The 56,571-nt window shown below is 71.4% G+C and carries 46 protein-coding genes and 3 pseudogenes (1 of these 49 only partly in view); 25 read left to right on the top strand and 24 right to left on the bottom strand.

All coding sequences use genetic code 11. The features are described from left to right. The 4 genes from ABT147_RS20625 to ABT147_RS20640 form a co-directional block, all read right to left on the bottom strand. Positions 1–1,152, bottom strand: the 5' portion of a protein-coding gene (locus ABT147_RS20625) for a DEAD/DEAH box helicase (protein WP_351408097.1). 339 nt of this gene lie to the left of the window's left edge; only the first 1,152 of its 1,491 coding nucleotides appear in the window; it begins with the start codon at positions 1,150–1,152; the stop codon falls past the left edge of the window. A gap of 183 nt (positions 1,153–1,335) precedes the next feature. Then, on the bottom strand, positions 1,336–1,539 hold the full coding sequence (locus tag ABT147_RS20630; protein WP_030600152.1) for a cold-shock protein: 204 nt from the start codon (positions 1,537–1,539) through the stop codon (positions 1,336–1,338). 440 nt (positions 1,540–1,979) lie between these two features. Further along, positions 1,980–2,447 carry a DUF5990 family protein gene (locus ABT147_RS20635; protein WP_351408099.1) on the bottom strand — a complete coding sequence of 156 codons (468 nt, stop codon included), beginning with the start codon at positions 2,445–2,447 and terminating at the stop codon, positions 1,980–1,982. A 31-nt stretch (positions 2,448–2,478) separates the two neighbouring features. After that, a complete protein-coding gene (locus ABT147_RS20640; RefSeq protein ID WP_351408101.1) occupies positions 2,479–3,294 on the bottom strand; it encodes a hypothetical protein in 816 nt (271 codons plus the stop codon). A gap of 517 nt (positions 3,295–3,811) precedes the next feature. Here ABT147_RS20640 and chvE point away from each other — a divergent pair. Beyond that, positions 3,812–4,891 (top strand): multiple monosaccharide ABC transporter substrate-binding protein, encoded by a 1,080-nt coding sequence (chvE, locus tag ABT147_RS20645; protein ID WP_351408103.1) that lies wholly within the window; start codon positions 3,812–3,814, stop codon positions 4,889–4,891. A 5-nt stretch (positions 4,892–4,896) separates the two neighbouring features. Here the strand turns inward: chvE and ABT147_RS20650 are convergent, their stop codons facing one another. Together ABT147_RS20650 and ABT147_RS20655 are read right to left on the bottom strand one after the other, a co-directional pair. Continuing rightward, positions 4,897–5,541 (bottom strand): response regulator, encoded by a 645-nt coding sequence (locus tag ABT147_RS20650; protein ID WP_351408105.1) that lies wholly within the window; start codon positions 5,539–5,541, stop codon positions 4,897–4,899. A gap of 101 nt (positions 5,542–5,642) precedes the next feature. After that, a complete protein-coding gene (locus ABT147_RS20655; RefSeq protein WP_351408108.1) occupies positions 5,643–7,688 on the bottom strand; it encodes an ATP-binding protein in 2,046 nt (681 codons plus the stop codon). A 130-nt stretch (positions 7,689–7,818) separates the two neighbouring features. Between ABT147_RS20655 and ABT147_RS20660 the strand changes: the two genes are divergently transcribed. Beyond that, the gene (locus ABT147_RS20660; RefSeq protein WP_351408111.1) at positions 7,819–8,925 is read left to right on the top strand and encodes a CPBP family glutamic-type intramembrane protease; all 1,107 of its coding nucleotides are present in this window, start codon (positions 7,819–7,821) and stop codon (positions 8,923–8,925) included. Between the two features lie 32 nt (positions 8,926–8,957). Here ABT147_RS20660 and ABT147_RS20665 read toward each other — a convergent pair whose 3' ends face one another. The 4 genes and pseudogenes from ABT147_RS20665 to ABT147_RS47345 form a co-directional block, all read right to left on the bottom strand. After that, complete coding sequence (locus tag ABT147_RS20665; RefSeq protein ID WP_351408198.1) at positions 8,958–14,156, bottom strand: hypothetical protein; 5,199 nt, start codon at positions 14,154–14,156, stop codon at positions 8,958–8,960. A gap of 171 nt (positions 14,157–14,327) precedes the next feature. Further along, complete coding sequence (locus tag ABT147_RS20670) at positions 14,328–14,987, bottom strand: response regulator transcription factor (RefSeq protein WP_351408199.1); 660 nt, start codon at positions 14,985–14,987, stop codon at positions 14,328–14,330. Between the two features lie 22 nt (positions 14,988–15,009). After that, positions 15,010–15,705, bottom strand: a complete 696-nt coding sequence (locus tag ABT147_RS47340) for a sensor histidine kinase (protein WP_502983124.1) — start codon at positions 15,703–15,705, stop codon at positions 15,010–15,012. Beyond that, positions 15,679–16,209 (bottom strand): annotated as a pseudogene (locus tag ABT147_RS47345) (sensor domain-containing protein); the annotation flags it as partial. The gene ABT147_RS47340 and the pseudogene ABT147_RS47345, both read right to left, overlap by 27 nt. Before the next feature lie 332 nt (positions 16,210–16,541). Between ABT147_RS47345 and ABT147_RS20680 the strand changes: the two are divergent. The 3 genes from ABT147_RS20680 (at position 16,542) to ABT147_RS47350 (ending at position 17,998) form a co-directional block, all read left to right on the top strand. Continuing rightward, positions 16,542–16,796: a hypothetical protein gene (locus ABT147_RS20680; protein WP_351408114.1), complete on the top strand. Its 255-nt coding sequence runs from the start codon at positions 16,542–16,544 to the stop codon at positions 16,794–16,796. A 124-nt stretch (positions 16,797–16,920) separates the two neighbouring features. Next, the gene (locus ABT147_RS20685; protein WP_351408116.1) at positions 16,921–17,868 is read left to right on the top strand and encodes a CPBP family intramembrane glutamic endopeptidase; all 948 of its coding nucleotides are present in this window, start codon (positions 16,921–16,923) and stop codon (positions 17,866–17,868) included. 16 nt (positions 17,869–17,884) lie between these two features. Further along, a complete protein-coding gene (locus tag ABT147_RS47350; protein WP_502983125.1) occupies positions 17,885–17,998 on the top strand; it encodes a DUF7144 family membrane protein in 114 nt (37 codons plus the stop codon). A 35-nt stretch (positions 17,999–18,033) separates the two neighbouring features. Here the strand turns inward: ABT147_RS47350 and ABT147_RS20690 are convergent, their stop codons facing one another. The 4 genes from ABT147_RS20690 to ABT147_RS20705 all read right to left on the bottom strand — a co-directional run bounded on the left by ABT147_RS20690 (position 18,034) and on the right by ABT147_RS20705 (position 22,428). Further along, a complete protein-coding gene (locus tag ABT147_RS20690) occupies positions 18,034–18,429 on the bottom strand; it encodes a hypothetical protein (protein WP_351408118.1) in 396 nt (131 codons plus the stop codon). A gap of 36 nt (positions 18,430–18,465) precedes the next feature. Next, positions 18,466–20,163 (bottom strand): methyltransferase, encoded by a 1,698-nt coding sequence (locus tag ABT147_RS20695; protein ID WP_351408120.1) that lies wholly within the window; start codon positions 20,161–20,163, stop codon positions 18,466–18,468. Between the two features lie 120 nt (positions 20,164–20,283). Further along, positions 20,284–21,483, bottom strand: a complete 1,200-nt coding sequence (locus ABT147_RS20700; protein WP_351408123.1) for a 4-hydroxybenzoate 3-monooxygenase — start codon at positions 21,481–21,483, stop codon at positions 20,284–20,286. 159 nt (positions 21,484–21,642) lie between these two features. Next, positions 21,643–22,428 carry a sulfite exporter TauE/SafE family protein gene (locus ABT147_RS20705; RefSeq protein WP_351408125.1) on the bottom strand — a complete coding sequence of 262 codons (786 nt, stop codon included), beginning with the start codon at positions 22,426–22,428 and terminating at the stop codon, positions 21,643–21,645. A 211-nt stretch (positions 22,429–22,639) separates the two neighbouring features. Between ABT147_RS20705 and ABT147_RS20710 the strand changes: the two genes are divergently transcribed. Together ABT147_RS20710 and ABT147_RS20715 are read left to right on the top strand one after the other, a co-directional pair. After that, positions 22,640–23,098, top strand: a complete 459-nt coding sequence (locus tag ABT147_RS20710; RefSeq protein ID WP_351408127.1) for a DUF6153 family protein — start codon at positions 22,640–22,642, stop codon at positions 23,096–23,098. A gap of 119 nt (positions 23,099–23,217) precedes the next feature. Then, positions 23,218–23,865, top strand: coding sequence for a DUF305 domain-containing protein (locus tag ABT147_RS20715; protein ID WP_351408129.1), 648 nt, complete (start codon positions 23,218–23,220; stop codon positions 23,863–23,865). Positions 23,866–24,009: 144 nt separating this feature from the next. Here ABT147_RS20715 and ABT147_RS20720 read toward each other — a convergent pair whose 3' ends face one another. After that, on the bottom strand, positions 24,010–25,545 hold the full coding sequence (locus ABT147_RS20720) for a fused MFS/spermidine synthase (protein ID WP_351408131.1): 1,536 nt from the start codon (positions 25,543–25,545) through the stop codon (positions 24,010–24,012). A gap of 358 nt (positions 25,546–25,903) precedes the next feature. On the opposite strand from ABT147_RS20720, the gene ABT147_RS20725 reads away from it, so the two are divergent. Then, the gene (locus tag ABT147_RS20725) at positions 25,904–27,670 is read left to right on the top strand and encodes an eCIS core domain-containing protein (protein ID WP_351408133.1); all 1,767 of its coding nucleotides are present in this window, start codon (positions 25,904–25,906) and stop codon (positions 27,668–27,670) included. A gap of 37 nt (positions 27,671–27,707) precedes the next feature. On the opposite strand, the gene ABT147_RS20730 is transcribed toward ABT147_RS20725, so the two are convergent. From ABT147_RS20730 to ABT147_RS20740, 3 genes are all read right to left on the bottom strand, one after another. Then, positions 27,708–28,001, bottom strand: a complete 294-nt coding sequence (locus ABT147_RS20730; RefSeq protein ID WP_351408134.1) for a putative quinol monooxygenase — start codon at positions 27,999–28,001, stop codon at positions 27,708–27,710. Positions 28,002–28,055: 54 nt separating this feature from the next. Beyond that, positions 28,056–30,632, bottom strand: coding sequence for a GH32 C-terminal domain-containing protein (locus tag ABT147_RS20735; RefSeq protein ID WP_351408137.1), 2,577 nt, complete (start codon positions 30,630–30,632; stop codon positions 28,056–28,058). Between the two features lie 225 nt (positions 30,633–30,857). Beyond that, on the bottom strand, positions 30,858–31,820 hold the full coding sequence (locus ABT147_RS20740; RefSeq protein ID WP_351408139.1) for a carbohydrate kinase family protein: 963 nt from the start codon (positions 31,818–31,820) through the stop codon (positions 30,858–30,860). Between the two features lie 254 nt (positions 31,821–32,074). Between ABT147_RS20740 and ABT147_RS20745 the strand changes: the two genes are divergently transcribed. The 4 genes from ABT147_RS20745 to ABT147_RS20760 all read left to right on the top strand — a co-directional run bounded on the left by ABT147_RS20745 (position 32,075) and on the right by ABT147_RS20760 (position 36,388). After that, on the top strand, positions 32,075–33,097 hold the full coding sequence (locus ABT147_RS20745) for a sugar ABC transporter substrate-binding protein (protein ID WP_351408141.1): 1,023 nt from the start codon (positions 32,075–32,077) through the stop codon (positions 33,095–33,097). A gap of 322 nt (positions 33,098–33,419) precedes the next feature. Then, a complete protein-coding gene (locus tag ABT147_RS20750) occupies positions 33,420–34,433 on the top strand; it encodes an ABC transporter permease (RefSeq protein ID WP_351408143.1) in 1,014 nt (337 codons plus the stop codon). Next, on the top strand, positions 34,430–35,266 hold the full coding sequence (locus ABT147_RS20755; protein WP_351408145.1) for an ATP-binding cassette domain-containing protein: 837 nt from the start codon (positions 34,430–34,432) through the stop codon (positions 35,264–35,266). The genes ABT147_RS20750 and ABT147_RS20755 overlap by 4 nt, the downstream gene beginning before the upstream one ends. A gap of 81 nt (positions 35,267–35,347) precedes the next feature. Next, positions 35,348–36,388 carry a LacI family DNA-binding transcriptional regulator gene (locus ABT147_RS20760; RefSeq protein ID WP_351408147.1) on the top strand — a complete coding sequence of 347 codons (1,041 nt, stop codon included), beginning with the start codon at positions 35,348–35,350 and terminating at the stop codon, positions 36,386–36,388. On the opposite strand, the gene ABT147_RS20765 is transcribed toward ABT147_RS20760, so the two are convergent. Beyond that, entirely contained in the window at positions 36,377–37,477 is a 1,101-nt protein-coding gene (locus ABT147_RS20765; protein WP_351408200.1) for a hypothetical protein, read from the bottom strand. The genes ABT147_RS20760 and ABT147_RS20765 overlap by 12 nt on opposite strands. A gap of 151 nt (positions 37,478–37,628) precedes the next feature. Here ABT147_RS20765 and ABT147_RS20770 point away from each other — a divergent pair, with 151 nt between their 5' ends. The 4 genes from ABT147_RS20770 (at position 37,629) to ABT147_RS20785 (ending at position 42,416) form a co-directional block, all read left to right on the top strand. Beyond that, a complete protein-coding gene (locus ABT147_RS20770) occupies positions 37,629–38,087 on the top strand; it encodes a hypothetical protein (protein ID WP_351408149.1) in 459 nt (152 codons plus the stop codon). Positions 38,088–38,294: 207 nt separating this feature from the next. Then, a complete protein-coding gene (locus ABT147_RS20775) occupies positions 38,295–41,093 on the top strand; it encodes an alpha/beta hydrolase (RefSeq protein ID WP_351408151.1) in 2,799 nt (932 codons plus the stop codon). A gap of 133 nt (positions 41,094–41,226) precedes the next feature. Further along, a complete protein-coding gene (locus ABT147_RS20780; RefSeq protein ID WP_351408153.1) occupies positions 41,227–41,493 on the top strand; it encodes a hypothetical protein in 267 nt (88 codons plus the stop codon). A gap of 179 nt (positions 41,494–41,672) precedes the next feature. Then, positions 41,673–42,416 (top strand): aggregation-promoting factor C-terminal-like domain-containing protein, encoded by a 744-nt coding sequence (locus ABT147_RS20785; RefSeq protein WP_351408155.1) that lies wholly within the window; start codon positions 41,673–41,675, stop codon positions 42,414–42,416. A gap of 91 nt (positions 42,417–42,507) precedes the next feature. Here the strand turns inward: ABT147_RS20785 and ABT147_RS20790 are convergent, their stop codons facing one another. Beyond that, complete coding sequence (locus ABT147_RS20790; protein ID WP_351408157.1) at positions 42,508–43,077, bottom strand: DUF4232 domain-containing protein; 570 nt, start codon at positions 43,075–43,077, stop codon at positions 42,508–42,510. A gap of 423 nt (positions 43,078–43,500) precedes the next feature. Between ABT147_RS20790 and ABT147_RS20795 the strand changes: the two genes are divergently transcribed. The 3 genes from ABT147_RS20795 to ABT147_RS20805 all read left to right on the top strand — a co-directional run bounded on the left by ABT147_RS20795 (position 43,501) and on the right by ABT147_RS20805 (position 45,742). Beyond that, positions 43,501–44,979 (top strand): helix-turn-helix domain-containing protein, encoded by a 1,479-nt coding sequence (locus ABT147_RS20795; protein ID WP_351408159.1) that lies wholly within the window; start codon positions 43,501–43,503, stop codon positions 44,977–44,979. Between the two features lie 146 nt (positions 44,980–45,125). Then, positions 45,126–45,605 carry an AfsR/SARP family transcriptional regulator gene (locus ABT147_RS20800; protein ID WP_351408202.1) on the top strand — a complete coding sequence of 160 codons (480 nt, stop codon included), beginning with the start codon at positions 45,126–45,128 and terminating at the stop codon, positions 45,603–45,605. Then, positions 45,602–45,742: a hypothetical protein gene (locus tag ABT147_RS20805; RefSeq protein WP_351408161.1), complete on the top strand. Its 141-nt coding sequence runs from the start codon at positions 45,602–45,604 to the stop codon at positions 45,740–45,742. Before ABT147_RS20800 ends, ABT147_RS20805 begins: the two co-directional genes overlap by 4 nt. Before the next feature lie 11 nt (positions 45,743–45,753). Here ABT147_RS20805 and ABT147_RS20810 read toward each other — a convergent pair whose 3' ends face one another. Then, positions 45,754–46,602 (bottom strand): RNA polymerase sigma factor SigF, encoded by an 849-nt coding sequence (locus tag ABT147_RS20810; RefSeq protein ID WP_351408163.1) that lies wholly within the window; start codon positions 46,600–46,602, stop codon positions 45,754–45,756. Between the two features lie 149 nt (positions 46,603–46,751). Here ABT147_RS20810 and ABT147_RS20815 point away from each other — a divergent pair. Then, a pseudogene (locus tag ABT147_RS20815) lies at positions 46,752–46,905 on the top strand (hemerythrin domain-containing protein); the annotation flags it as partial. Between the two features lie 185 nt (positions 46,906–47,090). On the opposite strand, the pseudogene ABT147_RS20820 reads toward ABT147_RS20815, so the two are convergent. Both ABT147_RS20820 and ABT147_RS20825 read right to left on the bottom strand, forming a co-directional pair. Next, positions 47,091–47,299 (bottom strand): annotated as a pseudogene (locus ABT147_RS20820) (ABC transporter permease subunit); the annotation flags it as partial. 112 nt (positions 47,300–47,411) lie between these two features. Further along, positions 47,412–48,614, bottom strand: a complete 1,203-nt coding sequence (locus tag ABT147_RS20825) for a PP2C family protein-serine/threonine phosphatase (RefSeq protein ID WP_351408165.1) — start codon at positions 48,612–48,614, stop codon at positions 47,412–47,414. Positions 48,615–48,821: 207 nt separating this feature from the next. On the opposite strand from ABT147_RS20825, the gene ABT147_RS20830 reads away from it, so the two are divergent. The 5 genes from ABT147_RS20830 (at position 48,822) to ABT147_RS20850 (ending at position 54,876) form a co-directional block, all read left to right on the top strand. After that, positions 48,822–49,283, top strand: coding sequence for an ATP-binding protein (locus ABT147_RS20830; protein ID WP_351408167.1), 462 nt, complete (start codon positions 48,822–48,824; stop codon positions 49,281–49,283). Between the two features lie 1,078 nt (positions 49,284–50,361). Further along, positions 50,362–50,694, top strand: coding sequence for a MerR family transcriptional regulator (locus ABT147_RS20835; RefSeq protein ID WP_351408169.1), 333 nt, complete (start codon positions 50,362–50,364; stop codon positions 50,692–50,694). Positions 50,695–50,754: 60 nt separating this feature from the next. After that, the gene (gene trhA, locus ABT147_RS20840) at positions 50,755–51,546 is read left to right on the top strand and encodes a PAQR family membrane homeostasis protein TrhA (protein WP_351408171.1); all 792 of its coding nucleotides are present in this window, start codon (positions 50,755–50,757) and stop codon (positions 51,544–51,546) included. Positions 51,547–51,629: 83 nt separating this feature from the next. After that, entirely contained in the window at positions 51,630–51,833 is a 204-nt protein-coding gene (locus ABT147_RS20845; protein ID WP_351408173.1) for a hypothetical protein, read from the top strand. A 1,000-nt stretch (positions 51,834–52,833) separates the two neighbouring features. Continuing rightward, entirely contained in the window at positions 52,834–54,876 is a 2,043-nt protein-coding gene (locus ABT147_RS20850) for a PA14 domain-containing protein (RefSeq protein WP_351408175.1), read from the top strand. An 87-nt stretch (positions 54,877–54,963) separates the two neighbouring features. Here the strand turns inward: ABT147_RS20850 and ABT147_RS20855 are convergent, their stop codons facing one another. After that, entirely contained in the window at positions 54,964–56,328 is a 1,365-nt protein-coding gene (locus ABT147_RS20855) for an ISNCY family transposase (RefSeq protein ID WP_351408177.1), read from the bottom strand. Positions 56,329–56,571 lie beyond the last annotated feature (243 nt).

Below are 56,571 nucleotides of genomic sequence, written 5' to 3' on the forward strand. Positions count from 1 at the left end.
ATAGTCCTTGTGGTCGCTCGGCGGATCCACGTTGACGACCAGGTCGAGGTTGTCGACGTGGATGCCGCGGGCCGCCACGTTCGTCGCCACCAGGACCGTCACATGGCCGGTCTTGAACTGGGCGAGGGTCCGGGTGCGCTGCGGCTGGGACTTGCCGCCGTGCAGCGCCGCCGCGCGGACACCGTTCTTCAGCAGATGGTCGGTCAGCCGGTCCACCGCGTGCTTGGTGTCCAGGAACATGATCACCCGGCCGTCGCGCGCCGCGATCTCGGTGGTCGTGCGGTGCTTGTCCGCTTCCGGCACATGGAGCACGTGGTGCTCCATCGTGGTGACCGTGGCCGACGACGGGTCGACGGAGTGGACCACCGGGTCCGACAGATAGCGGCGGACGAGCAGGTCGACGTTGCGGTCCAGGGTGGCCGAGAACAGCATCCGCTGTCCGCCGGGACGCACCTGGTCGAGCAGGGCGGTGACCTGCGGCATGAAGCCCATGTCGGCCATCTGGTCGGCCTCGTCGAGGACGGTGATGTCGACGGCGTCCAGCCGGCAGTCGCCCCGGTCGATGAGGTCCTTGAGCCGCCCCGGAGTCGCGACGACGATCTCGACGCCGGTCCGCAGCGCCCCCGACTGCCTGCCGATCGACATACCGCCGACCACGGTGGCCAGCCGCAGCCGCACGGCGCGGGCGTACGGGGTGAGGGCGTCGTTCACCTGCTGGGCCAGCTCGCGGGTGGGGACGAGGATCAGGGCGAGCGGCTGGCGGGGCTCCGCGCGGCGGCCCGCCGTGCGGGCGAGGGCCGCGAGGCCGAAGGCGAGGGTCTTGCCCGAGCCGGTACGGCCGCGGCCGAGCACGTCACGTCCGGCGAGGGAGTTCGGCAGCGTCGCGCCCTGGATGGGGAACGGCACGGTCACACCCTCGCGTCCGAGCGCGGCCAGCAGCGGCGCCGGAAGGTCGAGATCGGCGAACGCCTCGACGGCGGGCAGTGCGGGCGTCACCGTCACCGGCAGCGCGAACTCGCCCTGGGGGGCGGACTGTCGGCGCTCGGAGCCCTTGAAACGCCGGGGGGCGCCCGAGTACTTGGGGGCGGAACCCCGGGAGGGGGCGTAGGTACGGGTCGAGCGGGTGGAGCGGGTGGTGCGTGCGCGGTTCAAGCGGAACCTTCCTCGATGTGAGCACGTGGGCACGTAACAAGGAATTTCCGCAGCAAGGATGAACGGCGCAGAGAATCGCGAGAACGAGCCGGAGAATGATGGACGCGCGCCCAGAAATGCAGCGAGCCGGGGCCCGCACCCCAAGGTGCGGGCCCCAGCTACGAAGTGCGCGTTGCTGCGTGATCAGGCGGGAACGATGTTCTCGGCCGTCGGGCCCTTCTGGCCCTGCGCGATGTCGAAGGACACCTTCTGGCCTTCCTGCAGCTCGCGGAAGCCCTGGGTGGCGATGTTCGAGTAGTGGGCGAAGACGTCGGGGCCGCCGCCGTCCTGCTCGATGAAGCCGAAGCCCTTTTCCGCGTTGAACCACTTCACGGTGCCAGTAGCCATGTCATTTCTCCTTCGGAGACGATTTCCGGAATTCACCCTGTGCGGATTCCGCGTCGCCGTGCTGATTAACCCGTCGGAAAAAATGAACCTTCTGGCAACCACACCTGCAACTGAGATCGACATTAGCACGGTGGCATCGGCCCTGCGTGATCGATAAATCCGAACCCGCGGACGGGTCAGGAATACTTGCAGGGCACTCGACCTATTTCTCATCTCGCAAATACAGATATTGAGCCGCGCGGAGACGGTGTTCCGGCCGCGCGCGTCCGGCCGCGGCGCCATGACCTCCCCCGATGGGCCCTGGGCCGCCGTCCCCGCCGGTGCGGGCCGGGCGGACGGCGAAGCCGCCGGAAACCCGCTGCGGCGATGAACGTCACATCGGCCCGGGAGCGTGATCCGAACGGCTGTGCCCAGTCGGTCCTGGTCGGCTTCGGCCGGCCCTAGCCGGCGTGCTCGGCGGTCCAGGTGATGTGCGGGGGCTCGACCCGTGCGCACAGGGGCCCGCCCCGCGCGTCGGTCAGGCCGAGGCGTCCGACCAGCAGTCCGTCGCGTGCGGCGGCGTCGAGCACGTCGGCGGGGACGGCGTCGAGCATGAGCTTGGCGCGGCGGAACATCGTGAAGGTGCCCGACTCGTCGACCGTGCCCCACGACAGATAGATGAACCGCCGGCCCAGCCGGTCCTGCACATAGGGGCCCTTGATCTCGGTGCCCGTCGGCGAGGCGCTCGCGGTGCACTCCAGGGTCCAGGTCGCGGAGGGCGCGTCGCCGGGCTGTGGGTCCAGGAGTTCGGCCGGACGGTCACGGCGCTGCACGGCGACGTGGATGTCGTCGTACGCGGGGACCTCCCCGTCGGCGGAGGCGGGGCGGGTGCGGCCGGGGAGATCGACGGCGTCGATGCGAATGCGCATGACGACCATCATCCTTGCCCCGGCCCGTGGGTCAGTGGTCGTCGCGGATGGTGGTGGCGATGCCGTTGCTGATGACGACCTCGGCGGTGAAGCCCTTCTTGGCGGCGGCCTCCAGTTCGGCTTCGACGCACAGCGTCTCGCCGTCCTCGCCCGAGCAGATGTCGTCATAGCCGAAGATCTTGGTGTCCTCGGCGACGAGGAACTGCTGCTCGGTGCCCTTCATGTCGGAGACGGTGTACTTGCCGGGCGCGAGGTAGGAGACGTTGCCGAACCAGGTTCCGTTGACGCCCTTGCCCTGGTTGATGTCTTCGACGACGGTCTCGCGGGAGTCGGAGTCGGAGTCGGAGCCACTGTCGGAACCGGAACCGGAGTCGCTGCCCGAGCCCTGCTGGGCCGCGCGCCGCTCCGTCACCAGGGTCGCGACGCCGTTCTTCATCTCCACGTCGGCGTTCACGGCGCCCTTCTTGGTGGCGGCCTCCAACTGGTCCAGCGTGCAGGGCGCGTCCACCTTGGCCCCTGCCTCGCCGCAGATGGTTCCGGTGCCGTAGACCTCGGTGTCGTCGGCGACCCAGAACTGCTGGTCGTCCTTGCCGGGTGCGGCCACGATGTACTTGCCCGGGGCGAGGTAGGTGACCTGGCCGTTGTCGAACGTCCCGCTGACGCCCTTGGAGCTCTTGGAGTTCTTGGCGTCGGAGGCCTTCTCCGCGACCGCCGCCTTGTCCGATCCGCTCGCGCCGGAGGAGCCGGAGGAACTGGCGTCGGTGCCGTTCTGGCATGCCGTCATCAGCAGCGCGGCGGTGAGTGCGGCGGTGGCGATGACGGCCTTGCGCAGGTGGCGGTTCTTCACGGGAGGTTCCTTCCGGGCCGGGGGTGGCGGGGGCCGGTGTCTTTGCCGGTCTCCCGCTCTGTGCCGACTATGAGGAGCCCCGGAGAGCCCAGGTCACGCCCGTCTTCCGTTCAGGACACCGCCGTGGCACGGCTGTGACACATCGGAACGGTGCCCAGCGGAGACCGGAGTGGTCATCAGCCACTTTCTGAAACTGATTGTGTTCGTTCCGTTGACACCCCGCACATCCGCTCCTAATGTCGCGCCCACATTCCGACCATGTGACGAGATTTCGAACGACGGGAAAGGCGAGCACCCTGCGTATCACCGGAATCAGCACACGTGGCCGGAACGCCGTGGCGCAGCCTGACCCACGTCCAGGTGTCCACCGGCAGAGGGATCGCGACGGCCGGCGGGACCCGGCTCGATTCGCGATGCTCCCGGGAACCATGGGGCCGCAGAGCGGATCCGCCGCGCCCCCCAGTGCTCACCTGAAGTTCGGTCTGTCTCGACGACGACAAGAACAGGGAACGATCACATGCCCAACCGAAGAGCCGCCCTCGCCGGTGCGGTCTCCCTCGCCCTCACCCTGTCCGCCTGCGGCGGCCAGAACAGCGAGGCCAGCTCCGAGCGCGGCACCATCGGCATCGCCATGCCCACCCGGGCGTCCGAGCGCTGGCTCACCGACGGCAAGAGCGTCGTCGCGGACCTGAAGGACAAGGGGTACAAGACCAAGCTGGTCTACGGCGACGACGACCCGAAGGCCCAGGTCGCGCAGATCGAGAAGCTGATCCAGCAGGGCGTCGACGCGCTGATCATCGCGGCCATCGACAACAAGTCGCTGAACGGCCCGCTCCAGAAGGCCGCCGCCGCGGACATTCCGGTGATCTCCTACGACCGGCTCATCCTCGGCACCAGGAACGTCGACTACTACGTCTCGTTCGACAACGAGCAGGTCGGCCGCCTCCAGGCCCGCCACATCATCGAGAAGCTCGGTCTGGAGAAGGGCAAGGGCCCGTTCACCATCGAGCTGTTCGCCGGTTCTCCCGACGACAACAACACCAAGTTCTTCTACGACGGCGCGATGCACCTCCTCCAGCCGTACCTGGACAGCAAGCAGTTGGTCGTCCCGTCCGGCGAGACGAAGCTCGACCAGATCACCACCCTGCGCTGGGACGGGCCGACCGCCGAGAAGCGCATGAAGCGGATCCTCGCCGAGTCGTACGGCAGCGAGGAGGTCGACGCGGTTCTCTCGCCGTACGACGGCATCTCCATCGGCGTCCTGAACGCGGTGAAGGCGGACGGCTACGGCACCGCCGCCAAGCCCCTGCCGGTCATCACCGGCCAGGACGCCGAACTGGCCTCGGTGAAGTCGATCATCGCGGGCGAGCAGTCGCAGACCGTCTTCAAGGACCTCCGCCAACTCGCCGAGGTCGCCGCGAACATGGCCGACGACATCCTCAACGGCGAGACGCCGGAGCTGAACAACAGGCGCGCCTACAAGAACGGGGTCAAGGCCGTGCCCGCCTATCTGCTCCAGCCGATCAGCGTCGACAAGGCCAACTACGAGTACGTGCTGGCCGTGAGCGACCTCTACTCCCCGGAAGACCTCAAGTAGCCGGGTCACGCCCCGCGCGGCCGGGTCAGCCCGGTGTCGTACGCGAAGATCGTGGCCTGGACCCGGTCGCGCAGGCCCAACTTGCGCAGCAGGGCGTTGACATGGGACTTCACGGTGCCCGTGGTCACCCCGAGCGTGTCCGCGATCTCGGCGTTGGCGAGGCCCGCCGCCACCAGCGTCAGGATCTCGCGCTCGCGCGGGGTGAGCGTGCCGAGGGGCGCGGGGTCCGGTGCCGGGGCGGAGTGCGCGAAGGTCTCGATCAGCCGGCGGGTGACGGCGGGGGCGAGGATGCCGTCCCCGGAGGCCACGGCCCGGATGCCGGTGAGCAGTTCGTCCGGCAGGGCGTCCTTGAGGAGGAACCCGGAGGCGCCCGCGCGCAGCGCGTCGTGGACGTACGCGTCCTGGTCGAACGTGGTCAGGACGAGGACGCGCGGGGCGTCGTCCCACGCGGTGAGCAGACGGGTGGCGGTCAGTCCGTCCATGCCGGGCATCCGGATGTCCATGAGGACGACATCGGGGGTGAGCCGCCGGGCCAGTTCCACGGCGTGGGCGCCGTCCCCGGCCTCGGCGACGACGGTGAGGTCGGGCTCCGCGTCGATGATGGCGGCGAACCCGGCACGGACCACGGCCTGGTCGTCGACCACCAGCACCCGGACAGCCGGATTCGTTCGGGCTTCGATGGGGGCACCCCTTCCTGGGACTTCGGCGGACTCATGGCTTCACGGGTTCACGGACTCAGAGGTTCAGGAACTCATGGCTTCACCAGGGGCTCGGCCGGTCCCGTTCCCGTTGTTCCTGCTGCTGCTGCTCCCGTTTCCGCCCCTTGTCTTAGCACGGCCAGCAGTTCGCGCATGGCGGCGAGGCCCGCTCTGGCCTGCTCCGTGACGCCGTCGAGGTCGCCGCGTTCGGCATGGACGACGACCTCGTTCGCGTGGCGCAGCACCGCCTGGCGCAGTTCGGCGGCGATGCGCTGCCGCTCCTCGTACGCCTCGACGACGGCGGACCACACCGCAGCCGACAGCGCGCTGTCCTCCTGCCGTGTGACGCGCTCGCGGCGCCGGCGGTGGAAGAGGCCCAGGCCCCAGACCCCGGCCATCGGCAGGGCCAGGAACAGGGCCAGGAAGAGGGTGAGGAAGACGGTGAAGAAGCCGAGGGACCAGGGGCCCGCGCCCGCCCCCTCGGTCTCGGGGGAGCCGCCGTCGAGGACGTCCAGGGTGACCGCCGTCGTCGCGAGACCGACCGCCACCAGCGGGAACGCCGGCCAGGTGCGGCCTGCGGGCCCCGCGAGGGCGGCCACCGCGTGCAGGGCGACACACTCCGCGCAGGCCCCCGCCACGGTCAGGGCCCAGGCCGCGTCCGACGGCAGCAGCCCGTGGGCCAGGGCGAGCGGCGGGAGCCAGGCACCGGCCAGCACCAGGAGGAGGACGGTCCAGGGGGCCTGCCGCCGCCACAGCAGGGGCAGGGCGTGGAGGACGGCGGGCAGACAGGCCGTGGCGAGGGCGGCGGGCCGCTCGATGAGGACGGCGACGACCGGGAGCGCGGCGACGGCGAGCACGGCCGCCGCATCCGTCGAACTCACGCGCGGGAGACGCGGGGTGCGGCGCGCCGCCGACGAGGGGCGGGGCAGCCGGGCCCGCACCGACCAGCCAGGAACGTCCGGACGAGGGCCCGATACGAAGGTGCCGCCGAGGCCGGCCGCCCGGTCCCGCATGCCCGCCGTACCCCGGCCGGAGCCGAGGCCCTGCCGCGCCGCCGGTACGCGGGTCGCCGTGTCGGCCCCCGCGCCTGCGTTCGCGCCGGGAGTCGCCGAGGCCGCTGCTCCGTCGTCCTCCACGAGGAGGTCCAGCGCCCCGTCGCCGTCCCGGAGCATGACGCGGACGGTGGCGCCGGGGGCGTACCGCAGGGAGTTGGTGAGGGCCTCGCGCACGATGCCGAACGCCGCCTCGGCCACCGGGCCCGTCAGGTCGGCGGGGGCGGGGGCCATGTCCAGGCTCACGCGCTGGCCCAACCGGACGAATCCGGCCGCGAGTTCGGCGACGCGCTCGTCGAGCGGGCTCTCCTCGTCGGCCGCCGAACTCCGCATCACCGTCACGAGCCGGTGCAGGGCCGCCACGGTCTCGCGCCCGCCGTCCGCCGCCAACCGCAGGGCGTCGGCGGTCAGTTCCGGTCTGCGGTCGCCGAGACGGCGTGCGGCCTCGGCGGTGACCACGACGGAGGTGAGGTGGTGCGCGCTGACGTCGTGCAGTTCGCGGGCGAGGCGGTCCCGTTCCGTGGTGGCGGCGGTGACCCGTACGGCCTCGGCCCGGGCCAACTCCCGTTCGGCGGCCTGTCGTCCGGCGAGCCACTGGCGGCGGCTGCGGCCCGCGCCCACGGTGCCCGCCAGGATCGCGAAGCTCACCAGGGCCTCACCGCCGATGTCGACCGGGGAGTCGTACACCACCAGGGATCTGAGCAGCCCCGTCGTGATCAGCACGGCCGCGACGAGGACGGCCGTCCGGCCCGGACGCCGTACCGCGACCGAGTACAGCGCGACCACGCCCGCCACGGCGGCGCCGAGCAGCGCCTCGTCCGGGGCGAGGGGCCCGGCGGTGAGCGTGGTGTCGATGGCGAGGGCCGAGGCGACCGGGTAGCGGCGGCGCATCCCCAGGACGGCGACGGCCGCCACGGTCACGGCGAGGCCCACGGCGAGGTGCGACGTCTCCACGGTCGCGCCGCGCAGCAGCGCGGACCCCGGCCAGAGGGCCAGCTGCGCGACCGCCAGCAGCACGGGCAGCAGCCAGTTCCGTAGATGACCCATGATGGCGCCGATCATACTTTCGGCCCGCTGCCGGGTCCGTTCTCCTGCCCGGTTCCCTAACCCGGGTTGGAGACGCCGATCGTGCGCAGGGCCGACGCGACGGCCGCCCACGGCCGGGATGCTGAAGCACATGACGACGACGCACCCCGCCGACGAGCCGCAGCCGCCGCAGCAGCCGTATCAGCCGCAGCCGCCGCAACAGCCCTATCAGCCACAGCAGTCGTACGAGCCGTATCCGTCGTACCAGCCGTATCCCTCGCAGCACCCGTATCAACCACAGGAGCCCTGGCAGCCCCCCGGGCCGCCCTGGGACCGGGCCGTGCCTCCGCCGGGGCCTCCGCTCCCGTACCACCGGCTGGCTCTGGGGACCGGAACCCATCGGTGGTGGCGGCCGTTGGCGGGGACCGGTGTGGTGTTCGGCGGCGCGATCGTGGTCATGCTGGTGGTGATCGTCGGCAGCGAGATCGCCGGGGCGGTGCTCGACCGTCCGCGCGACGCCGACGGCAACCTCGTCTGGGGCGGAACCGGCGACACCGCCCTGGCGCTGCTGTCCATCGCCCTGTGCATACCGGTGGTGTGGCTGGCCGCGCGCTGGACGCAGCGGCGTTCGCCGGGCACGGTGTCGTCGGTGGTGGGCGGGCTGCGGTGGCGTTGGCTGGGGCTGTGCCTCGCGGTGGCCCTGCCCGTGGTCGCGGCGACCCTGGGCCTCTCCCTGCTCCTGCCCTCCGCCGAGGACGGCATGCCGGAGGCGACCTGGGCCGGTCTGTCGCCGTTCCTGCTGGGCCTCGCGACGGTCTGCCTGCTGGTGCCGTTCCAGGCGGCGGCCGAGGAGTACGTGTTCCGTGGCTGGCTGACCCAGGCGGTCGGCGCCTGGTGCCGTTCACCGTGGATCGCGGTGACCCCGCAGGCGGTGCTGTTCGCCGCCGCGCACGGCTGGGGAACGCCCTGGGGATTCGCCGACCTGGTGGTGTTCGGCCTCATCACGGGCATGGTGACCATCCGTACGGGCGGACTCGAAGCGGCGATCGCCCTGCACGTCCTCAACAACCTCGTCCCCATGGGCATCCTGTCGGCGCTCGCCGGAGGCCTCGAAACCGACGAGACGGCCGCCGACATGGACTGGATGACACTGGCCGTCGACGTCCCCCTGGTCGCCCTCTACGCGGTCGCCGTCCTGTGGCTGGCCCGCCGCCGCGACCTCGCCCGCTCCTCGGGGAGCGTGAGCCCTCTCGGCTGACCGCGCGGCACGGTGGCCCCGGCGGCACCTGGTCAGAAGCCCAGTGGCGGGGGCGCCGTCCCGGCCGCCTTCCTCAGCCCCAAGTGGTCGTCCGGGTCCTGGAGTCGCGCCCCCTGGGCCGCCACCATGCGGCGGACGGCCGGCGCGGGCATGCGGATCACCACCGGCCGCCGCAGGGTCAGTTCCCGTACGGCGGTCCCGGTGCGGCCGGTGCGCACGCGGTCGGTGACCCGGGCCACCACCCGTACGTCCAGGGTGAACTGGACGAGGACCGACTCGGCCTTGGGCTTGTGCAGCGGCATCGTGCCGGAGGCGTTCACCGCCCCGTCGGCCGTGCCGCCCGCGCCGCCCGCGTTGCCCATCAGCTGGTTGAGGCGGAACTGGTCGGCGTTGAGCAGCCCCGCGCCCGCCAGACCGTACGCCGACCTGCCGTGGTCGGCGGAGCTCTGGCCGTCCGTCTGGGTGGGCCGGGGCGCGTCCAGACGGCTCTGGCCCACCGTCTCGAAGGTCATCTTGTCGCCCACGCCCAGGACTCGCCCGGCGCGCAGCCGCGCGTGCAGGGACGCGCTCAGGTCCTGGCCCGTGGCCCCGGAGGCGTGTACCGGCGGCAGCTCGGCACCGGCGGAGGTCAGCAGCGGCAGTGCCGCGATCAGCCACTCGGTGGAGACGGCCTCGTTCAGGGCGTACGCGGCTGCCTGGCCCTTCTCCCGGAAGCGGTCGCCGCCGCCCGCCGCGCGGACCGCGGTGTTGACCAACTCCCGTACCTGCGGGGCCCCTTGGAAGCCGTTGACCTGTGCTTCCATCGGCAGTTCCACACCTGCGGAGCGCCAGGCGCCGAGTCCGGCGGAGCGGTCGTCCTGCGGGCCGGGGGCGGGAGCGGAAGCAGGTCCGTTTCCGCGGGGCACGGTCACCTGGCTCAGGGCCGCGAGGTCCTTCTCCAGGACGCGGTGGGTCAGTGCCTGACGGCCCAGGGAGACGATCTCGATCCGGCGGCCGCCCCGGTGCAGTTCGAGGGTCGCCTCGATCGGTACCCGCATCTTCGTCGACTTCGCGGTCTTGGCCTCCGCGACCGTCTTCATACCGAGCTGGCCACGGCCGACGGTCCCGCTGCGCCGCGAGTCGCTCGACGCGCCGCCGATTCCCACCGAACCGCCCGTGCTCTTCAACTGCCCGAGCCCGCCGTCCGGTTTGCCGGAACCGGCGAACACGCCCTCCACGCCGGTCGTCACGCCTTCGTCGTGGGAGGAGCCCCGCTGGGCGACGGCCGCGGTGATGTACTCCATGTCCCGGCCGTCGCCCGCCGTGCCCTGGGGCGTGCCGTCGCCCAGGCGGTTGACCTTGAACACCGCCCAGTACGGAGTCCTGCGGCCGTCGAACAGCTCGACGGTGACCCCGCCGTCCATCGCGCCGGACAGCAGCCCGGCGGACCCGTCCCGGTCCAGGACCCGCAGCAGCCGCTGCACGTTGTCGTTGCGGTCCGCCAACTGCCGCCTGGGCAGCAGGTCGTCGGCGAGCGACTGCTGCCCGCTCCCCGTGAGGCGCGTACGCAGCCGCTCCAGCAGCGGCACGAAGTTCGGCAGGTTCTCGATCATGCCGAAGCCGAGGGGGAGCCCCCGGTCGAGGGACGGGCCCGGGCGGACCCGTGCGGCCGGAGGGCCGGCGACGCTCGTGCCGGTGGCGCCGGCCTGCTCCCGGGCCTCGCGCCCGGCGCCCGTCCGGGAACTCTCCGCCTTCGGCGCCGCCTGCCGGGAGGACGACGACGTCACGTCCGGGGACGACATCACGTCCTGATCGGCGTCGAGATCCGCGTCGAGCTTCAGCTGCCGCCGTATCGGCGCCGGCAGCTGCTCCTCCGTCAGCCACACCGCCGCCTCGGCCGGCAGGGTCCGGGCGGCCTTCGCCACATAGGGCCCGCCGCCGGTGACCTTGACCTCGGCGACCATGGTGACCAGCAGATCGCACCGGACCAGGTGGAGCGGCGCCTTCCGCGGGGTGTGGGCGTTGCGCTCGACGGTGCCGGACACGGCGGCGGACCGGGCGTCGCCCTGGCCCTTGGTGCGGCTCGCGGCCAGGCCCTGGGCGAGGCGCCACTCGGCGTCGTTCTCCGAGCCGAGGGCCCCGAACTGCGTCGTACGGGTGGTGCCATGGCCCCGCTGTCCGGCGGACTGGTGGCCGCCGAGCACGAAGGTCTCCGTACCGGGGCCCGCGCCGCTGTGCACGTACTTCGGGTTGGCCAGCGTCAGCCGGGTGCCGACCGCCCCGTTCAGCGCGGCGAGCCGGCGCGGATGGCGGAGGTTCTTCACCACCCACCCGGCGGACGCGGCCTGCCGCAGCGACGCCGTGATGGCCTGCGGGCTGAACCGCTCCTCGATCGCCAGCCGTGGGGCGAGCCCCTCCGTCCCCAGCGCGGGATCCTCGTCGGCGCCCTTGTTGCGGGCGGCGGCCCGGGACAGCAGCTGGAGGGCGAGGTCCCGGACGGCCTGTCCGTCGCCGACGGTCTCCACCAGCTGCCAGTCCCGCAGCGCCCGCCCGGTGGACGGCCGGGGGACGAGCGTGGCCAGGTCGCCGATGCCCTCGGCGGTGACCGCGTGCTCGGGCCCGGCGGCCTGCCCCCTGCGCTTCTCCGTCACCGAGTCGTGCCGCCGCTTCCCCTCCTCGTCGAGCGTGAACTCCGCCGGCGTGACGAGCCGTACGTCCTGCTCCTCCATGTGCAGCCCGCCCACGAGCTTCGCCTCGGGCGCGTCCTGGCCGGGGGAGCCGGGGGTGAGGCCGCGGGCGAGTTTGCGCTGCCGGGACGTCATGGTGACGTCCACGTCGAGGCGCAGGGCGGCCCCGAAGTTGGCGGCCTTCTCGGAGCCGTTGGTGAGGACGTCCGTACGGGTCGTGGGGCCGGCCTGGTTGCGACGGGTGCCGGAGCTGTGCCTCTCGTAGCGGGCCGAGGCGGCCAGGATGCCGGGGACCAGCCTGGCCTGTGCGAGGACCAGACCGCCGACCGACCGTGAACTGCCGCGTCCGCTCTGCGTGTTGCTGCCCACACCGGAGTGGCTGCGCACCAGCCAGTCGTCGGTGTCTCCCTGGTAGCCGGTCTCGCGGAGCGCGCCCTTGACCCGTATCAGTACGTCGTGCGCGTGCATCGTGGTCTTGCGGCGCAGCCGCACCCGGATGCCGGTGGACAGCAACTGGTCCTTGTTGACGCGGAGGTTGGTCTCCGACAGGGCGGCCATCAGCTCGCGGTGGTTGCGCCGCTGGACCTCGGCCTCCTCCTTGCCTGCGGGCGCGCCGGGCGGTGTCGCGCCGAAGGCGGGCAGATAGCCGGCCAGCCGGGGATCGGTCGCGAACAGCTCCTGTACGGCCTTCACCATGGGCCCCGTGTCGAGCTGGCTGAGCGCGACGCTGGAGCCCATGGCGCCGAAGGGGAGATGACGCTCGACGTCCACCTCGTTCCCGTGCTCGTCGGTCCGCTTCGGCTTCTCGATGAACTCCCCGGCCGTGACGCCCGGCGGCAACGGCAGCCCGAGGGAGTGCGCCTCGTCGGCCCGCAGGCTGACCCACACCTTCATCGCGTGCTCGGCGACCCGGGTGCCGGGATGCAGGATCATCTGCGCCGACCGGGGCCCCGTACCCTCCGCGGTGAACTTCACGGTCCCGAGGTAGAGCACCTTGTCGCCCCGGACCTCCGCGCCCTGCCGGCTCGACACGGTCTGCTCGGCCACGGTGAACCGCGCCTTGCGGGCCGCCGCGACCGGCATGGCCGTGGCCCGGACGACGGCGGCGTTCGCGGCGGCCCCGACGCCGACCGCCGGGCCCGCACCGGCCGCGACGGAGCGCCCCTTGCCCGCGCTCTCGGTGACCGTGTGCTGGGTCTGCTGATGGGTGCGCAGCTGGGTCCCGCCGGTGCCCCAGGCGGGCGACAGGCCGGTGATCGCGGCGCGCAGGCGGTAACTGCCCACGGTGCCACCGTCCTTGGACGGCAGGTCCTCCCCGACGACGCCGTCGCCCAGCAGCCGGGGCAGGTCCTCCAGGACGGCCGACGTGGACGTCGCCTCGTACAGCCGGGCGAGGCCGGGCGCGCCGGGCGCGGTGAGCGAGGGGTGCAGGACGGAGGCGACCGTGTCGAAGAGCCCGCCGCCGCCCTGGTGCGGGGCGGCCGTGTCGGTGACGGCGACCGGGGCCAGGGAGTCGGCGAGCGAGACGCGCCGGGCGGTGTCGGCCGGGACGGGCTGCGGTGCGCGGGGCTCCGGGGTGCCGGCCGGGACCAGGTGTTCGGTCGGTACGCGCTGGGTGAGGGTGCCGGAGCCGGCGAAGGTCCGCGCGTCCGCCCGGTCTCCGCGTTTCTGGATCCGTACGCCGTAGCGCACCTTGCGCGGCACCTCGACCGAGCCCTTGTCGCTGCGCAGCACGCGCGGTTCGGCCACGTTCCGCTGGCTGCGGGACTCCCGCGAGGACTGCCAGGGCTGCGCGTTGGCCATGCCCGCGGCGCCCGCCCAGAACCCGGGCGCGACGGGCGCGAGCCCGAACGCCATCCCGCCCAGGCCCTTGCTCGACGAACCCCCGGCGGTGGTCGTCACGGTGGCGGAGGTGTTGTGCTGGGCGTCGACCTTGGTCTCCTTGCCCTCCGCCTCGTCCACCTCGGCGAGCGGCGCCCCGTCCGGGTCCGGCACGGTGTTCGCGAGCGTGTCCCCGGGATGGAAGACCGGCGGCCGGTCGTCGGCGGCGGGGGAGACAGTGACGGTGACGTCGAACCACTCGTTGCCCCCCTCACCCCCCTTCGGGCCCTTGCCCTGGACGGCGAAGGCGCGGCCCCGCCCGAAGAACGACTCCGGCCGTCCGGCCAGTTCGGCGCCGAGGTCGGCGACCGTGCCGTCGCCGTGCCCGACGACGGCGGCCACCGCGTTCCGGACGAACTCGTGCCCGGTCAGCCCGTACGCCGTGGACAGCCCCGCGGCCTCCAGCCCCCTGAGATACGGCGGCAGGACGAGCCCCGGCTCGGTGCGCTCCTCGTCGATCCGGGGCGGCGGCGCGGAGAGTGGCTTCCGCCCGGCCGACGGCCTGGACATCCCGTCCCCGCGCCGCAGCGCCCGCGTGGTGGCCGCGTTCCCCGCGGTCCGCTGCAGGGCGAGCAGGGCGTGCGGGGGGAGGCCGGTTCCGGGCCCGGACGGTCCTCCGGTACGGGGTGTCCGGGAGCCCTCCTGAGAGGTGCCGCTTCTGCCGTCCCCTGTCTGCCGCTGCATCCGCACGGACTCAACCTACGCACGGCCGAGGCGGGTCCAGGGGTGTCCGCCGACTCCCGTCCCGTTCGTCGTTCCTGCCACATCAGTACGCCAACTCCCGTACATCCAGGGGTTGTTTACCCACTCGGTGGGGTGTGCGCCGATGCCGCCGGCGGAGGCCGTGCCACCCGCTCAGGCCGGCCGCCGTGGATCCTCCAGATACCGCAGGACCGCGGCGACCCGGCGGTCCACGCGGTCCGTCGGGGACAGGTCGAGCTTGGCGAAGATGCTGCGAATGTGTTTGTGGACGGCGCCCTCGGTGACGACGAGCCGTTCGGCGACGGCGGTGTTGCCGAGCCCCTCGGCCATCAGCGCGAGGACGTCCCGTTCGCGGGGGCTGAGCCGGTCGAGGCGGGTGTCCTGGTGGGAGCGGGTGAAGAGCTGGGCGACGACCTCGGGGTCGATGGCGGTGCCCCCGGCCGCCACCCGGTGCAGGGCGTCGAGGAACTCCTCCACCCTGCCCACGCGCTCCTTGAGCAGATAGCCGAGGCCGCTCACACCGCCGGTGAGCAGCTCGGTGGCGAAGGACCGCTCGACGTACGCGGACAGCACCAGGACGGCCAGGTCGGGGCGTCGGCGCCGGGCCTCGACCGCCGTGACGATCCCCTCGTCCGTGTGGGTCGGCGGCATCCGTACGTCGAGGATGGCGACGTCCGGCTTGTGCGCGTCGACGGCGGCCAGAGCCTCGTCGGGGGTGCCCGCGGTGGCCACCACGTCGAGGCCCTCGGCGCGCAGCAGCAGGGCGAGGCCCTCGCGCAGCAGGGCGTCGTCCTCGGCGATCACGATCCGCAGGTCACGGTCCACGGTCCGCATGTCACGTTCCACAGGGCAGGTCCACCTTCAGGGTCGTCGGGCCGCCGGGCGGGCTGGCCAGGGAGAGGGTGCCGTCGTGCGCCGCGATCCGGCGGCGGATGCCGGTGAGTCCGGAGCCGCCCTCCTCGTCGGCTCCGCCCCGGCCGTCGTCCTCGACGCACAGGTGGAGACGCCCGCCGCGGCTGCGTACGGTGACGGTGGCGCTCGCGGCGCCGCTGTGCTTGGCGATGTTGGTGAGGGCCTCGGCCACGACGAAGTAGGCGGTCGCCTCGACGGAGGCGGCACACCGTTCGGGTACCTCCACGTCGATCCGGCAGGGCACCGCGCAGTGCGCGGCGAGCCCCGAGAGCGCGCCGGACAGACCGAGGTCCAGCACCGGGGGCAGGATGCTCCGGGAGACCGTGCGCAGCTCCGCGAGGGCCTGCTCGGCGGCGGACTGGGCGCGTTCGAGGAGTTCGTCGGCGCCCGCCGGGTCGCGGGCCACCATGCGGCGGGCGGCGCCGAGCAGGACGGTGACGGACACGATCCGGTTCTGGGTGCCGTCGTGCAGGGAGCGCTCGATCCGGCGCAGTTCGGTGGCGTGGGCGTCCAGGGCGGCGGCCCGGGTGGCGGTGAGTTCGGCGACGCGCAGCGACAGATCCGTCTCCGGCCCGGCGGCGAGGAGCAGGCGTCCGGGCCGGGCCTGCGCACGGGCCATGCCGGGGCCGAGCCCCAGGATGATCGCGATCCAGCCCACGCCGAGCACGGCCACGGCGAGCGCGTCCGGCCAGGAGTGCGCGTCGCCGATCCCCACGGACGTGGCCGTCGTGTCGTCGGGCATGAGCTTCCAGTACAGCGGGAAGAGGCTGTCGCGCACGGCGACGACCGGCAGGAGCACACCGAGGAGCCCCAGCGCGAACCCCCCGGTGGTGTGCCGGGCCAGCCAGCGCAGCTCCCGTCGCGTGGTGGGGTCGACGAGGGCGAGCCGCAGCCGGGTCGGCGGAGGTTCCGGGGCGACGACCTCGGGACCCCGGCGGCCGAGCCGGTCGCGCTCCCGGCCGGCCAGGGCGTGCAGCGCGCCCAGGACCGCGGGCGCCATGAGCAGCCCCACCCCGGCCAGGCTCGTCACGGCGGTGACGGCCAGCCAGAGCAGCAGGAGCAGCGCCAGGAAGGCCGTACCGAGCCCGGAGACGAGCTGCGCGAGCGCCTCGCCGGCCGCGCGGGTGGTCCGTACGACGGTGTCCCTGAGGCCCACCCGCCGGCCACCGGTTGCGGAGTCCCGCGGACCGTCCCGCCGGCCGTCCCGCCCGCTGTCCTGTTGGACCGTCATCCGCCCACCCCCCTGCCGCGCGCACACCCTTCCGCTGTCGCGAACGACCTTATGCCGCCCGTCGGTTCACCGTCGGACGAGTGCCGGAGTACCGCCTGAGGTACAGCCTGCTGTACCTCGAACCGGGCGGGCTGCGGGATCGGCCGGCGGGGGTGCCGATCCGTAGTTTCGGTGATGTCAGCCGGAGCCCCGGACCCACCGCCCAGCAGCACGGGAGAAGCCCCATGGCGACCACCGACCCCTACCGCCTCCGCGCCCCCGCCGACGGCCCGCACGGCACGTACGGCGCCTCGGCGCCCGCCCTCCCCCGCGGGGAGGTCGTCCGTACGCTGCTCTGGATCCTGGTCGTGGTCAGCGCGGTCGCCAACACGGTGGCCACCTACGCCGAGGCGGCCACCTGGGTGCATCTGACCTGCGGCGTGGTCTCCCTCTTCGGCGTGGTCACCCTCGCCGTGCGTCATCTGCGGGGCCGTCGTTGAACGCCGCCTTCTCCCCTCATGCGCTGAACACGTCACGTCAGCCAGGTTCCGGCACGGCCGGAGACCTCTTCCGGCGCGGCTTCGCACACAGCTTCCGACCGCTTCCGAAGGGACACCGACCGCGGTGAGCAGCATCCAAGCCCCCGCCAGCGACGAGACCCGACCGGCCCCCACGGGCCCCGACGACGGCACCGGCCTGCGCGCCGGCATCCGCCGCCGCCCCCTGACCTGGTTCTTCTCGCTGGCCTACCTGCTGAGTTGGACCGCGTGGACGCCGTACGTCCTGTCCGAGAACGGCCTGGGAGTCTGGCACTTCTCCTTCCCCGGGAACGACGTCAGCACCCAGCTCCTCGGCGTCCTGCCCGGCGCCTACCTCGGCCCGATCGTGTCGGCACTCCTGGTGACCGGCGCCACCGAGGGACGCCGGGGGCTACGGGCGTGGCGCTGCCGGATGACCAAGTTCAAGGTCAGCTGGCGCTGGTACGCCGTGGTGCTGCTCGCGGTGCCCGCCGCGCTGACGCTCGCCTCGGCCGCGCTGGCCGACCGCGCCCCCGCGATGCCGCCCGTCATGGTGCTGGCCGCGTTCCTGCCCGGCCTGCTCGTGCAGATGATCACCACCGGCCTCGCCGAGGAGCCAGGCTGGCGCGAGTTCGCCATGCCCCGCCTGCAGCGCCGCTACGGCCCGCTGCTCGGCACCCTCGTCGTCGGTCCGCTGTGGGGCGCCTGGCACCTCCCGCTGTTCCTGACCGAGTGGGGCAACTGGCCGCACGCGTCCTGGACCATGCCGCTGGAGTTCATCGTCACCGCGATCGCCTTCAGCTTCGTCATGACCTGGGTGTTCAACCGCACCGGCGAGAGCCTGCCGATGGCCATGCTGCTGCACTGCGGCGTCAACAACTACCTCTCCCTCGCCTGGACCGACATGTTCCCCACGCTGTCCCGCGAGGACGCCGCGCACGCCTTCCTCCTCAGCGCCACGACCGCGGCCCTCATCCTCCTGATCACCACCCGCGGCCGACTGGGCTGCCCCCCGGCCCACGACACCCCCGCACTGCGGGGCGGGACGACCTGACCTCGGCGCCAGCTTCCTGTGGGTGCCGTACTACCCGCTGTGGGCCCTGGCGCTGGTCGCCGTCAACATCTTCATCGTCTGGGCGCTGTGCAGGGGCATGCACAGGGAGGCCGACGACAGACACACATGACGTGATGCGAACGCTTGGTGGTGGTGCCGTCCGGGTCAGGTCTCGTGGACGCGGAGCGCGCCGCAGATCACGAAGCCGTATCCCGACCCGCCCGATCCGTCCCATCCGTTCGTCGACCCGTCCGAGATGAGCAGCGTGGTGAATTTGGACCGATGTCTGTCCGGGATGTGCACGAACTCGTCGATGCCGGTGGTGGCTCTGACCGTGTCCGGGGCGGGGGAGATCAGGAGTTCGGGGTAGTGGGACTTCAGCTTCATGCCCAGGACGTTCAGGAACTCGATCTCCACCCGCCCGTCCGGTCCGCCACCCAGGCACGTCCGCAGCACGAGGCGGCGATGGGACACCTCGTAGGACCAGAGCTGGAAGGGACGCTTGATGTGGAGAGGGAGTTTCCCTTCCGGGCCCGCGCCTCGCGGTTGCACAGTGGTCACCCTACGAAGGAACGGGCAACGACGTCCCCGTGTTCCTCACGCCGATGCGGACCGGGCCTTCCGGACGTGCAGCACATGGCCGTCCAGGGGCAGCGGTGTCCGGTTCACCAGGGTGAGGGCGGCGTCGGCGAACAGCCTCTCGTAGTGGCCGGCTTGGCGTTCGCGGCCGCCGACGTTGCACATCATGTGGACGTCCCAGGCGGTCGCCAGCGAGGCCGAGCCGTCGGAGGGCAGGACGCGTTCGACGACGAGCAGATCGGCGTGGTCGGGCATCGCGCGGGCGCAGTGGCGCAGGATCTCCCGGCAGCGCTCGTCGTCCCAGTCGTGCAGGACGCGGGACAGGACGTAGACGTCACCGCCCGCCGGTACGTCCGCGAAGTCGCCGGCCACGAAGGCGCATCGCGTGCCGTGGCCGGCCTCCTCCAGCCGCAGGCGCGCGGCTTCGACGGCGTGCGGTCGCTCCAGCAGGACCCCGTTCAGCCGCGGGTGCGCGGCGAGGACGCGGCCGAGCAACTCCCCGTTGCCGCCCGCGACATCGACCACCGTGGCCCCGGCGGGTTTCTCGGCCGCCGCCGTGAGCGCCGGATGCGTGGGGACCGGGTCGAACATGGCGGACCCGGCGGCCATGGACCGGTCGAAGAGTTCCGCGAGGTGGGGGTCGCGGGCGAAGTGGTCGAAGTGGTTCTCGCCGAAGAGGTGCTCGAAGGCGACCTCGCCCGTGCGCACGGTGTGCCCGAGGCCGGCGAAGGACTCGTAGAACGGCCCGCCGTACATCAGCGCCAGCGCCCGCATCGACCCCGGGGAGCCGTCGCGCAGGAGTGCGCCCACCTCGGTGAGCCGGAAACCGTCGCGGCCCTCCGCCACCACCCCCAGCATCACGAGATAGCGCAGCAGCGTCGCCAGATTCCGTGGCCGCGCGCCGACCTCCCGTGCCAGTTCCCCGACCTCGACCCCACGCTCGCCGTCCATGGCGTCCGGTACCCGGAGCTGGGCGAACGTGGCCAGCGCCTGGGTCGTCCACGCCCCGGTCAGCAGGCGCAGGAGCGTTTCGGCGGGCTGCCGGGCGCGATGCTCGGCGAGATGGGCGTCGAGCACGTCACGGTGGTCGCCGGGAACGTACAGCTCCACGCGCCGGTATCCGACCTTGGCCTCGGCGGGCGCGCCGAAGTAGAAGACCGTGCCGTTCTCGTGCGGGTTGTAGCCGCCGCCGTCCGGAGTGGCCCCGTACCGCGCGAAGGTCGCGCACAGGCCGCGCAGCACCAGCGGGTTGGGCGATACGACGTCGAAGGCGACGTGTGTCTCGTGCTGCCGCTCACGCTCGTACGCGGCGATCGTGTCCAGGCCCGACCCCGGCGGCACGGTCAGCGCGAACACCTCGACCGTACGGTGCGCCCCGTCCGCGCCGGCCACCGAGGGACGCAGGATGCCGACGTCCAGCTCGGCCGCCCGTCGCCGATGCCGTACGGCCAGCCGTTCGCGTACGACCACACTCGGCCGGGGCGGCAGGGCCGCGACGAGCCCGCAGTCGTCGACCATGGCGCTCAACTCCGCCTCGTCCGACGGGAAGACGAGCAGCGCGGCATGGGAGAAGCGGCAGTGCTCCACGAGGGTGTGCAGCTCAGGACCGTCCAGACCGGGGAACAGGAGCGGGAGCAGGGTGACGGTGTCCTGCTCCTTGACGAAGTCGACCGTGGCGAGCAGGCGGGACGTGTCACTCGACAACGTCGAGATCATTGCGGGGTCCTCATTCGGATCTGAGACGAAACAGGCAGGGCTTGAGAAAGCGGAAGAAAAGGGGCTGTCAGGCAGGTAAGTGGGTGAAAGGGGAGAGGGGGAGGAAGGAGGGCGTGGGCCTCATACGCCGACGTAGTGCTCGGCGAACCAGTCCTGGTGGCTGCGCGAGGTACGCAGCGACGTGAGGCGGGAGTGCCGCAGGGAGTCGTGGAACAGTGACGTCTCGTCCGAGCCGGACGGGCCGTGCAGCAACCGGATCATCCAGTGCGAGAACTCCTGCGCCCGCCAGATGTACGCCAGGCACCGCGCGGAGTAGGCGTCGAGCCCCTTGGAGTCGTGGTGGGTGATGGCGTCGGTCAGGGCGTCGGCGAGGATCTCCGCCTCCAGGACCGCGAGATTGGCGCCCTTCGCCGCGGACGGGCTGACGAGGGCGGCGGCGTCGCCCACCAGGAACAGCGAACCGTGCCGCAGGGGTTCGAGTACGTCGGACTCCAGGTCGACGACGGCTCGCTGGACGACACGGCCGCGGTGCAGCGGGCCGTACTCCGTCGCCCGCATCCGTAGATTCAGCTCGTCCCAGATCCGGTCCTCGGACCAGGCGTCGGCCGGGGTGCCGCGCTCGCACTGCACGTAGTAGCGGGTGATCTCGCTGGTGCGCGCCATGTGCCCGGCGAAACCGCGCTCGTGGACCGCGTACCCGACGGCGTCCAGACTGGGCGGCGCCTCGGCGAGCAGCCCGAGCCAGGTCACGCCGTGGTCGCAGTGGTGCCGGCGCACCGAGTCGGCCGGCAGTGAACGCCGGGCCGCGCCGTGCCGTCCGTCGCACCCGGCCACGTACCGCGCCCGCCAGACGCCGGGTCGCCCGTCCGCCTCGCGCACGGTCACCGAGGGCCGGTCGGTGTCGGTGTCGCGGACGGCCACCGCCTCGGTGGTGAAGTCGACCCGTCCGCCGGCGGCCAGGAACCGCGTCAACAGGTCGGTGACCAGCCGCTGTTGGGGATACACGGTGTGCCGCTCACCGTGCCCGAGCCCGCTGTAGTCCAGCCGGAACCGGCCGTCCACGGTGCGGAACTCGCAGGTGCTGTGGGCCTGTCCGTGCCGGCGCAGCCCCTCGGCGAGCCCGTGCCGCTCCAGGATCCGTACGGTGTCGGCCGCCAGGAACCCGGCGCGCGCCCGCGTCTGGATGTGCGCGCGCTCGGCGCGTTCCAGGATGACGCAGTCGATCCCGCTGTTCTGAAGGAGATTGCCGAGCACGAGCCCGGCCGGTCCGGCGCCGAGGACGACCACGTCGGTTGCTCTGCGGGTCTGCCTGTCTGTCACGAGACGAGATAGTAGGTTCCGCAAAGTGGCTTACAGGACGAAAATCACCTGAACGGGGAGAGCGGTAGCAGTGAGGTGGGGGCGTGAGGGCCGGAGCGGCGCGCCGCCCTGGTGCACGTGCACGCTGCCCCGGTGCCGGAGGTGCCCTGCGGGGCGGGTTCAGCTCAAGGTCTGGGCGGCGTACAGGGCGCCGACGGCTGCGGCGAGGGTGCCGAGCAGGAGGCGCAGGGCCCGTTCGGGCAGGCGGGGTTGGAGACGGGCGCCGAGGTAGCCGCCGATCAGTCCGCCGGTGCCGCAGGCGAGGCCGAGCCACCAGTCGGGGGCGACGTCTCCGGAACCGACCAGCGACAGCAGCGCGTACGCGGCGGCGCCGACCAGGGAGGTGGCGAACGTCGCGGCGAGCGCGGCCGGGGCGACGCGCGCCACGGGCAGACCGCGTCCGACGAGGATCGGGCCGAGGAGGGAGCCGCCCCCGATGCCGTAGATGCCGCCGACCACGCCGACCGCCAGGGCGAGGCCGGTGAGGGTGCGTGGGGGCAACTCGCCCGGCGGCGACGGCTGTCGGTGTGAGGGGGCGAGGGCGCGCCGGCACAGCCACAGCCCCAGGGGCAGGAGCAGGACGGCGATCAGGAGCCGGAAGACGGTCGGGCCGGGAAGGGCGAAGACACGGATGACGGCACCGACGACGACACCCGGCAGCGTGCCCAGCACCAGACGCCGGGTGAGGTCGCCGCGCAGGGCGCCGTCGCGGCGGTAGCGCCACAGGGCGCCGGGCCCGGCGACGACGTTGAAGAGCAGATTCGTCGGAGTGACCGCCGGGTTGGGCACCCCGAAGACACTCAGCTGCACCGGGAGGAGGAACACCGCCCCGGACACACCGACCGGAGCGGTCACGGCAGCGATCAGCAGCCCGGCGGCGAGACCTCCCGCCCATGTCCACTCCACCGCCGCCCCCGCTCGTCGATCGCCCGGCCAGTATCGGAGCACCGGACGGTCGCGGGGGCGCCCGCAACGAGATGTTCATGAGCGGTGGGCCCAGGGGACTTTGACCGGGCATGGGGGGCGGGCACAGCGCGGGGCACCGGGACGGCGGGGCATCGGGGCGCATCGCACGGTGGGGCCCCTCGCACGATGGGCGCACCCGTACGATGTCGGCATGACCGGCAGCCCCCGTACGAGCCACCGCCCCGCCGGGCGGCTCTTCGTGCTGCTGGTGCTGGCCGTACTGACCGGAGTCCTGGGCATGCACGCCCTGCCTCCCGGCGCGGCACCGACGCCCGAGCACGCCATGGCCGACGACACGGGCGGCATGGCCAGGGGTTTGGCCGTGGCCGCGGGCGTGGGCGTGGGCGTGAACACGGCCCACAGTCCTGCCAAGGAGCAGGCGAGCGCGGTGTGTTCGCACGACGACGGCGGTTCCGGGCACCTCGCGCACGCGGACGGTATGTGTGCGGCGGCGGGCATCGGCTCCGCGTACACGCCGCCCGTGCCGGCCGACGGTCTGCCCGATCCCGACGCCCCGGCCGCCGCCGGCGCCGTGAGCGCCGTACCCGTGTCAGGTGTGCGGGGAAGACCGCCACCCGACCTCTCCGAACTGCAACTCCTGCGGATCTAGAGCGACCCGCACGGCACCCACGTATGCCCTGACCAGGGCGGGTGTCGTGCTGTCGGTCGCTCCCACATTCCTCTGATCCCGCGCGCCGAGACGGGCGCGCGTGAAGGAGTTGCATCAGCATGACCAGCAAGCGTTCCCTGCCCCGCCGCGCCGCCGCCGTGGCCGCCGCGTGTACCGCCGCTCTCGTACTGGCCGCCTGTGGCGGAGGCGACGACGGCTCGGCCGGGCACGACACCCACGGAGGCTCGTCCCCGTCCGCCTCGGCGTCCGCCTCCGCCTCCGCCTCGGCCTCGAAGGGGCGGCACAACGCCGCCGACATCGCCTTCGCCCAGGGGATGATCCCCCACCACCGCCAGGCGCTGGAGATGGCCGAACTGGCGCCCGGCCGGGCGAAGTCGGCCGAGGTGAAGAAGCTCGCCGAGGCCATCGAGAAGGCTCAGGACCCGGAGATCAGGACGTTGTCCGGCTGGCTGACCACCTGGGGCGAGGACGTGCCGGCGGAAGGGACCACGGACCACTCGTCCACGCACGGCGCGGCCGGGATGATGACCGCCGAGGACATGGAGGAACTTCGGAAGGCGTCGGGCAGCGCGTTCGACACCGCCTTCATGGAGATGATGATCGAGCACCACGAGGGCGCCGTCGCCATGGCCGAGACGGAGCGGGCCGACGGTTCCTACGCGCCCGCCAAGAAGATGGCCGGCCAGATCATCAGCTCCCAGACGGCCGAGATCGACCGGATGAACGAGCTGCTCGGCAAGAACTGACAAGCCTGACGAACCTGACAGGAGCACCCTCTGGTGGCGGCCGCCCGCCCCGGAGGGTGCTCCCTCCGCCGGACCGGTGGTGCCTCCGCCGGACCGGTGGTGCCTCCGCCGGACCCCGGCAGGAGGACCCGGGCGGATGTCAGGTCACGCGCCGCCCCGCGTGCTCGACGGCTGGAGGAGCTGGTCGACGGGCGCGTAGTCGTCGGTGAGCGGCCGGGCGTCGCCGATCCAGGAGGTGAGGCCGGCGCCGGTGGCGATCTTCCAGCCGGTTCGCCGGGCGTCCAGCGCCTCCTGGGCCGCGCGCAGGTCGACGGGGCGGTCGGAGGCGAGGAGCACCAGGTTGCCGCCCGAGGGGGTGGCGGTCGGGTCGAGGCCGATGTCGACGGGGTCGCCGAGGAGGGCGACATGGTCGAAGGTCTCGGCGAGGGTGGCCGCTTCGGCACGCGCGAAGTCCAGCCCGCCGTGGTCGATGAGGTTGGCGACGTACAGGCCGTCCTCGTCGAGCACCCGCCGTACGTCGGTCATCGCCTCCACCGTGGTGAGGTGCCACGGCACGCTGACGCCCCCGAAGGCGTCGCCGACGACGAGGTCACGACTGCCGGTGTCCAGCCGCCGCAGACCGAGCCTGCCGTCCTCGGCGCGTACGGCGATACCGGCTTCCGCGCGCAGACCGAGCCGCTCGCGGTCGATGCGTACGACCCCGCTGTCGATCTCGGACACGAGGCTGCGCGTCCCGGGCCTGGTGGCCGCGAGGTAACGGGGGAGGGTGAGGCCGCCGCCGCCCACGTGGTGGGCGGCCAGTGGCTCGCCCTCGGGGAAGGCAGTGTCGGCCACCGACGCGATGGCGCGCACATACGTGAACTCCAGGAAGGTCGGGTCGTCGAGGTCGACGTAGGAGTGCCGCAGGCCGTCCAGGACGAGCGTACGGCCGCTGTCCCGGTCGGGGTCGGTGACGACCCGTGCGCAGTGGTATCTGGTCTCCGCGTCGCAGCCGCCGGGCGCGACCGTGGTGGCGAGGCCGCCGGCGACGACCACGAGGGTGAGGGCCGGGGTGCCGCTCCACCCGCGTGTGCGCCACTCGACCAGCGCCGAGCCGGCCACCAGCAGGATGCCGAGGCCGATCAGGATGCCGCTGACCGGCAGCCGTGACACGAGGACGAACCCGGTGAGGACGGTGCCGACGATGGCGCCGACGGTGCCGACACCGGACAGCCGGCCGACGACCGTCCCGGTCTCGGAGAGGCTGGTCAGACGCAGCTTCGTCACGATCGGCGTCACCGCGGAGAGCAGCGCGCCCGGCACGAGGATGGTCAGCGACGCGATCAGCAGCAGCATCGCCGGTGCCCACTCCGCGGTGGTGCGCAGCATGGCGGGGGTGAGCGCCACGACCGCTCCCGACACCCCGAGCGAGGGGCCGAGGAGCCGACGCGGATCGACCTGGTCGGCGAGGAGCCCACCGAGCCAGGAGCCGATGGCGATCGCGGTGAGGGCGATGCCGATCACCAACGTGCTGGTTTCGAGAGTGAGGCCGAGGTAGGGGGCCAGCAGCCTCAGCGCGACGATCTCGACCACCAGGACCGCGGCCGAGGACCCGAACACGAGCGCGGCGGCGGCACGGGAACCCAGGCCGTTGCCACGAGGTGTGCCCTCGGCGACGGGTGAGGACGACGATCCGGTCACGGCCGACATCCTCGCACGCGACCTGACGGCCGGACAGCACCGCGAAATCCTCACCGGGGCCGCCGGGTTGACGGTTCGCGCAGCTGGAGTCACACCGGGAAGGGCGGCGGCCGACGCCCCGGATGCACCCCGTCCGCCGTACCGTCCGGCAAGGCCGCTCGGAAGGCCGTCTCCGCACGCCGCTCGGAAGGCCGCCTCGAAGGCAGGTCTCCCCAGGCCGCTCCGGAGGCCGCTCCGATGGCCGCTCCGAAGGCCGCCCCGAAACTGCCCCGAAGACTGCCCTCGCGGACCTGTGGGCGGTGGTGCGGCTCCGGTAAGGATGGGCGGACGGTACGTCCGGGGTGTCGAAGGGAACGTCATGCACGCGCGGGGAGAGCGGAACCGGTCGTCGGACGAACGGGACACTGCCCACCGCGTGGTCCGGCCCAGTGCGCTGGTCCAGCGGATGCTGGACCTCCAGCGGACGGCGGGGAACACCGCGGTGGCCCGCATGGTCGAGCGGGAGCGGCACCAGCACGGCCCAGGATGCGAGCACGCGGACCCGGCCGTCCAGCGCCGGGAGGCCCCAGGGCACGGCGAGGAGCACGAAGCCGTCGAGGACACGCACCCGACGGACCCTCGCAGCCTCATCGACGCCGCGATGGCGACGCCGAGCAGCCCGCTCCCGGGCGCCTTCCTCACCAAGGCGAAGGCGTTCTACGGCAACGACGCCCTCTCCGCGGGCCGCGTCCACGACAACGCGACCGCCCAGCGCGCCACCGCCGCGATGGGCGCGCGGGCCATGACGATCGGCAGCCACATCTTCCTCGGCCCGTCGGCCGTCGGCGACACCGAGACCCTCGCCCACGAGGCCAGCCACCTCGACAAGAACCTCCGCGGAATCCGTGAGACGGGCAACGACAACGGCGCCGGTGTCACGGTGACCGACCCGGGGCAGGGCTCGGAGCGCGCGGCCGTCGCCGACGGCGCCGCCTTCACGGCGGGGGCGGCCACCGCGCCGTCGGTCGTCGCGCAGCGCGCGGACATCACGGGCGTCGTGGATGTCGCGGATGGTACGGGCATTCAGGAGGCGGACGGCGCGGAGCGTACGGCCCAGCGGGTCCCGGACCCCGGGACGGTCGGGATGCCGGCCGGCGGGCTCCACGGCGGCCCGGCGGTCCAGCGGACGATCTGGGAGTTCGACCAGGGCGCCAACTTCAACGACCCCCGCGCCGCCCTGGAGTCCCGCTGGCGCAACCGGAGCAACCCGGGCGAGTTCCGCACCGCCGGCCAGCTGGGCATCACCAACCAGGGCACACCGCGGCACGGGGACATCTACGACGACGCGACCCAGGAGGTGCACAGCAGCGCGAACGCGAAGTTCTCCAAGAACGGCACCATCCCGGACCGTGAGTACCCGCAGCGCGAGTCCCAGACCCGCCGGGCCCTGGTCGAGTCCAAGCAGGCCATCTCGACGGTCCTCGCCATGCTGCAGGGCGCGGGAGGCGCTCCGAGCGGGCAGCTGCTGACGGGACTCCAGTCGGGCTTCCCGGCGTTCCGGGCCGCGACGCCCGAGCAGATCGCCACCTTCCTGCCGCGGATCGCCGAGGTCGTACGGCGCATCCAGGCGGGGCTGAACGCCCAGGGCGCGGAGATCGCCCTGGTGGCCGACGGCAAGGTCCCGCGCGGAGTCGGGGGCTGGGTCGCCCCCAGCATGAGCGACGTGTACAACCGCGTGGCGAACCCGAACCAGCAGAAGAGCGAGGATCTGCCGACCCTGGACGCCGGACGCAGCGGCCCGATCAACCTGACCAGCGAGGGCCAGAACCCCTGGTACCTCATCCACGAGGCGACGCACCGGTTCGCCGGCACACTCGACTACCAGTACAGCGCGCGCGACTCGGAGCTGCAGGAGGAGGCGTTCAACGCCGAACTGGACACCGCCGCGCCCGAGTCGGCGGCGGAGCGCGACGCGGCCATGCTCGGCAAGCGGGCCCTGCGGGACCCCTCCGAGTACAGCGGCCAGAACAAGGACTCCGACCGCCAGCCCAACTGGTACGCCATGGGCCGCCGCGCCCTGATGAACGCCGACTCCTACGCCCAGTTCATCCTGATCGCGACGGGGGCCCAGGCTCCTCGGTTCTGACCCGGCGACCCCAGCGGGTCGCCGGGCAGAGGGACCGTCAGGTCACCGGGTCGAGGAAGGTCAGCACCGAGGCGTCCTCCTCGATCAGCGGGCCGAGGGCGGTGTTGAACGGGCCGCCGTACGGGGCCTTCAGGTGGGCCTGGAAGGCGTCCTCGTCCCGGTACACCTCGAAGATCCAGAAGGCGCGGGGGTGGGACGCCTTGGTGTAGACGTCGAAGGCGAGGTTGCCCTCCTCCTCGCGCACCTCCTTGGCGTAGTCCACGATCAGGCGGGTCACCTCGTCCTCCGCTCCCTCGCGGGCGGTGAACTCGGCGAGCAGGGTCTTCTTCACGGTGGGGGGTCCTTCGGGGTCGGGGGTCGGGTCCTGGTCGGGTCGGGGTCGGGATCAGTTGTGGGCGGAGTCGAGGTGCCAGACGGTGGCCTTGTCCAGCTTCGCCGTGCCGTTCTCGGCGAAGACCTCCACTCCCTGGCTGGCCGGGTCGGGGAAGATCTGGTCGGTGATCACGGCTTCGCCGTCGCCGCCGAAGACCTCGACGGAGGACCAGTCGACGAGGATCCGCAGCGTGACCTTGCCGTTCTTCGCCTTCAGGGGCGCGGTCTGGACGCCGGGGAAGGTGCTGTTGAAGTCGTCGGCGCCGGAGTCGGTGCGGTCGACGTACAGCTCCTGTGTGGTGGTGTCGTAGCCGATGACGGTCTCCTCGCCGCCGGCGCCGGTGCGTACCTTCAGGCCGAAGCGGTCGGCGTCCTTGAGGGAGAAGGTGGCCTCGATGTCGAGTGCCTTGCCCTCGGCGGCGGGGCCGATCAGGGGCTTCGTGGTGTTCTCGACGGTGACGCCGGCCGCTGTCGCCGGGGGCTTCTGCCGAAGGGCCTCAATGCCGCCGACCGGCTTGCTGGTCAGCCGGATCCGGCCGTCGACCGTGCGCAGGCCCATCTCGCGGGGAACGCTCTGCGCGCCGCGCCAGGGGGAGGTGGGGACGGCGCCGCTGTAGTCCCAGTTGCTCATCCAGCCGACCATGTACCGCTTGCCGTCCGGGGCGTCCTCCCAGGACACGGCCGCGTAGTAGTCCTTGCCGTAGTCGGCCCAGTCGGCGCGCTGTACGACGGACTTGGCGGCGGTGTCGGCTTCGGTGAACTGGTCGGCCAGGATGTGGCCCCAGCCGGCCTTGTTCATGTCGACGAGCTGGATCCTCGCCTTCTTGCCCGCGTAAGGGCGCAGGTCGAAGGAGGCCCAGTCCAGGGTCTCGCTGTCGGCGCCGGTGGCGCTGCGGACGACCTGGCCGTCGACGATCAGGTTCACGGACGTCTCCTGGGAGAGCCGCGCCTTGGTGTCGGACAGCATGATGTGGTCGACGTTCAGGTGGCCCCAGCCGCCGGTGTTGCCGTCGACGATCCTGATCCGCGCCCGCTTGCCGGCGAGGTCGCCGACGTCCCAGGAGGCCCAGTCGAGCGCCTCGGCGTCCTTGCCGGTGGCGCTGCGCACCACCGTGCCGTCGACGACGAGTTCGATGGCGGTGGGGTTGTCGGAGCCTGCGGGGTGGTTGCCGCCGCCGACGAGGAAGTTGATGTGCTTCCTGTCGAGGGTGAACTCGGGCGAGGTGAGCGTGCCGGTGGTGGCGTCGCCGTTCAGGTAGGAGTTGACCAGGCCGTTGCCCAGGAAGCCGGAGACCTGCTGCTGGTTGGGGAGGGTGCCGGAGGCCGGTGCCGTACCGAAGGCGTCTCCGGTCGTCGTCCAGTCGCCGTAGCCGCCGCCCTCGAAGTCGGCGAGGACCGTGCCCTCCGGCGGTGGTCCCTGCTCCAGGACGTCTCCGGACTGGTGCGGGTGCCGTCCGCCGCCGACCTTGAAGTTCAGGTAGGGGCTGTCGACGGTGAACTCGGGTGAGGTGAGGGTGCCGGTGCTGCCGTCACCCGAGTGGAAGCTGTTGGCGAGGCCGTTGCCCAGGAAGCCGGAGACCGTCTGCTGGCCGGGGAGGGTGCCGGTGGCCGGTGCCGTACCGAAGGCCGTGCCGGTGGTCGTCCACGTACCGAAGTCGGTGCCCGCGCCCGCCCCCGCCCCCTCGAAGTCTTGGACCACCGTGCCGGTCGGCGGGGTGTACGTGCCCTTGTCGTCGGCGGTGAACTTCTTGCCGTCGAAGTCGCCGACGAAGTACTGGGCGGCCGAACCGCCCGCGATACCACCGGGGTTGATGTTGACGACCAGGACCCACTTGATCTTCTTCTTGTCCCCGTCGACCGCGAGGGGGAACAGGTCGGGGCACTCCCACACGCCGCCCGTCGCGCCGGCCGGGCCGAACTCGCTCTCCAGCGACCAGTCCTTGAGGTTCTTCGACGAGTAGAACCGCACCTTGTGCTCGGTGGACAGCGACACCGTCATCAGCCAGCTCTGGGTCGGCGCGTACCACTGGACCTTCGGGTCGCGGAATTCCCTGGAGCCGATGTCGAGGACGGGATTGCCCTGGTACTTGGTCCAGGTGCGGCCCCGGTCGGTGCTGTAGGCGAGGGCCTGGGACTGGATGCCCGTGTCCTTGGCGAGGCTCGTGTACACCGCCACCATCGCCGGGTTCTCCTTCGTGCCGAACCCGGTGGTGTTGTCCCGGTCGACGACCGCGCTGCCGGAGAACACCATCTCGTTGTCGTCGTGCGAGAGGGCGAGCGGCAACTCCTCCCAGTGCACTAGGTCCTCGCTCACCGCGTGCCCCCAGGACATGTCGCCCCAGGAGTTCCCGTTCGGGTTGTACTGGTAGAAGAGGTGGTACTCGCCCTCGTAGTACACGAGGCCGTTGGGGTCGTTCATCCAGTTCTTCTCCGGCGTGAAGTGGAACTGGGGCCGGTAGGTCTCGGAGTACGGCGGAGCGTCGGCGGCCACGGCCTGAGGGGTCAGCGGGGCAGCGGACAGGGCGCAGACGGTCGCCATCGCCGCGATCATCCGTATACGGGCATGCCGGGACACACGTCCAGAGCTCATGATGTCTCCTGTGCTGCGGCCGTGCGGGCGGCGGAGCCTGATGCCCGCGCAGCGGACCGACCGAAAAGTGACGCCTGCCGGCGCCGTCGTCCACGGCACCGGACAAGGGGGTGTCATCGTTGACATGTGTCATCGATGACACCGATTGGGCCCGATGATGGAGGCAATCCGGCCAAGGCGTCAACAGTTCGGCCGCGATGCGTACTCAGGCGGTTCGCCCGCCCGTCATACGCGGTCGGCCGCGGCCAGCTCCGCCAACTGGCTCTGCCACGGCGGGTTGGGCCCGGCGACCGAGCAGGTCAGGGCCGCCACCCGGGCGGCGAACCGGCACGCCTCCGCGACGTCGTCGAGGCGGAGTTCCGTCAGCCGGCCGCCGAGGAGGCCGAGGGTGCCGAGGTGGTGGAGCAGTCCGGCGGTGAAGGAGTCGCCCGCCCCGACCGTGTCGACGACGGTCGTCGGTACGGCGGCCACCTGGACCCGTTCGCCGTCGAGCGAGGCGAGGACACCGCCGGCACCGCGGGTGATCACGACGAGCCGGGCGCCGGCCGCGTGCCAGAGGTCGCAGGCCTGCTCGGGCGGGGTGCCCGGAAGCAGGAGTTCCAGGTCGTCCTCGCTCAGCCGGAGCACATCGGCGAGCGCGCACCAGTGCGTGAGGCGGGCACGGTAGACGTCGGGGTGGACCAGCAGCGGCCGGACATTGGGGTCGATGCTGATGGTGGCGCCGGGGGCGGCCGTCGCCAGGAAGTCCTCCACCACCGCCGCGCCGGGTTCCCGGACCAGGGCCAGGGACCCGGTGTGCAGGCAGGCGGTCGCGGACAGGTCGACCCGGGCCAGTTCCCCGGCCGTCCACTGCCAGTCGGCCGTGTTCTGCGCGTGGAAGGAGAACGCGGCCTGCCCCTGGGCGTCCAGCTCCGCCACGGCCAGTGTGCTGGGCTCGGCGGCCCGGACCGCGTCCGAGAGGTCCACCCCCGAGGCCTCCAGGTGGGCGCGGAACAGGCGGCCGAACACATCGCCGGACAGCCGCGCCAGGAAGCGGGCCGGGGTGCCGAGGCGGGCCAGGGCCACGGCCGTGTTCGCGGGTCCGCCGCCCGGCAGGACGCGCAGGGCGAGTTCGTTCGAGGCACCCCCGGGTTCGGTGAAGGCGTCCGCGACGCACTCTCCCAGGACGGTGATCTGACGCGGGCTCATGGGCTGCTCTTCTCTGACGGACGTACCTGCAGACCGGACGCGTCCTGGCGCGGCGACCGGGCCGTCACCGGCGGGGCGGCGGGTCTCGGGCGTTGCCGATTTGTGACAAGTGCAGGGCATTGACGTTTCCGGGAGACGGAGTCCATCATCCTCGCCAGGCGGTGTCAACGATGACATAAGTCAACGATGACACTCCCGGACGGCATGCTCTGAACCCCGGCCCCGTGCCGCCCGCTATCCCACAGGAGTCGAACATGTCTCGCACCATCCGTCTGTCCTCCTCCCTCCTCAGAACAGCCGCTGTCGCGGGCGTCGCGGCCCTCACCCTGACGGCCTGCGGGTCCGGCTCCGGTTCGGATTCCGCGAGCTCCGGTTCGGGTGAGGTCAAGGTCGGCCTGATCACCAAGACCGACACCAACCCGTTCTTCGTGAAGATGAAGGAGGGCGCCGAGAAGGCCGCGAAGGCCGAGGGCGTCAAGCTGATGACGGCGGCCGGCAAGTTCGACGGCGACAACGCCGGTCAGGTCACGGCCATCGAGAACATGGTCGCCGCCGGTGTGAAGGGCATCCTGATCACCCCGAGCGACTCCAAGGCCATCGTGCCCGCGATCGAGAAGGCCAAGGCCAAGGGCGTCCTGGTCATCGCCCTGGACACCCCGACCGAGCCGGAGAGCGCGGTCGACGCCCTCTTCGCCACCGACAACCTCAAGGCCGGCGAGCTGATCGGCGAGTACGCGAAGGCCGCCATGGCGGGCAAGTCCGCCAAGATAGCCACCCTCGACCTCGCGCCGGGTGTCTCCGTCGGCGTCCAGCGGCACAACGGCTTCCTGAAGGGCTTCGGCATCGAGGAGGGCGACCCCTCCGTCGTCTGTTCCCAGGACACCGGTGGCGACCAGGCCAAGGGCCAGACGGCGATGGAGAACTGCCTCCAGAAGGAGCCGGACATCAACGTCGTCTACACGATCAACGAGCCGGCCGCGCTGGGCGCGTACACCGCGCTCAAGGCCAAGGGCCGGGAGAAGGACGTCCTGATCGTCTCCGTCGACGGCGGCTGCACCGGGACCAAGGCGGTCAAGGACGGCACGATCGCCGCCACCTCGCAGCAGTACCCGCTGAAGATGGCCTCCGAGGGCGTCAAGGCCGTCGTCACCTACGCCAAGGACGGCAAGAAGGCCTCCGGTTACACCGACACGGGCGTCACGCTGATCACCGACAAGGCGCAGGACGGGGTCGACTCCAAGGACACCGCCTACGGCCTGGAGAACTGCTGGGGCTGAGCCGGCCCCTGAGGACCGTACGACTCCGCCTCTCCTCCCGGCGGGGCGGCCGCCCCTCCTCCCCGACCCGGAGGGCGGCCGCCCGCTCGTCCTCCAGGGCGTGTTTCGGAAGTCCCTTCTGCTCCGCGACGTCCGGCACGCACTCTCGCCGCACCGGCCGAAAAGCCGAGTACGCCCAGTACAAGGCATTTCGTCCGGCACGCCGAGAGCCCGCACCGGACGCCGCGGAGCCGCCCTTCGGGCGACGAAGGGACTTCCGAAACACGCCCTTGCCCGCCGACCAGGGCGGGCAACGACCTCTGTCTTCCGACAAGGACTCCGCATGACAGCCACGACCACACCCCCGGACACGTCCTCGCCGTACGCCGAGCTCAAAGGACCGACCACGGCCCGCCGTCTGCTCACGGCACCGACCACCGGCCCTCTGGTCGCCCTCCTCCTCGCCTGCGCCTTCTTCTCCCTGTCCACCGACCAGTTCCTGACCGGCGGCAACTTCTCGCTGATCGTGCAGCAGGTCATGGTCGTCGGCACCCTCGCCATCGGACAGACCCTGATCATCCTCACGGCGGGCATCGACCTGTCGTGCGGTGCCGTGATGGCGTTCGGCAGCATCATGATCGCCAAGATGGCCGCCGAGGGCTCACTGCCCCCGCTCGCCGCCATTGCCCTGGGCCTGGTCGTCTGCGGCGGCTTCGGACTGCTCAACGGGCTGCTGGTGCAGAAGATCCCGCTGCCGCCGTTCATCGTCACCCTCGGCATGCTCAACGTGGCCTTCGCGCTGACCCACATCTACTCCGAGGAGCAGACGGTCACCAACCTGCCGGGCCCGCTGACGGCCCTCGGGCAGACCTTCCCGCTCGGCAACACCGACATCACCTACGGCTCCCTGGTCACCATCGCCCTGTTCCTCCTCCTCGCCTACGCGCTGAGCAGCACGGGCTGGGGCCGGCACGTCTACGCCCTGGGCAACAGCCCGGAGGCGGCCCGGCTGAACGGTATCCGCACCTCCCGGCTGACCATCGGCGTCTACACCGTGGCCGGCGTCCTCTACGGCATCGCCGCCCTGCTGCTCATCTCCCGCACCGGCGTCGGCGACCCGCAGGCCGGCCAGACCGACAACCTCGACAGCATCACCGCCGTGGTGCTCGGCGGCACCAGCCTCTTCGGCGGCCGCGGTTCGGTCCTGGGCACCTTCATCGGCGTCCTCATCGTCGGTGTCTTCCGCAACGGTCTGCAGCTGATGGGCGTCGCCTCCATCTACCAGACCCTGATCACCGGAGTCCTGGTGATCCTCGCGGTGACCGTCGACCAGCTCTCCCGGAAGAAGGCCCGATGACCGCCACCAGCACCGCCACGCCCGTTCTGCAGGCCCGCGGCCTGGTCAAGCGCTACGGCCAGGTCACCGCCATCGACGGCGCCGACTTCGACCTGCTGCCCGGCGAGGTCCTCGCCGTCATCGGCGACAACGGCGCCGGCAAGACCAGCCTGATCAAGGCCCTCACCGGCGCGGTCACCCCCGACGCGGGCGAGATACGGCTCAACGGCGAACCCATCACCTTCTCCGGACCGCAGAGCGCCCGCGCCCACGGCATCGAGACGGTGTACCAGGACCTGGCCGTGGCCGCCTCCATGGACATCGCCTCGAACATGTTCCTGGGACGCGAACTGCGCCGCCCCGGTGTCCTCGGCAGTGTCTTCCGCATGCTCGACAAGAAGCGCATGCGTGAGGAGGCCGCCGAGCACATGGCCGACCTGAAGATCGGGCTGCGCTCGCTGACCCAGTCGGTCGAGACCCTCTCCGGCGGACAGCGGCAGGCCGTCGCGGTCGCACGTTCCGTCGCCTGGGCCCGCAGCGTCGTCGTCATGGACGAACCCACCGCCGCCCTCGGCGTCAAGGAGTCCGGACAGGTCCTCGACCTCATCCGCCGGGTCCGGGACAAGGGCATGCCGGTCGTCCTGATCAGCCACAACATGCCGCACGTCTTCGAGATCGCCGACCGGATCCACGTCCACCGGCTGGGCAGGCGCGCCGCCGTGATCAAGCCCTCGGACTACTCCATGGCGGAGGTCGTCGCCATCATGACCGGCGCCCTCACCGTCGACGCGGCCGGAGATACTGTCGTGGCGGATTCCGCGGCGGCCAAGGCCGCGGGCGTCCAGGCCAACTGACGTACGACCGAGCACCCACGGGGTCCGGCCCGGGCCGTGGCCGGAACCCGTGAGTGACGAGCACAGGAGACCGTTTCCTCCATGGCAGCGAACCGCCGCCCCACCCTGGCAGACGTCGCCCGAGAAGTGGGCGTCAGCGCCAAAACCGTCTCCCGCGTCCTCAACGACGACGGCCCCGCCTCGGCCCGGACCAGGGAACAGGTCCTCGCCGCCGTCGCCAAGCTCGGCTTCCAGCCGAACCTGATGGCCCGCAACATCCGCGTCGGCGGGCCCGACACGACCATCGGCCTTGTCATCCCCGACCTCGGCAACCCCTTCTTCGGGGCCGTGGCCCGCGCCATCGAGGACACCGTCCGCGAACGCGGTCTGACCCTGCTCATGGGCTCCTCCGCGGACGACCCCGACCGCGAACGCGCCCTGACGGACAAGTTCCTGGCCCGCCGCATCAGCATCCTGATGGTCGTGCCGTCCGTCGGCGCCGACCACTCCCACCTCAAGCCCCACCGCACCGCCGGGCTGCCCGTCGTCTTCCTCGACCGCCCGGGCTCGGGTCTGCCCACGGACCATGTCGTCAGCACCAACCGCACGGGCGCCCACGACGGTGTCGCCCACCTCATCGCCCACGGCCACCGGCGCATCGGCTTCGTCGGCGACCTCCCCACCAAGCTCTACACCCGCCGCGAGCGCCTGGCCGGCTACCGCTCCGCCCTCCAGGAGGCCGGCCTCCCCGCCGACCGCGCGCTGATCACCAACGCCCACGACCAGCACGGTGCCTCCGCCGCCACCGCGCAGCTCCTGGCCCTGCCCGATCCCCCCACCGCCCTGTTCGCCGGCAACAACATCGTCGCGCTGGGCATAGTCACCGAACTCGCCCGCAGCGGACGCAAGGACGTCGCGGTCGTCGCCTTCGACGACGTCGCACTGGCCGAGGCCCTCGAACCGGCCCTGACCGTCGTGGCCCAGGACGCCGAGGAGATCGGCCGAACGGCGGCGACCACAGCCCTGGCCCGCCTGGACGGCGACCGCACCCGCACCCGCACCATCACGGTCCCCACCCGCCTCATCGTCCGGGGCTCGGGGGAACGGCCCGCGCCGGCGCCGCACGTCCGCTCACGTCCGTGAGGCGGTCCCGCACTCCGCGCCGTCGGTGTCCCGCATACGCGATTCCATCGACGTGCTCCGGTCGTACGGGTCGACCTCGGGGCCGTCGCCCGGGCCCGAGGTCGCGCGCTCCGCGCTGAACTCGGGGACGAAGTAGCCGGTGGAGTTGTCGCAGCCGCCGTTGGCGGTGTCCGCCTTGTAGGAGACGAGGGAGAACGTGCCCGGTTCGGTGATGATCTTCTCCGGGTCGTCCCAGCTCATCACGACCTCGCGGCGCACGATGGTGCGCGCGACCTCGTCGCTGCCCGCCGAGGCGCGTACGGACGGGTAGACGTACGTGACATCGGTGGTCACCTCGACCGCGCCGCGCTCGCCTTCCCGGTAGGTGATCCGCCCTCGGGTCTTGACCACGTCCCCGACGAGCCGGACCTTCGTCTTCTCGAACCGGCTGAACAGCAGCAGGGGGTCGTTCTCGCTGCTGGGCGAACGGAACGCGGTCGCCAGGAAGTCCTGGACATCCTGTTGATGAGGGTTGATCAGGGCGATCGCCTTCTTCGGGCGCTCCCCGCGCAGCACACCGGGATCCAGACTGGACGCGGCGAGGAAGTCCCGGCTCTCCTCGAGCGCCCGCGCGACCTGCCCCTTGCTCATCCAGCCGGTCGCCCGTGCCTCGGGCAGCCCGATGCCGGCCGTCCCGTCGCCCCACCGAGCCGCGGGCGACCCCTTGAACGGCTCGTCCACGGTCGGAAGTTGGGCTGCCGCGTCCGCCGGCGGCGGCTCATCCGGACGTTCCGACTCCACGGCGAGGGGCGCACTCTCGCCGCCTCCCTCTCCGCCTCCGAACCATCCGACAACCCGCCCCGGAGCCACCGCCACGACCAGCAAGGCGGCCGCGACGAGCAGACCGATCACGTACCAGCCCTTGCCTCGCCGCCGGGCCGGTTGGTGACTCCGCCACGGCTCCGGCCGGCCGCTCTCCCCCCGCAGCCGCGCCGTCACCATGCGGGCCCGCGCCGACGGCTCCTCGGGCGCGTCCTTGGACCCGGCTTCGGCTTCACGGAGGAAGCGCTCCCACTCGTCGTCCGGTATGGACTCCCCGGCCTTGCCCACCACGGGCCCCGCCCTCCCCACGTACCCGGCCCCTCCCCAGGGCCGGTCACCTTTTCTGCATCATCACACAACTCAACTCGGTACCGGCCAGAGCACCTGGGACGACGACGGCGCCGTGTCACAGATGAGGGCACGTCATGGTCGTACGGCCATGGGAAAGATTGCGACCCGACGGGTACTACTCGGTGTTCTGGTTCTCGCGTGCCTGGGCCATGTGTGGGCCTATTTCGCGCCCGAACTCTGGTACGAGACGTTCCCTCACATCGGTCGGCCCTGGCAGCCTCGCCTCGGTCCGTACAACGAGCATCTGGTCACGGACATGGCCGCGTTGTACATGGCCCTGCTGGTCGTGACAGCCGCGGCCTGGCGTTTCGCCGACAGCGACCGGTACGTCATCACGGTCGGCGCGGGCTGGCTCGTCTTCTGCGTCTTCCATCTGCTCTACCACCTACGGCACTTGAGCATGTTCACCTCGGGTGAACGCATCGCGCTGGTGAGCCTGCTCTCGTCCCTGACGCTGGTCTCCGCCGCACTGCTGGCGCCGTCGCCCACCGGGAGGGCGGCGGGCCCGCGTTCCGGCACGAGCAGAACGAGGAGCCGGCACCCGTGAACGCGGTATCGACACGGGTGCGCGCGCTCCGCGCCCCGACACCCCAACTCCCCCTGGTTACACGTTTTTTGTTGCGCGGAACGGACGGAAGTTGTGCGAATGCTGTGCGAGGGGATGACCGGGTGATCGGATGTGTTGCATTTGGTGCGTCGGGGGAGCCCGGGGCCCGTGGGGTTCTTGGGGCACTGACCATGAGGAGGAACAGAAGTGATCCGTGTCTCGCGCGTGACGGCCGCTGTGGCGGCGGCCCTCGCGCTGGCGCTGGCGTCGCCGGTCGCGGCGCTGGCGGCGCCGCAACCGGACCCGGTGCCGCCGTCCGCTCCCGCGTCCGCGGGGCTTCCCGAGGGCTGGCGGACCACCGGCTCCGGGGAGTCGGCGGAGCTGGTGTGGCGCTCGCCCGAGAAGGTGCCGGTGGGCGACGCCCAGGTCGAATTCCGCAGCGGGGAACGCCTGTTGGGCATCCCGAGACCCGCGGCGGACGGGCGCACCTTCCGGTTGCCGCTCGACGGGGTGCGCCTCGACAGGACGGACGACCTACGGGTCGAGGCCGCGGGGCGCCGTCTGGACGCGGCCGGAGTGAAGGCCGCGGCCCGGGAGCGCCGCGAACTCGACAGCCCGGCGGGCCCGTCGCGTCTGCCCCTGGCCGCGACCGTGAACAAGGTCGACCCCGGGGTGCCCGGCTCGTTCCGTACGACCAGCGGTGAGTACTCCCTGCCTTCCGTCCAACTGCCCGGTTACGACACCGAGGTGGAGATGAAGGCCGTGGTGGTCGCGCCGGAGGGCGCCACGGGCAGCCGCCCGCTGGCGCTGTTCCTCCACGGGCGCCACGTGACCTGCTTCAAGGCCGACGACGTGACCCTGGAGTGGCCGTGCCCGGCCGACTACGAGTCGGTGCCGAGCTACCGCGGTTACCTGCACGACCAGCGACTCCTGGCCTCCCAGGGCTATGTGACGGTCTCGATCTCGGCCAACTCCGTCAACGCCCAGGACTGGAAGGCCGACGACGCCGGCGCCCAGGCCCGCTCCTCGCTGATACGGCTGCACCTGGCCCACTGGGCGGACTGGGCCGCCGACCCGTCCACGGCCCCCGACGTCGTACGACGGGCGCCCCGCGCCGACCTCGGCCGGGTGCTGCTGGTGGGCCACTCCCGCGGCGGTGAGGGCGCCGACCGGGCCGCGCTGGACAGCCTCACCCCGCCGCCCGCCGACCAGGACGGCTACCACGGCAGAACCCGCTGGACGATACGCGGAACCGTCCTCATAGGCCCCACGATCTTCGGCCAGAACCCCGCACCCGACGTACCGTCCGTGTCGATCCTGCCGGGCTGCGACGGAGACGTCATCGACCTCCAGGGCGAGTACTACGTCGACGGCACCCGTGGAGTCAGCCGCGGCAAGGCCCTGCACAGCGCGGTCTACATGACGGGGGCGAACCACAACTACTTCAACAGCGAGTGGACCCCCGGCCAGGCCACGGCACCGGCCGACGACGATTTCCTGTACGGCGGAGACGAGCACGACCCGCTGTGCTCGCCGGGCACCGCCACCCGGCTCACCGCCGAGCAGCAGCAGAAGGCGGGCTCGACGTACATAGCCGCCGCGGCCCGGCTGTTCGTCGCCGGTGACGACCGGGTCCGCCCGCTGCTCGACGGGTCCTCCGCGCGTGCCGCCTCCGCCGGACCCGCCCGCGTCCTCACCCACGCCGTCGGCGCCGCCCGCTCGGGGGCGTTCCTTCCCGCCTCCTCCGCCAAGGTCAGCGGCGGCCGGCTGTGCGCCCAGGTGGACCCGGACCCGAACGTCTCCTGCCTTGACCCCGGCCTCCTGACCGCTTCCCCGCACTTCACCCAGTGGCGCAGGGTGTCACCCGGCAAGGAGCCGGACCGGTACGCGCTCGCCATGAACTGGAGCCGCTCCGGCACCGCCACCGAGCTCAGCCCCGCCCGCCCGGTCTCCCTGCCCGGCGCGACAGCGCTGAGCCTGCGCGTGATCGTCCCGCCGAACACCACCGGCACCGAGCTGGACATCGCCCTCACCGATACCTCCGGCAAGCGGGCGGACCTCGGCCGGGTCCGCGTCGACGGCGTGCCGGGCACCTCCCGTACCTCCTCCTACTGGGCGCGAGAGGTCCGCGTACCCCTGACCGCCGAGACCCGGAAGCGCATCGACCTCGGCCACGTCAGGACCCTGCACCTGACCCCGCGTACCGGGTCCGGGACGGCATGGCTGGTGGACGCCCACGGCTGGCGCCCCGGCACCCCCGTCGTCGAGCCCGCGAAGCCGGCGCGCGTGGACGTCGGCCGGCTGACCGTCAAGGAGGGCGACTCCGGCTCGCGCACCTACCAGGTGCCGGTACGGGTGACCGGGTCGGGCAGCGGCGAGGTCCGGCTGTTCGTGGACGAGCCGGGCAGCGACTTCCCCGTCGCGCGCACGGTGAAGGTCCAGGCGGGCACCCATGTCGACGTCCCGGTGACGGTCGAGGGCAACACGCGCTACAGCTCCGACACGATCCACCGGGTGGCCGTCAAGACCGTACGCGGCGCCGTGGTCGGCTCCTACCTGGGCGGCGTCACCGCGCAGAACGACGACCCCCAGCCCACGGTGACCATGACACCGGTCGCCGACCAGGTCACCGAGGGGCAGCCGCTGGTCTGGCGGATCAGCCTCTCCGCCGCCGCCGACGTCGCCATCTGGACGGACCTGCAACTGCTCCCCGTCTCGGACGGCACCGAACTGTCCACGACGGACGTCCCCGCGACCTGGCTGGACGAACACTTCGAGGCCTCACCGGATCCCGAGCGCCCCGTGTCCGCCGCACTGCCGGACGGCACGCTGCTCATGTCCGAAGTACCCCCGGGCAGCCTGAGCATCGACATCTCCGTGCCCACCGTCACCGACCAGCTGAACGAGGCCCCGGAGTCGCTACGGCTGCGGCTGTGGACCTACGACCCCACCGGGGAGGCGGTCGAAGGCCCGGAGTTCACCGGCACGGTACGCGACGCCACCTGACGGAGCCCCGCACCGCACGAGGCCCCACTGGCCGGCTGCCGTCGGCCTTCCCCCACCCAGGGGGAAGGCCGACGGTGCCGCCACCCGATATTCCCTGCGGGGGGCCGCGCCGTGTCCATAGGATCCGGCCTCGATGAAGAGACTTGTCCAGTTCACCGAGCAGGTCGCGCGGTTCCGTGACCACCTGCCGACCGCGGATCGGGAGAAGTTCCTGCGGCTCGTCAGCAGGATCGCGGCGGAGCCTGAAGGCGCCGACAGTCACCTTGCCTTCACGACCGACACTGTGACGCGGGAGGCCTGGGAGGACCGCGTCATGGTCCACTACATCGTGACGAGCTTCTTCGTGGTCGTCATCGAGGCCGACGTCTACGACGCGGCGCGTGGCTTCAACGAGGTGTAGTCGGCCAAGAGAGAGCCCCGTACGTCGGGGCAGTCCTGACTGCGTGTCTCTGCTCTCCGCCGTCGCCCGGCCGGTGCTTCCGCGCAGCGCTCGGACGCGGTGCCACCAGTGCGGCCGATCAATCGTCTTAGTCCTGTGAAGCTCCACCTCTTGATCTGACGAAGTCGGAAGGACACCGTGTGAGCGGGAACTTAGTCCGGGAACTCGCGGTGGTCTCTGCCACCGCGGTCACCACTGTCGGTGCCGTAGTGGGAGTTGGCCAGAGCGGCACCGGCCAGGCGGTGAACGACGCCGAGACGACGGCGAGCGGCTCGACCCTCCTCGCGGACATACCCATGGGGCAGCAGGCTCGGATACAGACGGCCTCCTTGACCCAACAGGCCGACGCGCAGTCCGTCGCCGCGAACAACAGCGCGAGGGAAACCGCGGCGGAGGCGGCCCGCAAGCAGGCCGCCAAGGACGCGATCGCCAAGCAGAAGGAGGCCAAGCAGAAGGAGGCCGAGCAGAAGGAGGCCGAGCGGAAGGAGGCCGAACGGAAAGCCCAGCAGGACGCCGAGGAGCGCCAGGAGGCGCAGCAGCAGGACGACGACTCGCCGACGAACTCTTCCGGTGTCGCGCCGCAGTCCTCGTACACCGTCGCCGAGGTCCAGGCCATCGCACGGCAGATGGTGCCCGGCGGTCAGTTCCAGTGCTTCAGCAACATCGTGGACCACGAGTCCGGCTGGAACCACAAGGCGGTCAACCCCTCTTCCGGGGCCTACGGTCTCGTACAGGCCTATCCCGGCTCCAAGATGTCGTCCGCCGGAGCCGACTGGCGGACCAATCCGGCCACGCAGATCAAGTGGGGCCTGAACTACATGAACGACCGCTATGGCAGCCCCTGCGACGCATGGGCGTTCTGGCAGGCCAACGGCTCCTACTGAGCCGACACCGGGCGCGCTGAGGCCGCCCGGCCTCGCGCGGTTCCTCACCGTGTCCACGGTGAGGAACCGCGGCGGTTCCGGTCGAGGTCCGTCACCTCGACATGATGAAGTCCAAGGCGTAACCGGGAGCGGTCGTCCAGTAGGTGACACGCTGGAAGTCGTTGGCGTACAGCGTTTTGACGGGCATGGGGACATCGATCGGCTTGCTCGGGCGGCTGCCGGGCTTGCGGCCCTGGAGGCTGAGGGTGATGGTCTTCGCCTCGTACTCGTCCATGGGGCCGTTGACGAGCAGACCGGCATAGGCCTCGTCGCCCGGGCCGAGAACGACGGGCACGCCGGGGTTCGGGTCGCTCTCCTTGATCACGCGGGCCGTGTTCCGGCCGGCACCGAGCCGCACGAGAGGGTAGCGGTAGAGCTCGCACTTCTTGGTGCCGGTGTTCTGGACGGCGAGGAGGAGGTGCCTGGCATCCTTGCTGTTCGCGGGCTCCTTCGTGGCGGACACCCCGAGGACCTTCTGGGAGCAGGCGGCGATCGGGGCTTTGGCGGCGGTGGTGGACTTGGCGGCGGTGGTGGAGGCATGTGCCGACACGCCACATCCAAGAGCCAGGACGAGGCCCGCGGCCACGGCCACACGGTGGGTCGCAAGGGACTTCATGTTCATATGCGTGTTCCTTCTCTGATCGGTAGTCGGCAGTCGGTAGCCGCTATGAGGTCGCGCGCCGGGCTGTCGCCGCCGACGGGTGTCCCAGTGGACGGGTGCGTCGGGGTGTCGTGGCGCTGCCGTGCGGTCGGCCGCTTCAGCCGGTGCGACAGCCAGAGCATCGAATGCCGCGTCGGCCTGGGGCAACGGCTGCCCCCAACTCGCAACGGTGGGACGGTCCCACCCCCGACCACCTGCGGAGACAGGGAAGCCTGGGATGCCTGTCCGGGACGGGAAACCGCCGAGGCCGGCGCGAGAGGGACCCGGCGCAACTCGCAACCATCCCAGTCGTATTGACGTGCAGGTAGGGGGAGCGCCTGGGATGCCGTCCCCGGATCGGGACATGACCGCACAGGCCGATGGATGGATGTGAGCAAGGACCACATGGATGCGATCCACGATGATGTAGCGGAGTTCGCGTTGCTGCTGACGCGTCTCAAGGAGCGCACAGAACGCAGCTACGCGGCGCTGGCCCGCCGTCTGGACATCAACGCCTCCACGCTGCACCGCTACTGCTCCGGTGAGGCGGTTCCCATGGACTTCACCGGGATCGAGCGGTTCGCCGCGCTCTGCGGAGCCTCCCCCGAGGAACGCGTGGAGTTGCACCGCCGGTGGATCCTCGCGGTCGCGGCACGGAGACGGACACGCGGGTCCGAGGCCCGGCGGGCAGCGACGCCCCACGCCACCACGAGCACTACGAGCCCCACGAGCACTACGAGCCCCACGAGCCCCACGAGCACTACGAGCACTACGAGCCCTACGAGCCCCACGAGCACCGTGGGATCGGCCGCACCCGTGGGCCTCGGCAGCCCGGCGGACGAGGCACCCGAGCCGACCTCGCCGGCCGACCGGCGGCCCCATGCCGTACGCCCCCGACGACGGCCCGGACGACGGCCCGGGCGATCGATGGCGATGGCGGCCTTGCTCGCCGTCGCGCTCGCCGGTCTCACCGCATCCGCTGCCGGACCCCCTTCCGGCGGCGGGGGGTTGTCGGCCTCCGCCCGCACCACACCGGAACCCTCGGCGTCGAACACGCACGGCGGCGGCCCGCGATCCGCTGCCGAGCCCTCCTCCGGTGGCGGTGGGTCGTCGGCCTCGGCCCGCACGACACCGGAGCCCTCGGCGTCGGCCACGCGCAGCGGCGGCGGCCCGCAGAAGAGCCCGGCGAGCGCCGACACGGACCCGCCGTCGGACCCGCGGCCGGACCCGCAGTCGGTCCCGCTCACCTGGACGGTCGACTCCCAGCTGTGGCAGCGCGAATGCGCCCATGACTACGTCATCGCCAAGCCACCGCAGGAGGTCCCGCCGCCGCCGATGCCGGCGGACGCCGCGGTGTGGGCCGCGTCCCAGGAGGCGGTGCACGGGGGCACCACCAATCTGCGGATCACGGTGCAGGGGCGCGGCTCCGCCGCCGTCGTCCTGGAGGCGGTGCGTGTGCGCGTGGTCAACCGCGCCACCCCCGCCACCCGCGGGCGTATCGCCTACTCCATGTACGAGGGCTGCGGCGCGATCCTCGTCCCCCGCCACTTCGCCGTGGACCTCGACGCGCACCGGCCCCTGGCCCGTTCGGTACCCGGCAACGACCCGGACAGACCGACCCCCGCGATCGGCCTCCCCTACCAGGTGTCCCTGCGGGAGCCGGAGGTCCTGATGCTCGCCGCGAGCACCGAGTCCTGCACCTGCGACTGGTACGTCGACCTCGACTGGTCCTCCCAGGGGCGAACCGGCACGGTGCGCATCGACGACCACGGCCGCCCGTTCCGCACCACCAGCATCAAGGGGCTACCGCACTACTGGTACCCCGACCCCCGTGGCTGGGCCCCCATGACCGCCACCAACGGCAAGGACGAAACCGGCGACTGACCGGCGCGCCCAGCCTCGTCCAGACGTACGCCACGCGGCTGGGGCCTCTGCTTCGTGTCCAGGGGCGGCGGAACAGGGAAGCCGGCATAGAACTGGTCCGCAGAGGCAACAGCTACAGCCTGCGGAGCGGCGACGCCGACATCGACCTGCTCGCTTTCGAGGGGATGGACAGGGAAGCGCGTCAGGCCCGTGAGACGGGTGACTGCGAAGGGTCGGCCGACCTGTACGAGGAGGCCCTGGCCCTCTGGCAGGCGGATCCGCTCTGCGACCTCGACGTCCTGCGTGACAGTTCCCTGCTGGAGTTCCTGCTCCGGCGCTGGGCGACCGTGGTCGTCGAGTTCGCCAAGACCTGTTTCTCCCAGCGGCAGTACCGGCGGGCCCTCGACCAGATCGAGAGCCTGGTACAACGGGACCCCCTCAACGACCAGGCCCAGGCCTGCCTGATGGTCGCCCTCGCCGGAATCGGTCAACAGGCTGCGGCGCTGAGCGTTTTCCATCACGTGCGGGGCGAGCTCGTGGACCAACTCGGCGTCACACCCAGCCGCGTCCTGCTGGACACCTACGAGCGGATCCTCCACAACGAGATCGTTCCGGGTGGTGCCGGCCTGGTGACGATCGAGAGGTGAGATACGACCTCGACCTCCCCGGAGATCATTCGCACGGCCGGGACGAGATCCTCGGCACCGCCCACAGCGACCACGGCCTGGTGGTGTTCCTCGAAGCCGCGGGTGTCGACGGTCCCGACAGCGAATGCGCCGCGTGATGCGGGGGTGTTCAGTGGGTGGTGAGCATGCCCTCGCGGAGCTGGGCCAGGGTGCGTGACAGCAGTCGGGAGACGTGCATCTGGGAGACGCCGAGCCGTTCGCCGATCTGGGCCTGGGTCAGTTCCTCCACGAACCGCCAGTGCAAGATCTTGCGCGAGCGCTCGTCGAGGTCGCCGATCATCGGCGCGAGGGCGTGGAAGTCCTCCACCAGTTCCAGCGCGCCGTCCTCGTTGCCGATGAAGTCGGACAGGGCGGTTTCACCGTCCTCACCGTTGCCGATGGCGGCATCCAGGGAGGAGGAGCGGTAGCCGTTGGAGGCCAGCCGCGCCTCGATGACCTCCTCCTCGTCCAGGTTCATCAGCTGGGCCAGCTCCGCAACGGTCGGGGTGCGGCCCAGGCGGCTGCTCAGTTCCTCGGTGGCGCGCGCCAGCTGGACGCGGGCCTCCTGGAGGCGGCGCGGAACGTGCACGGCCCAGGTGGTGTCACGGAAGAACCGCTTGATCTCGCCCACGATGTAGGGGATCGAGAAGGAGGTGAACTCCACCTCGCGGGACAGCTCGAAGCGGTCGATGGCCTTGATCAGGCCGATCACGCCGACCTGGACGATGTCCTCCATCTCCTCCGGGTCCCGGCTGCGGAACCGGGAGGCCGCATAGCGCACCAGGGAGATGTTCATCTCGATCAACGTGTTGCGCGCGTCCTGGTACTCCGGCGTGCCCTCCTCCAGCCGGTCCAGCTGCTGGAAGAACAGGCGGGTGAGCTCACGCGCGTCCTTCGGAGCGACCTTCGACGGGTCGGCCACCTCCGGCAGTGCAGCGCAGTGTGCGTCCGCCGTCACCGCTGCCGTAACCGTAACCATGTGTCCCTCCCCTGTCGGCCCTGCCGACCCCGGCCCACCTCAACTCGCTGCCACCGCGCATACCCCTTCCCCTCGCCTTCACGCGTACTCCTTCCGCGGGAGCGAGCCGGTCGGCAAGCGCTACGGCCCGCGTCGGGTTCCAGGGGTGCGACGAGGTCGGCTCGCAGGAATGGGACGAGAAGCAAGCTGGAAGAACTCGTGCGGGCCGTCACCCACCACGCCGACGAGGAGGAGCGCACCATCCTCAACGGAGCGCGCGAGAACGTGGCCATGGAGCGCCGCGAGGAGCTGGGCGGGGCATTTGCGGTTCCCGCGCGATTCCTTCCTGGGTGCAGGGCGACGGCCGTAGGCAGATCTGGACCCTGACGGCTGCGACCGACGCACGGGTGACAAGTCGCACCGCCCGGGTGGAACGGCGGTTGGTGCCCGTACGACCGCCAGGCCGTCTTGGCAGGGAGGCGATACCAGGGCCAGGGTCGGCGGGGGATTCACATGTCACTGAACCTCACCCTCGGGTCGAAGAGGCCGTAGAGCAGGTCCGCGAGCAGGTTCCCGACGAGAACGGCGGCGATGGCCAGGGTGGTGAGGGCGGCGAGCAGCGGGAAGTCGACGGCGGTGGCCGCCTCCACCGTGGCCGCCGCGATGCCCGGCAGCTGAAGACGCTCTCCACCAGCAGGGCGCCGGTGATGAGTTCCGGCGCCGGCGGACGCTCCGGCAAGTACCGTGCGTCGGTCGGACCGACCCGGCCGGACTGACCCGGCCGGGATGACAGCCTTCACCGCAGGACCCGCGACGTCCTCGCGACTGGGTCAGGTGTCGGTCCCGGCGTTCGCTCGACGGCCTGCGGCGTGGGGGCCGTGCCAGTCCAGGCACAGGACGGTGGCGTCGTCTTCCGGGTGACCGTTGCAGGCGTCGGTGACGGTGGTGGCCAGATTGCGCGCGACCTCGCGCGGGTGCTCGGTGGCGGTGTCACGGATGAGGCCGGGGAGGTCGACTTTCTGCGCTTGGCGCTCTTGCATGCCGTCGGTGTAGAGCACGAGGCGGTCACCGGGGCGCAGGTCTAGGTTCTGCACCTTGTAGGGGTCCTTGTGCGCGGCTACGCCGAAGGGCAGGTTCACGGCGAGGCGCAGTTCGTCGACCGTGCCGTCGCGCAGCCGTAGGGGCCAGGGGTGGCCGGCGTTGACGAGCTGGGCGCCGGTCCCGTCCAGGGCGATGCGTAGCAGCTGGCCGGTGGCGAAGGTGCGTCTGCCGTGGTCGAGGAGGGCCTGGTGGGTCCGGCGGGCCTGTTCGGCGAGGTCGGTCCCGGCGCGGCGGGCGCCGCGGGAGGCGTTGACCAGGAGGGTGGCCATGAGGGCGGCGTCGACGTCGTGGCCCATGGCGTCGGTGATGGACAGGTGCAGGGTGTCGTGGTCGAGGGCGTAGTCGTAGGTGTCGCCGGCGATGTCGGCGGCCGGGACCAGCGCCCCGGCGAGGGCGAACTCGGCGGCCTCGCAGGAAGGAGCCGAGGGCAGGAGCTGGCGCTGGATCTCCGCGGCCAGGCTGACCGAGGTGGTGCGGTTGCCCCAGTGGTAGAGGTCGGTGAAGCGGCGGTCGGTGATGATGATGTACGCCAGCGCGTGCGCGGCCTCCTCCACCTGTTCCAGCACATCCTGTGTGACCTGGGGAAGGAACAGCTCCAGGACACCGACGGCGTCGCCGCGGTTGGTGACGGGGGCGAGCACCCGCTGCCCGCGCTCGCCCTCCGGCGCCTGCACCACTTCCTGGGCGCGCAGGACCTCGTCGTAGATGCTGTCGTCGAAGGGAACCTGTTCGGCGCGGCGCTCCTGTCGCGTAGCAGCCTCCTCGCTGACCCGCAGCAGGCGCTGACCGACCACGTCGACGAACAGGAACGACACGTACCGCGCGCCGAACCGGTCGCGCAGGTTGCGCGCCACGACATCGAGGGAGGCCACCGGCGCGGCGCCCTCCGCCGCTGCCAGCACCTCAGCCAGTTCGATCCGATCGCGTGCCACGTCAGCCTCCTTTGGGTTGCCGACTCGTTTTCCCGCTGACGCGGCAGGCACAGCACGGCTGTGACACATGCCTCAGCCTGTTTGCGCCGGGACATGAAGGAGCCCCGGAGACGTCACCCTCCTGACTGCCCCGGCACGCCTCATGTGAGGGTTCGGGGGTAGGCGGGTCGCAGCACGTTCGGGTACAGGGGAGGGGGGTGGGGCAGCATGGTGCAGACGGCGGGAAGTGAGGGCGGGCAGTCTCTGGTGGAGAACCTCCTATCGGTGTCCGGGGCGTTCGAGGGCAGCGAGGACATCGCCGGCGCCCGCGATCTGGCCCGCAGCTTCCTCACCGATGTCCAGGCCGTGCACGGGCTGCCGGTGTCCGGGCGCGCGATGGGCATGGTTCAGCTCGTGGTCAGCGAACTGGTGACCAACGCCCGCAAGTACGCACCCGGCCCGTGTCTGCTGACGCTGGAACTCACCGGCGGCTTGGTGGAGGTGACCGTGTGGGACAGCAACCCGACGCCGCCGGCGATCCTCGCGCCCGACCCGTTGCGCATTGGCCGGCACGGGCTGGAGATCGTCATGGCGGTCGGCCGGAGCTTCGCGGTCCACCGCGAACCCGTGGGCAAACGGATCACCACGGCGATCGTGCCGGCCGACGATCCCGGCGGGGGAGTGTGCTGATGGACGGGCGGGGCAGGCGCCCGTATGCGATCGCCACCGCACACCGGCTTCCGGCGTACTCGCTCAGGTCCAGGGTGGGGTGCGCCGCCACCGTGATGCAGGGCGTTGGCGGCGAGCTCCGAACGACCAGGACCCCACGGTGTCGGCAGCCTCGACCGCAGTCGCCGGTACGAGATCTTCGAGGAAGTGCCGGGCTCTGTCGCGCGCGCCCGCGACGGGTGTGGCGAGGCGGGCGGTTGCGACGTTGCCGCCCATCGTGCCCATCAGGTCACCCCGGTCTCTCATCGTCTGCGCCCAGTCCTCCATCGCCGTTCGAGGCGGATTACCTCACCGTCGAACACGCGGAAATCTATAGTGGCTGGAGTAGACATTGGGTGGTCCCATGGTTATGGTTTCTCTCGTAGCCCAGAGAGACAGAAGGGCCCGGCAGACACGAACTGCCGGGCAGCAGTACGTAGTTGCAGTTCGCAGGACGGTGCGGTGGTGGAGTTCCGAAGCCAGGGTTGTCGCAGGACGGCGACGGGGCTGACGACCGGACCGGGTGGCCCGCGGTGATCAGGGGCCGCCATGAGCAGTACCGCAGTGGCAGTACCTGTGAGTGAAGTTCGCAGTACCCAGCAGTGAGTCAGTGGGCAGTACCTCGGTGAAGGCGTCGGCTGCGGGCGCGCGCACCGGGAGGTTCGGCAGTGGGGTTCCAAGCCAGAGCGGACGCAGGACGGGCGACGGGGCTGGCTGCCGGAGAGTGGCGCTTCGCGAGGCCACCAGCAGTTCGCAGTATCGGCAGTGCAAGCAGTACGCAGTACCCGTTTGGCAAGTGATTGGTTCAGAGGGAAGAACGGAGGAGCCGAGCGCCATCAGGATCGCCCGGGCGGACGTGTTGAGCCCGGGTACCGCAGGACATCGATAGTGAGGTGGTCTCCGGTCGAGCAACCGCGATCCCCGCGTCCCCGACAGCGTCTCGGTCGAGGACACAGAAGGCCGGCGCAGTACCAGGGCCGGCAGATGGTGTAGCAGTTCCTTCGGGGCCCTGGTGCCGTACGGCACCAGGGCCCCTCAACGCGTTCCACAGAGAGGTGAGATGACAGCAGACGATTCCTTCGGCCGTCTCGACGACGACGATTACCCCGCCTACACGATGGGTCGAGCTGCCGAGATGCTCGGCACCACACCCACCTTCCTGCGCGCCCTCGGCGAAGCCCGCCTCATCACCCCGCTCCGCTCCGAGGGCGGACATCGCCGCTACTCCCGCTACCAGCTGCGGATCGCCGCCCGCGCCCGGGAACTCGTCGACCACGGCACCCCCATAGAGGCGGCCTGCCGCATCATCATCCTCGAAGACCAGCTCGAAGAAGCCCAGCGCATCAACGCCGAGTACCGCCGCGCCGCCTCCCGGCACACGGTCGGCAGCTGACCCGCAGTCCGCAGCGAGGGGCCAGGCCGCACTGATCCGTCGATTTCAGAATACGAGCGCATGATCGCCGAAGACACTCAGCCGCCGCCACACGGACGCGATCCGCAGCCTCGCCCCGGCACCACTCCCGACGCCCTGCGCACCCCCGCGGTCGATGCGCCTGCCGGCCCAACCGGCCGGCAGGCTGCCGCAGGCCTGGAAGGCGGGGCGGAGCGTGTGGCGGCTGCGCTGAAGCCGAGAATGCGCGGCTGGCTGCACGCCGGCGTGTTCCCCCTGGCTCTGGTCGGCGGCATCGTCCTGATCGCCGTCTCGCGCTCGGCGGCGGCAGTGGCGGCCTGCTCGGTGTACGCGCTGTCGGCCTGTCTGCTGTTCGGCACCAGCGGGGTCTACCACCGCGGAACGTGGGGTCCGCGAGGGGAGGCGGTCCTGCGGCGGCTGGACCACGCGAACATCTTCCTGATCATCGCCGGCACCTACACCCCGCTGGCGGTACTGCTGCTGCCCGCGGGTCAGCAGCGGGTGCTGCTGGCCGTGGTGTGGGCGGGTGCCCTGGCCGGCATCGCCTTCCGCATCCTGTGGATCGGGGCTCCCCGGTGGCTGTACACCCCGTGCTACATCGCGCTGGGCTGGGTCGCCGTCTTCAACCTGCCCGACTTCGCACGCACCGGCGGCACCGCGGTCGTCGTACTCGTCATCGTCGGCGGTCTGCTCTACACCGCGGGCGCCGTCGTCTACGGCCTCAAGCGCCCCGACCCCTCACCGGCCTGGTTCGGCTTCCACGAGGTCTTCCACACCCTCACCATCGCCGCCTTCACCGCGCATTACACGGCCATCCTCCTGGCAGCCACATGACCGCGGCCGGAGGCAGCCCCCAGCACATGACTCGGGGCCCCGACGTCACATGGTCAGCGAGACTGGTGGGCGAGGGGGCTCTGGTGGAGTCCTGGGCGTCATCGACCAGTGAGGAGCCGAAGCAGCACCTCGGGGCTGTGTCGGTGTCGTTCCTCATCACCGACTTCACCGACTTCACCGACTTCACCGACTTCACCGACTTCACCGGCGGCTCAGGCGTACGGCCGAGGGCGGCGGGCAGCGTCGAGACCGATGAACCCGCCCGGCGGATCATGCTGCGAGGGTGAGGGCGCGCTGGTGCGGAACGTCGCCCCGGTGACCAACCGCTTGGGACTGGCCCCGTCTGGCGGGCCGCCTGCCGATCCAAGCGATGCTCGGAGTCACAGTGACGCGAGGTACCCATCGCCCGCTTCGGTGAGCCGCATGGCGTTGTCGATCACCGAGCGGTTGGCGTATCCCTGTCGACTCAGACCCACGATCCCGTGCGCGCTGAAAAGCCTGAAGACTGCCTGAGAACTGGCAGAGCTGGAAGGCCGATTGTTGGCTCAGCCCCGGACCATTCGATGGAACGGCTGAACGCAAGTTCACCGAGCCGTTCGCGCTGGTGGAGGAGTGGCAGTGGGAGTACGACTACTACGACGACGATGAGCACTCACCTCTACTCCACGTCATCTGTCAGAACGGCTCGGTCCTTCTTGGGTGGCAACCGTGACTGCGAGTTCTGGGTGCTCGTGGTCACGGGGTCTCAGCGGGGCCGGGTCTGGTGGCTAGGGGATGGATGTGCGGCTCCGTACGCGGACGCGGGAGAGGAAAGCGAGCCTGAGGCCGACTTCGTCGCATGGTTCCAAGAGTGGCAAGCCGACCGAGGCTGGTGGTCCGAGCACGTCGACGGGTAGGTCTCATCGGATGGTTGCCGGAGCGGCCGAAGGGCCTGCCCTGACGGGCAGGCCCTTGTACTCGGGCTTCTGATCCGTAGCCCTACAGAGATCGGTCAGCGAAGGTCATACCGGTCGTGCTTCGGCCCTGGGAAGACGCTACCGACAAGGCCGGTTGGTGTGGTTGCTGTAATTCGCTGCTGTACAGCAGCGGCTCCGGATGCCCGTTGTCTGTCCGGCATCTCGGCAGGTCAGCGCTTTCCATTGACGTCCACCGGTACGGCTGACGTATGGCGAACGTCCGTGAAAAATGGTGAGCGGGCGGGGCAACCCTGCCCCCGCCTCATGAGTCACACAGGCGTCGCCCGTTTCACATGCTTTCCCTTGGTCCAGAAGGGGCCCACTCTCTGTGATGACTCGTACCCGGCTGTCCGCGCTGGTGGCGACGGCGGCGCTCGCCACCACCGGCGGCCTGATCACCGCCGCCCCCGCCTCCGCGGCGGTCACCTGCACCTCTCCCGTCTGGAGGGCGCAGTACTTCGGCAACTCCACCTTCAGTGGCACGCCGAAGCTCACCGCCTGCGACACCGCCATCAGCGAGAACTACGGGTACGGCGACCCGGCCGGCGTCACGCTGCCCAAGGACGACTTCTCCGTCCGCTGGTCCCTCACCCGGGACTTCGGCTCCGGCGGCCCCTTCCGGCTCTCCGCCGCCACGCAGGACGGCATGCGCGTCTACGTCGACGGTGTGCGGAAGATCGACCTGTGGAAGAACGTCTCCACCACCGCCCGCAAGACCGTCGACCTGACCATCCCGGCCGGCAAGCACACGCTCCGCGTGGACTACGTCGCATGGACCGGCGTCGCCAACGCCGCCTTCACGTACGCCCCGCGCACCGAGGCCGCCGTCGACACGGTCAAGCCGCTCGCCCCGACCGGCCTCACCGCCACGTACGACTGGGCGACGGCCAAGACCACCCTGCGCTGGACCGCCAACAAGGAGATGGACCTCGCCGGGTACCGCGTGTACCGCCGGCTGAGCGCCACCAGTTGGGCCAAGGTCAGCGGGACGTCCCTGCTGACCACCCGGTCCTTCGTCGACGCCCCGCCCGCAACCGGCCAGACCTTCCTGTACGAGGTCCGCGCCGTCGACAAGGCCGGCCGCGAGTCCACCGGCAGCCCGGACGTGACGGCGACGACCGTCGACCGCACCGGGCCGGCCGCCCCCACCGGTCTCACGGTCGCCACTGGCGACGGGTGGTTTGACACCCTGAACTGGCAGGGAGTCGCCGACACGGCGAAGTACGAGGTGTACGCCTCGTCCGCGGCTGCCGGACCGTTCGAGCTGCGCGGTACGACGACCACGACGTCGTACCGGACCAGCGGCGCCGTGAACACGAACACGTACTACCGGGTCCGGGCCCTCGACGCAGCCGGCAACCCGGGGGCGTACGCGACGGTCACCAGCGACGGCATCGACCGGATGCCACCGAAGTCCCCGACCGGCGTCACCGCCGGCGCCCGTCCCGGCTACACCAACGTGCACTGGAGCCAGCCCGACAGTTTCTACGAGGACTGGGACAACGGCGGGCACTACCGCGTGTACCGCTCGCCCGGCAAGACGTTCGACCCGACCGCGCGCACCCAGGTGACCTGCGTCGCGGAGGAGAGCCACGAGGCGGGCAACGGCGGCAACTGCTACGACGTGGACATGCCCGCGAACACGTACGTGACGTACGCCGTCACGGCGGTGGACCCGTACGGCAACGAGTCGGCGTACTCCGCGCCGGTCGTCGTCCGCACCGGCGACACCGTGGCGCCCGGCCCGGTCACCGGCGTGAAGGTCACCCCGCGCAACGACGGCATGCTGGTGAGCTGGGCCGCCTCGCCCGAGGACGACATCGACGAGTACGTGGTGTGGAAGGGCGTCCGGCAGGCCGACGGCACGGTCAAGTGGCTCGGCCCCGACACCTGCTCGGATGGCACGAGCAACTGGCTCGCGATCCTCTGCGGCAACCTGCCGGACGCCGAGACGCACGTGTACGCGGTGATGGCCAAGGACCACTGGGGCAACACGCTGCACCCGAGCGACCCGAAGGTCACCGTGGTCGAGGCCACCGAGCTCGACGTCCGGCCGTCCGTGACCGTCACCCGGGACTGGAGCCTCGGCAGCCTGGGCCACAACCGGACGGCCACTCGTCCGTCCGTCGACTGGCAGTGCACCGACACGGCCCGCTGCGCCACGGTCACCGGCTACCGCATGAGCCGGTGGAACCCGGCGACCAAGGCGTACGAGCCCCAGCACGACGGACTGCTCCCGCCGGACGCCCGGACGTGGGAGGACGCCACGGCGACGAAGGGGAACACATACTTCTACACGCTGGAGGCCGTGACGGCCGACGGCGCCGTGGTGGGCACGTACCCCTGGTACACCGTCTTCCAGGACCGCGTCTAGCTACTTGCCCCTGAAAAAGGATTTGGCCTGGTGGGCGGGCTGTTGCTGACACCTGGTCCCGGGCGGGGCTGGGTTGCCCTTCCTTGTTCACCGGCTGAGGACGGTCATCCGGTGGAGGTTGTAGGCGAAGATCCCGAGTCCGGCCCAGGTCTGTGCGCCGGCGAGGCGGCGGAGGCGGGTGCGGCGGAATCCGAAGGTGCGCTTGAGGTGGCTGATGCGGGCTTCGATGCCGACTCTCCAGTTGCGCATCCGTCGGAACGGGCGGCTGCGTTCGTACTCCTGGCGGGCTTTTCCCGGGGTTCCGGTGCGTTGGAGGCCGATGCGCCGGACCCCGAGTTCGGCCAGGGCCCGGTCGTTGCCCGCGGTGCCGAAGCCGCGGTCGGCGACCACAGTTGCCGGAACGCGGCCGGTCAGCGTGGTCACCCGCTCGACCGAGGGCACCAGTTGCGGGGCATCGGCCGGGTTTCCGCGGTTGACCTGGTGGTCGACGACGAAGCCGTCTTCGTCTTCGGCCACCAGCGCGGTGTAGCCGAACTGGGTGGGGTGCTGGGGCTTGCCCTTGCGGATCGGCCGGGCATCGGGGTCGGCCAACGACACCAGCCGGTCGGGGATCGTGCGGATCCCCGCCAGCCGTAACGCGGTCTGCTCCAGCAAGCGCCGGGTGCCCGCCACCGTCCCGGCCAGCTTACCGACCAGATGCGCCAGCCGCCCCGAGGGCCGCCCGCGCAGCGCGCGCCGCGCGTTGCGCTCCACGGAGGCCACGTCCCGCAGCGTCGCACGGGCGATGGCGGCGACCTCGCCGGTGAGCCGGTCGATCTCGCCCAGGGCCCGGCCGGTGCGCCGCCGCAGAGTGCGGGAGATCTGCTTCAAGCGGCGGCCTGCTGACCGGCTGCGGTCCCGGAAAGGAGTGCGCCCGGCGGCACCGGCGGCCTTGATCCGGTGCACCAGCCTGCCCAGCTTGCGCACTCCGTGCTCCAGCAGGTCGGCGTCCGTGGGATGGTCGATGTCGGCCTCGATCACGGTGGTGTCGATACGCAGTTTGCGGCACCGCAGCAGTTTCTCCTCCACCAGCTTGCCCAGCAGCGCGGCGTTGAGCTGCTCGATGATCTGGGGGCCGCTGCGGCGCACGAGTTTGACCAGCGTGGTCGGGTGCGGCACCGGGGAGGCCAGCGGGATGCGGCAGAACCGCCGCCAGCTCAGCGAGTCCGCCACCTCACGACAGAGCGTCTCGTAGCCGAGCTGGTAGCGGTGCTTGAGGTACAGCAGCCGCAGCAGCGTCTCGACCGGGACCGACGGCCGCCCCAGCCGTTCGGCGAACACCGCCCGCCACGGAGCGATGAACCGCTCGTCATCCAGGTACGCGTCGATCTCGGCCAGCTCGACGGGCAGCTGCCGCGCTTGCTCCGGCAGCACCTCCCACCACGCGTCCTGTGGCCCGGACACACGCAACATCGCCACCACCCCCGCCCGCCAAGGCCCACCCCCACTGTGACGGCCGCGGACGACTCACACCAGCACTCCGCGCAGGTCACCCCAGCGCAAGCCCGGACTTCTTCAGGGGCAAGGGGTCTGATGCAGGTTCGGGTGACAGGTGCGGTCACGCGGCCTGGAGGGCCGGTGTGGTCATGACGGTCTCGAATTCGATGGGGGTCAGGCGGCCGAGTGAGGCTTGTCTGCGCCGCCGGTGGTAGGTCC

It is taken from the genome of Streptomyces sp. NPDC001868 (genome assembly GCF_040297125.1).
GTDB lineage: Bacteria > Actinomycetota > Actinomycetes > Streptomycetales > Streptomycetaceae > Streptomyces.

Excerpts from the sequence above, each read along its gene's own strand:
- ABT147_RS20790 (WP_351408157.1), bottom strand. The coding sequence starts at position 43,077 with ATGAACATGAAGTCCCTTGCGACCCACCGTGTGGCCGTGGCCGCGGGC.
- ABT147_RS20695 (WP_351408120.1), bottom strand. The coding sequence starts at position 20,163 with ATGATCTCGACGTTGTCGAGTGACACGTCCCGCCTGCTCGCCACGGTC.
- ABT147_RS20715 (WP_351408129.1), top strand. The coding sequence starts at position 23,218 with ATGACCAGCAAGCGTTCCCTGCCCCGCCGCGCCGCCGCCGTGGCCGCC.
- ABT147_RS20835 (WP_351408169.1), top strand. The coding sequence starts at position 50,362 with ATGACAGCAGACGATTCCTTCGGCCGTCTCGACGACGACGATTACCCC.
- ABT147_RS20635 (WP_351408099.1), bottom strand. The coding sequence starts at position 2,447 with ATGCGCATTCGCATCGACGCCGTCGATCTCCCCGGCCGCACCCGCCCC.
- ABT147_RS20680 (WP_351408114.1), top strand. The coding sequence starts at position 16,542 with ATGGCGACCACCGACCCCTACCGCCTCCGCGCCCCCGCCGACGGCCCG.
- chvE (WP_351408103.1), top strand. The coding sequence starts at position 3,812 with ATGCCCAACCGAAGAGCCGCCCTCGCCGGTGCGGTCTCCCTCGCCCTC.
- ABT147_RS20830 (WP_351408167.1), top strand. The coding sequence starts at position 48,822 with ATGGTGCAGACGGCGGGAAGTGAGGGCGGGCAGTCTCTGGTGGAGAAC.
- ABT147_RS20745 (WP_351408141.1), top strand. The coding sequence starts at position 32,075 with ATGTCTCGCACCATCCGTCTGTCCTCCTCCCTCCTCAGAACAGCCGCT.
- ABT147_RS20735 (WP_351408137.1), bottom strand. The coding sequence starts at position 30,632 with ATGAGCTCTGGACGTGTGTCCCGGCATGCCCGTATACGGATGATCGCG.
- ABT147_RS20660 (WP_351408111.1), top strand. The coding sequence starts at position 7,819 with ATGACGACGACGCACCCCGCCGACGAGCCGCAGCCGCCGCAGCAGCCG.
- ABT147_RS20755 (WP_351408145.1), top strand. The coding sequence starts at position 34,430 with ATGACCGCCACCAGCACCGCCACGCCCGTTCTGCAGGCCCGCGGCCTG.
- ABT147_RS20725 (WP_351408133.1), top strand. The coding sequence starts at position 25,904 with ATGCACGCGCGGGGAGAGCGGAACCGGTCGTCGGACGAACGGGACACT.
- ABT147_RS20740 (WP_351408139.1), bottom strand. The coding sequence starts at position 31,820 with ATGAGCCCGCGTCAGATCACCGTCCTGGGAGAGTGCGTCGCGGACGCC.
- ABT147_RS20850 (WP_351408175.1), top strand. The coding sequence starts at position 52,834 with ATGACTCGTACCCGGCTGTCCGCGCTGGTGGCGACGGCGGCGCTCGCC.
- ABT147_RS20655 (WP_351408108.1), bottom strand. The coding sequence starts at position 7,688 with ATGGGTCATCTACGGAACTGGCTGCTGCCCGTGCTGCTGGCGGTCGCG.
- ABT147_RS20780 (WP_351408153.1), top strand. The coding sequence starts at position 41,227 with ATGAAGAGACTTGTCCAGTTCACCGAGCAGGTCGCGCGGTTCCGTGAC.
- ABT147_RS20665 (WP_351408198.1), bottom strand. The coding sequence starts at position 14,156 with ATGCAGCGGCAGACAGGGGACGGCAGAAGCGGCACCTCTCAGGAGGGC.
- ABT147_RS20710 (WP_351408127.1), top strand. The coding sequence starts at position 22,640 with ATGACCGGCAGCCCCCGTACGAGCCACCGCCCCGCCGGGCGGCTCTTC.
- ABT147_RS20770 (WP_351408149.1), top strand. The coding sequence starts at position 37,629 with ATGGGAAAGATTGCGACCCGACGGGTACTACTCGGTGTTCTGGTTCTC.
- ABT147_RS20760 (WP_351408147.1), top strand. The coding sequence starts at position 35,348 with ATGGCAGCGAACCGCCGCCCCACCCTGGCAGACGTCGCCCGAGAAGTG.
- ABT147_RS47340 (WP_502983124.1), bottom strand. The coding sequence starts at position 15,705 with ATGGCCCGTGCGCAGGCCCGGCCCGGACGCCTGCTCCTCGCCGCCGGG.
- ABT147_RS20810 (WP_351408163.1), bottom strand. The coding sequence starts at position 46,602 with ATGGTTACGGTTACGGCAGCGGTGACGGCGGACGCACACTGCGCTGCA.
- ABT147_RS20855 (WP_351408177.1), bottom strand. The coding sequence starts at position 56,328 with ATGTTGCGTGTGTCCGGGCCACAGGACGCGTGGTGGGAGGTGCTGCCG.
- ABT147_RS20750 (WP_351408143.1), top strand. The coding sequence starts at position 33,420 with ATGACAGCCACGACCACACCCCCGGACACGTCCTCGCCGTACGCCGAG.
- trhA (WP_351408171.1), top strand. The coding sequence starts at position 50,755 with ATGATCGCCGAAGACACTCAGCCGCCGCCACACGGACGCGATCCGCAG.
- ABT147_RS20630 (WP_030600152.1), bottom strand. The coding sequence starts at position 1,539 with ATGGCTACTGGCACCGTGAAGTGGTTCAACGCGGAAAAGGGCTTCGGC.
- ABT147_RS20795 (WP_351408159.1), top strand. The coding sequence starts at position 43,501 with ATGGATGCGATCCACGATGATGTAGCGGAGTTCGCGTTGCTGCTGACG.